The sequence below is a fragment of the Candidatus Zixiibacteriota bacterium genome (assembly GCA_040752815.1).
Classification (GTDB): Bacteria; Zixibacteria; MSB-5A5; order GN15; family FEB-12; genus JAGGTI01.
Genome location: JBFMGC010000014.1, coordinates 22,245 through 63,450 on the forward strand (window position 1 = coordinate 22,245; position 41,206 = coordinate 63,450).

The 41,206-nt window shown below is 58.1% G+C and carries 38 protein-coding genes and 1 pseudogene; 30 read left to right on the forward strand and 9 right to left on the reverse strand.

Annotation, left to right across the window (positions count from 1 at the left end):
- Together AB1772_05480 and AB1772_05485 are read left to right on the forward strand one after the other, a co-directional pair.
- Positions 1-795: DNRLRE domain-containing protein (locus tag AB1772_05480; protein MEW5795793.1), on the forward strand; the 795-nt coding region annotated here is incomplete at its 5' end.
- 11 nt (positions 796-806) lie between these two features.
- Positions 807-2,285, forward strand: a complete 1,479-nt coding sequence (locus AB1772_05485; GenBank protein ID MEW5795794.1) for a carboxypeptidase-like regulatory domain-containing protein — start codon at positions 807-809, stop codon at positions 2,283-2,285.
- A gap of 174 nt (positions 2,286-2,459) precedes the next feature.
- On the opposite strand, the gene AB1772_05490 is transcribed toward AB1772_05485, so the two are convergent.
- A complete protein-coding gene (locus AB1772_05490; GenBank protein MEW5795795.1) occupies positions 2,460-4,613 on the reverse strand; it encodes a dockerin type I domain-containing protein in 2,154 nt (717 codons plus the stop codon).
- Positions 4,614-4,913: 300 nt separating this feature from the next.
- Here AB1772_05490 and AB1772_05495 point away from each other — a divergent pair, with 300 nt between their 5' ends.
- Positions 4,914-6,431: an HD domain-containing phosphohydrolase gene (locus AB1772_05495; GenBank protein MEW5795796.1), complete on the forward strand. Its 1,518-nt coding sequence runs from the start codon at positions 4,914-4,916 to the stop codon at positions 6,429-6,431.
- Here the strand turns inward: AB1772_05495 and AB1772_05500 are convergent.
- From AB1772_05500 to AB1772_05510, 3 genes are all read right to left on the reverse strand, one after another.
- On the reverse strand, positions 6,409-7,506 hold the full coding sequence (locus tag AB1772_05500; protein ID MEW5795797.1) for a site-2 protease family protein: 1,098 nt from the start codon (positions 7,504-7,506) through the stop codon (positions 6,409-6,411). The genes AB1772_05495 and AB1772_05500 overlap by 23 nt on opposite strands.
- Positions 7,507-7,686: 180 nt before the next feature.
- A complete protein-coding gene (locus AB1772_05505; protein MEW5795798.1) occupies positions 7,687-8,340 on the reverse strand; it encodes a hypothetical protein in 654 nt (217 codons plus the stop codon).
- A 209-nt stretch (positions 8,341-8,549) separates the two neighbouring features.
- Positions 8,550-9,575, reverse strand: coding sequence for a protein DA1 (locus tag AB1772_05510; GenBank protein ID MEW5795799.1), 1,026 nt, complete (start codon positions 9,573-9,575; stop codon positions 8,550-8,552).
- A 119-nt stretch (positions 9,576-9,694) separates the two neighbouring features.
- Here AB1772_05510 and AB1772_05515 point away from each other — a divergent pair, with 119 nt between their 5' ends.
- The 5 genes from AB1772_05515 to AB1772_05535 all read left to right on the forward strand — a co-directional run bounded on the left by AB1772_05515 (position 9,695) and on the right by AB1772_05535 (position 13,561).
- Positions 9,695-10,240 carry a hypothetical protein gene (locus tag AB1772_05515; GenBank protein MEW5795800.1) on the forward strand — a complete coding sequence of 182 codons (546 nt, stop codon included), beginning with the start codon at positions 9,695-9,697 and terminating at the stop codon, positions 10,238-10,240.
- 46 nt (positions 10,241-10,286) lie between these two features.
- The gene (locus AB1772_05520) at positions 10,287-10,652 is read left to right on the forward strand and encodes a septum formation initiator family protein (GenBank protein ID MEW5795801.1); all 366 of its coding nucleotides are present in this window, start codon (positions 10,287-10,289) and stop codon (positions 10,650-10,652) included.
- A gap of 5 nt (positions 10,653-10,657) precedes the next feature.
- Complete coding sequence (gene recO / locus AB1772_05525) at positions 10,658-11,449, forward strand: DNA repair protein RecO (GenBank protein MEW5795802.1); 792 nt, start codon at positions 10,658-10,660, stop codon at positions 11,447-11,449.
- Between the two features lie 15 nt (positions 11,450-11,464).
- A complete protein-coding gene (locus tag AB1772_05530) occupies positions 11,465-12,802 on the forward strand; it encodes a glycine--tRNA ligase (GenBank protein MEW5795803.1) in 1,338 nt (445 codons plus the stop codon).
- Between the two features lie 201 nt (positions 12,803-13,003).
- Complete coding sequence (locus AB1772_05535; protein ID MEW5795804.1) at positions 13,004-13,561, forward strand: isoprenylcysteine carboxylmethyltransferase family protein; 558 nt, start codon at positions 13,004-13,006, stop codon at positions 13,559-13,561.
- A gap of 258 nt (positions 13,562-13,819) precedes the next feature.
- Here AB1772_05535 and AB1772_05540 read toward each other — a convergent pair whose 3' ends face one another.
- Both AB1772_05540 and selD read right to left on the reverse strand, forming a co-directional pair.
- Entirely contained in the window at positions 13,820-14,077 is a 258-nt protein-coding gene (locus tag AB1772_05540; GenBank protein MEW5795805.1) for a hypothetical protein, read from the reverse strand.
- Between the two features lie 290 nt (positions 14,078-14,367).
- Positions 14,368-15,354, reverse strand: a pseudogene (gene selD / locus AB1772_05545) (selenide, water dikinase SelD).
- 484 nt (positions 15,355-15,838) lie between these two features.
- On the opposite strand from selD, the gene AB1772_05550 reads away from it, so the two are divergent.
- From AB1772_05550 to AB1772_05560, 3 genes are all read left to right on the forward strand, one after another.
- The gene (locus AB1772_05550; GenBank protein MEW5795806.1) at positions 15,839-16,426 is read left to right on the forward strand and encodes a sigma-70 family RNA polymerase sigma factor; all 588 of its coding nucleotides are present in this window, start codon (positions 15,839-15,841) and stop codon (positions 16,424-16,426) included.
- On the forward strand, positions 16,423-17,244 hold the full coding sequence (locus AB1772_05555) for a zf-HC2 domain-containing protein (GenBank protein ID MEW5795807.1): 822 nt from the start codon (positions 16,423-16,425) through the stop codon (positions 17,242-17,244). The genes AB1772_05550 and AB1772_05555 overlap by 4 nt, the downstream gene beginning before the upstream one ends.
- 158 nt (positions 17,245-17,402) lie before the next feature.
- The gene (locus AB1772_05560; protein MEW5795808.1) at positions 17,403-18,437 is read left to right on the forward strand and encodes a tetratricopeptide repeat protein; all 1,035 of its coding nucleotides are present in this window, start codon (positions 17,403-17,405) and stop codon (positions 18,435-18,437) included.
- A 484-nt stretch (positions 18,438-18,921) separates the two neighbouring features.
- Here AB1772_05560 and AB1772_05565 read toward each other — a convergent pair whose 3' ends face one another.
- Positions 18,922-20,307: an MFS transporter gene (locus tag AB1772_05565; protein MEW5795809.1), complete on the reverse strand. Its 1,386-nt coding sequence runs from the start codon at positions 20,305-20,307 to the stop codon at positions 18,922-18,924.
- Positions 20,308-20,658: 351 nt separating this feature from the next.
- On the opposite strand from AB1772_05565, the gene AB1772_05570 reads away from it, so the two are divergent.
- The 9 genes from AB1772_05570 to rho all read left to right on the forward strand — a co-directional run bounded on the left by AB1772_05570 (position 20,659) and on the right by rho (position 29,652).
- Complete coding sequence (locus AB1772_05570; GenBank protein MEW5795810.1) at positions 20,659-23,553, forward strand: S8 family serine peptidase; 2,895 nt, start codon at positions 20,659-20,661, stop codon at positions 23,551-23,553.
- Between the two features lie 172 nt (positions 23,554-23,725).
- A complete protein-coding gene (gene panC / locus AB1772_05575; protein ID MEW5795811.1) occupies positions 23,726-24,586 on the forward strand; it encodes a pantoate--beta-alanine ligase in 861 nt (286 codons plus the stop codon).
- A gap of 276 nt (positions 24,587-24,862) precedes the next feature.
- On the forward strand, positions 24,863-25,342 hold the full coding sequence (locus tag AB1772_05580) for an NUDIX domain-containing protein (GenBank protein ID MEW5795812.1): 480 nt from the start codon (positions 24,863-24,865) through the stop codon (positions 25,340-25,342).
- A 221-nt stretch (positions 25,343-25,563) separates the two neighbouring features.
- The gene (panD, locus tag AB1772_05585; protein ID MEW5795813.1) at positions 25,564-25,917 is read left to right on the forward strand and encodes an aspartate 1-decarboxylase; all 354 of its coding nucleotides are present in this window, start codon (positions 25,564-25,566) and stop codon (positions 25,915-25,917) included.
- A gap of 47 nt (positions 25,918-25,964) precedes the next feature.
- A complete protein-coding gene (locus tag AB1772_05590; protein ID MEW5795814.1) occupies positions 25,965-26,705 on the forward strand; it encodes an NTP transferase domain-containing protein in 741 nt (246 codons plus the stop codon).
- A gap of 205 nt (positions 26,706-26,910) precedes the next feature.
- Positions 26,911-27,396, forward strand: a complete 486-nt coding sequence (locus AB1772_05595) for a hypothetical protein (GenBank protein ID MEW5795815.1) — start codon at positions 26,911-26,913, stop codon at positions 27,394-27,396.
- Between the two features lie 60 nt (positions 27,397-27,456).
- Complete coding sequence (locus tag AB1772_05600; protein ID MEW5795816.1) at positions 27,457-27,975, forward strand: hypothetical protein; 519 nt, start codon at positions 27,457-27,459, stop codon at positions 27,973-27,975.
- Positions 27,976-27,996: 21 nt separating this feature from the next.
- A complete protein-coding gene (gene rsfS / locus AB1772_05605; protein MEW5795817.1) occupies positions 27,997-28,353 on the forward strand; it encodes a ribosome silencing factor in 357 nt (118 codons plus the stop codon).
- Between the two features lie 48 nt (positions 28,354-28,401).
- The gene (gene rho, locus AB1772_05610; protein ID MEW5795818.1) at positions 28,402-29,652 is read left to right on the forward strand and encodes a transcription termination factor Rho; all 1,251 of its coding nucleotides are present in this window, start codon (positions 28,402-28,404) and stop codon (positions 29,650-29,652) included.
- Positions 29,653-30,045: 393 nt separating this feature from the next.
- Here rho and AB1772_05615 read toward each other — a convergent pair whose 3' ends face one another.
- On the reverse strand, positions 30,046-30,405 hold the full coding sequence (locus AB1772_05615) for a VOC family protein (GenBank protein ID MEW5795819.1): 360 nt from the start codon (positions 30,403-30,405) through the stop codon (positions 30,046-30,048).
- 520 nt (positions 30,406-30,925) lie between these two features.
- Here AB1772_05615 and AB1772_05620 point away from each other — a divergent pair.
- Genes AB1772_05620 through AB1772_05665 form a run of 10 tightly spaced genes read left to right on the forward strand, consistent with a single transcriptional unit; the run spans position 30,926 to position 41,063 of the window.
- Positions 30,926-31,603: an ATP-binding cassette domain-containing protein gene (locus tag AB1772_05620; GenBank protein ID MEW5795820.1), complete on the forward strand. Its 678-nt coding sequence runs from the start codon at positions 30,926-30,928 to the stop codon at positions 31,601-31,603.
- Entirely contained in the window at positions 31,600-32,460 is an 861-nt protein-coding gene (locus tag AB1772_05625) for a permease-like cell division protein FtsX (protein ID MEW5795821.1), read from the forward strand. Before AB1772_05620 ends, AB1772_05625 begins: the two co-directional genes overlap by 4 nt.
- Position 32,461: 1 nt before the next feature.
- On the forward strand, positions 32,462-33,628 hold the full coding sequence (locus AB1772_05630; protein MEW5795822.1) for a peptidoglycan DD-metalloendopeptidase family protein: 1,167 nt from the start codon (positions 32,462-32,464) through the stop codon (positions 33,626-33,628).
- A complete protein-coding gene (locus AB1772_05635; GenBank protein ID MEW5795823.1) occupies positions 33,615-34,850 on the forward strand; it encodes a hypothetical protein in 1,236 nt (411 codons plus the stop codon). Before AB1772_05630 ends, AB1772_05635 begins: the two co-directional genes overlap by 14 nt.
- Before the next feature lies 1 nt (position 34,851).
- Positions 34,852-35,760: a regulatory iron-sulfur-containing complex subunit RicT gene (ricT, locus tag AB1772_05640; protein MEW5795824.1), complete on the forward strand. Its 909-nt coding sequence runs from the start codon at positions 34,852-34,854 to the stop codon at positions 35,758-35,760.
- A gap of 23 nt (positions 35,761-35,783) precedes the next feature.
- On the forward strand, positions 35,784-37,703 hold the full coding sequence (gene metG / locus AB1772_05645; GenBank protein ID MEW5795825.1) for a methionine--tRNA ligase: 1,920 nt from the start codon (positions 35,784-35,786) through the stop codon (positions 37,701-37,703).
- Positions 37,703-38,479: a TatD family hydrolase gene (locus AB1772_05650; protein MEW5795826.1), complete on the forward strand. Its 777-nt coding sequence runs from the start codon at positions 37,703-37,705 to the stop codon at positions 38,477-38,479. Before metG ends, AB1772_05650 begins: the two co-directional genes overlap by 1 nt.
- Positions 38,480-38,481: 2 nt before the next feature.
- Positions 38,482-39,282, forward strand: coding sequence for a 16S rRNA (adenine(1518)-N(6)/adenine(1519)-N(6))-dimethyltransferase RsmA (gene rsmA / locus AB1772_05655; protein MEW5795827.1), 801 nt, complete (start codon positions 38,482-38,484; stop codon positions 39,280-39,282).
- 51 nt (positions 39,283-39,333) lie between these two features.
- The gene (locus AB1772_05660) at positions 39,334-40,065 is read left to right on the forward strand and encodes a pyridoxine 5'-phosphate synthase (protein MEW5795828.1); all 732 of its coding nucleotides are present in this window, start codon (positions 39,334-39,336) and stop codon (positions 40,063-40,065) included.
- Between the two features lie 5 nt (positions 40,066-40,070).
- On the forward strand, positions 40,071-41,063 hold the full coding sequence (locus AB1772_05665) for an RluA family pseudouridine synthase (GenBank protein ID MEW5795829.1): 993 nt from the start codon (positions 40,071-40,073) through the stop codon (positions 41,061-41,063).
- Between the two features lie 17 nt (positions 41,064-41,080).
- Here AB1772_05665 and AB1772_05670 read toward each other — a convergent pair.
- Positions 41,081-41,206: IS110 family transposase (locus AB1772_05670; protein ID MEW5795830.1), on the reverse strand; the 126-nt coding region annotated here is incomplete at its 5' end.

Sequence of the window (41,206 nt, forward strand, 5' to 3'; positions counted from 1 at the left end):
CGGCAACACAAAGAACCGCAGGGCGAAGTCATGAGGGGGCGTTATTACAGTTCTGCTGTCGGTACCATGATCTGTTGGGTCATGCTTGTTGCCGCGGGGTCGGTGCTCGGCGACAGCCTTGTCGTGCAGGGGCAGAACGCCGCCGGAATCTACGACACCAAGATTTACATGAACTACAATGATATCAACTTCGGCGGCTCGCAGACGCTGACGATTCTCAACTCGACCAACCTGCATAGGCGAGTGTTGTTCAAGTTCACGAATATCGATACGGTCGGGGCGGCCAAGATTATCGACTCTGTGGCGATTGACCTATACTGTACTTCACAGGCGGGCGCTACAGTGGGCATGTTCGAGCTTTGGAAGGACTGGTACGAGGGGTCCGGCGATAACGCGGTCGAGGCCGGCGCGGTCGATGACAACCACTGGTATCATCCCGATTCAGCCTGGACCAGGGAAGCGGCCGACTCGGCCAATGACAGCGGCGCTCAGAATCGGGGCAACGGCACCGGCGTGGATCGCAAAGCTACCGCCATGGCCAGTGTCACAGTCTCGGCAGCGTCAACCTGGTACCGGTTTCGGGTCAGCCCAGTCCTGGCCCAGGATTGGTACAGCGGGGCCAAGCAGCCGTACGGCGTGATCTTCATGGAGACCGGCAACAACGGTACCACCGTGTTTGCCTCGTCGGAATACGCCACCGCGACAAACCGCCCCAAAGTGACCATTTACTATCATGCGGCGTCTGCGCAGACCGTGGCGCGTCGGCGGGCCGCGTTGCTCCACACCAGTTCCTGAGGTATGAAATCATGAAAAGACTTTGCGTTGTGCTTGGTTTTGTCGCTGCAGCGAGCGCTGCCGCCGGCGTCGATCTTGGCGTGGTGTCCGCAGCGGACTACATCCGTTTCGAGATCCACGCCCTGGACACGGCCGGAATTCCCACGCCGCCCGATTCGGGCCATATTCTGGTCTGGTTCGAGGGCGAAACCACAACGGATGCGGCATCATATACCAATCGCTGGGCGGCCGCCGGAGCGGGGAGCGTCTTTGTCGATAGCGCGCAGTATGCCGGGCATACGTACTACTACTTTGTCGATCAGGTGGGTGACATCGATAACGACGAGGGCCAGGGACTATACTCGGGCGTGGTTATGCTCTACACCGACGGCGGCCTGCCTACCCCTAACCGGTTTACCTTCACACTCGCGGGGGACGAGCTATCGGACTATTGGGCGGAGTTGAAACGGGTTGGGGATTCGATCAACACTCATGACGACTGGGTCGGGCGCCAGGCGGAGATCGCCAACATTAACGGCTGGAACCCATCGAGTGATTCCACTCATGTCAATGGTCTGAATGCTGCACGCCTGACCCGGCTCGACAACCTCGACGAACCAATCTCCGGATTGGACGATAACCCGTGGGACAACACCGTACGACAGTTGACAGCTTTGGATGAAGATGTCACCGTGATCGATCTGAACGGAACTATAGTGGTGCCTGCCGATACCAACCAGTCCGGTGACCGGCTGGCGGTGATGCCGGAACATTGGACCGCAGCGGACTCAACCGCGCATCAGGGGGCGGCGTCGGGTCTGGATTCAGCCGATGTGGCTCGCGCGGTATGGAATGCACCGGCGGCGAATCATACGAGCTCGGGCACCTATGGCGCCTATCTGGATACGGCCGTTTCCGTGTTCATAATCGGTTCCGGCGCTTATTCAATATCGGTGATTGCATACGATTCCGCAAATGACCTTACGGTAGCCGGAGTGCGCCTGGCGGTGCGGAATCTGGAACAGAGCAGTTTGCTTGCCGCGGGGGCGACCAACTCATCGGGGAGGGCGGGGTTCAATCTCGATGCAGGCAGCTATCTCATCACCGCCACAGCACCGGGTTATATGTTCGAAGCTTATGACACGATTTCTGTGACAGGAGGGCAGACCGATACTGTGAGGGGAGTTCGTTTCGATCCCGGTGCGCCATCGGCGCCTGATCTCTGCAGGGTGTACGGATATCTCTTATCGACCGAGGGTCAGGCGGAGTCGGGAGTTGCGGTGACCGCCTGGCTACCGAGTGGCGTGACCACTCTGAGCGGTATAATCATCTCACCGTCGTCGGTGGCCACTGCAACAGACAACTACGGTTACTTCTATCTTGACCTGGTGCCATCGCAACTGATGACCGGCGGGCCGCTCTATGAGATCACAATCAGCCGCGCCGACGGTGCGATATTGCGCAAGAGAGTTTCCGTGCCCGATCAGGAGACGTGGCAGTTGGCGTGGTGATCGAACATTGTAGCTCGGGTTCCGCGCAACATCTAATTGAGCGCGAAACCCGACATTTGGTTGTCCAAAGGAGTGACACTCATCCCACCCGCAAGCGGGTGGGCCACCGAGCCAGTCCCACGCGTGCAGAAGGGCCGTCCGCGGAACGGCCCTTTGCGCAGGCTTAGAATCGAATCATCGGCAGGGCGGGCTGGCCTGCCCGTACAGATAGTTCATGTAGTAAATAACGTCCGCAATGTTCACGATGTTGTCGCAATTGCAGTCGGCACGGGCAGCGCCGCCGCTGGGCGAACTGCCGTTGCGCGTGATGAAGTCAATCAGCAGGAGCAGGTCAGACACGGTGGCGCTGCGGTCACCGTTATAGTCCCCGGCTACGTAGACCGCCGCGCAGTTGTGCTCGTACAGCAGGGCAAACGGCCCCAGGTTGTTATCTGAATCATGGCCGATTCCCCGCAGATAGTGGTAGGTGAGGTCAGTTATGCCCTGACTCGGCCAATTTACCGACCAGCCGTCCTGTCCGTTGAAGTCGACTCCGACCATGGTGCGGGTCACGCTCCAGGCCGAGGCCAAAATAGAAACCATGATGTCGACGCGGTGCCAGCTCCCCTGGATGTTCAGTTCGCTGTAGCCGTATCGATCCCGCCACAAACAGCTCTGCACAGTTCCCGAAATGGGGTTGGCCACGCTCACGAAATAGGTGGAGTCAGGCCGCAAAAAGCCAACGAAACCGTCAACCGTAACCCACAGCCCGGGGTTGTTGCCCAGCCCGAGCAATACTACCCGCTCCTCGTCCTCGACCCAGATGCGAAGGTCGGCATAACTCGGATCACGCTTGTAGTCAAATCTGAATCCGCCGCCTCTGCCGGCAGCATAACTGGTCAGACCGGCCGGCACCGCCTCGTCGTATGTGCCCAGGAACTGGCGGGTGCGGAACTCCGCGGCGATAGCCTCGGCCACCTGCTGCTGGGTCATCGGATTCCCACCCTGGCGAACGAGCGCCGGATGCCCCCGACTGTTCCACACAAAAGCCGCGACCGTCGCCGCCACCGGAGCCGAATAGAAATCACCGAACTCGCCGTTGGAGGCGTGATTTCCGTCGGTGAGAATGCCGTTAACATCGCCGACAGTTGCCTGGTTCATTGCCGTAACATTGAGAGTGTATACGTTGGCAGCCTGCCGTCGTTGGACTTCGACAAAAGTCATGTTCTCATCGCTGATGCTCATATTGATGTTGAGCGGCGTGCACATCGGGTATCCCGGGGTCGGGGCAACGATCGTTGCGGTCGGCGGGGTCGGCTCGAGGTAGACTGTGATTGTAGTCGATGTTGATGCACCCGCCGTATCAACAATCGTCACTCGGAGACTGTAGCTGCCTTCCGGCAGCGACGAAAAATCCCACGGCACACTGAAGCCGTTGCCGCTGACGGCTGGATTGACGCCGTCACGGAGCGGCGAGACCCCGTCGAAATCCCGCCCGATTTCTACAAACGGGCCGCCGTTGGAATACTCAAACATCACGTATTCCACCTGGCCGGTTTGGGCGCGATCCCAGGCCCAAAGCTCCTTGCTGCCGTAGAGAACGGCGCCATTAATAGGAGACACGATTTCCAGAACCGGCGAAACCCCGGAACCGCCTCCAGGAATACCGGCAACCTCCATTGCGAGGCGACCCGGGAAGGCCCAGGCGCCGCCCCAGTTGGCGCTGTCGCAGAGATCAACAAATCCGATAGTGTCGTCCCAGATATTGTAAGTGGCGCACAAGGCGGGGACACTGTCGGTCAGCACTGACGGATTGACGGACGCGGCAAAGGTGTTGCCAATGTAGAACCCCGCGAAGAAGGGGCCGTTGACGACCAGGGGCGTGTCCAGCGGAACCCAGATATTATAGAAGCCTGCCGAGGGAACCTCCGTGTCCCAGGTTGTTGACACAGCCAGCAGGATACCGGGAACCGGGCAGCCGGGGAACGTGGTTGAATCTACCGCCTCGACATCGACTCCAATGGTGAGCGGAGTCGGCGCATCGAACATCATCGGCATGTTGATCGCTGTTATGGTAAACGGGTACGGACCCTCGCACTGGTGGGCCGGATTCATGAGTGATTTGTACAGTTCCTGTCCGGTAACCCAACCGTTGATCCGCCACATGAGTACCTGATTATCGGAGACGAAACAGGTATCGGCGGCGGCCAGCGACGGCGCCAGGAAGATATCGCTCTTCGGCACGTCGGAGATCCGTTCCACGCGAACGGCCTGTTTGTTCGCAGCAAGGCCGGCTGATCCCATTGCCAGAGTCACCAGCCAGGCAAGCGCGGCTGTCCTAAAAGACATGAAGTGTCTCCTTGGTAGTTAAGATGTTCTTCTCCTGTTATTTATCGAGCTTTTGGGGCATTTCCTTGAACCGCGCCAAAAGCCGCGCGAAAACGGCTTCCATGCTGTTATCCGGCTGTTCAGAGCCTTACCAATGGAATACGTGCTTCGATCGGAAACGGTCGTTTAACTGTAAGTCTGGTTTGCCTCCAATAGTTCACCGCAGGCCGAGCGCAATTATCAGACAAACCGCCCGCCGGGCGTGGGCAGAATTTCAAGGAGGTCGATAACGGGAGAAGCCCGAATTCAGAAAGGACACCCATGGCTCGGGATCGCAGAAGTCGAATACTTGTCGTCGATGATGAAGAGTACATCTGCAAGCTCATTGTCGAGTCCTTAGGCCCGGCTAATTACGATATTGTTACGTTTCACGAGGCCGCCAGGGCAATTGAACATCTGGCGGCTAACCCGGTCGACCTGGTGCTGACCGACTTAATGATGGGTCGAAGCTCCGGGATAAAGGTGCTCGAAGCGGCGCTGGAAAACCATCCCGACGCCATCGTCGTCCTCATGACCGCCCACCCGACAGTGGAAACGGCTATCGCAGTGCTCAAGCGCGGTGCCCACGATTTCCTAGTCAAGCCATTCAAGCTGGAAATGCTCAATCAGGTTGTCGAGCGCGGCCTGGCACATCAGAAGATATTCCGCGACAACCTGTCACTCAAGGGTCAAGTTGAGTTCCTGCGCGTAGCGAACGCCTTTTTCGGCTCCGGAATGGAGTTCGGCCAGTATCTTGAACTGCTCCTGAAGTCCTGCAACACCGAACTCTCGGCCGCGGCGTCGGCAATTCTGGAAATCGACCCCCGTTCCAGGGAAATCGTGCGCCGAGTCGCGGCGGCCGGTGATCCCGGCGACGAGCCTGCGGTCCTCGACACGCGACTGCTCGACCAGTTCAGCGGCAGCCGCAACGCCAATCCGGTAGTGAGCTCAGAACCGGTGATGGTCGAGAATAACTGCCGCTATCGAATCCTGATCAGCCAGCCGATCATGGTGCGCCGGACACTGCACGGGGTAATCAATGCGCTCATCCTCTCGCGGCAGGAAAGCGTGCCGTCGGGACGGCTCGACGCTCTTGCGCTTCTGGCCTCATCGGCGGCTTCGGCCATTGCCAACCAGAAGCTCTACGAAGATCTGCAGCAGTCGTATTTTCAGGCGATTCGGGCGTTGACCAACGCCATCGAAGCGCGAGACCATTGCACGGCGGGTCACACCGACCGGGTCACCCGCCTGGCCGAACAGGTGGCGCTCCGGCTGGGCTGGACGGAGAAACAGCTTCACAATCTGCGGATCGGCTGCACGCTGCACGACATCGGCAAGATCGGGGTGCCCGACGCCATCCTGAACAAGACCGGCATTCTTACCGATGCCGAGCGCAAACGCATGATGAAACACCCCGAAGTTGGACTTAAGATCATCCGCGGGATTGAGCTGTTCCGGCCTTCGATACCGTATATCATTGCCCACCACGAACGGTACGACGGCCATGGATACCCGCGCGGTCTCCAAGGGGGGGAGATTCCGATCGAGGGGCGTCTGCTGTCTGTGGTGGACACATTCGACGCGGTCATGTCTGACCGGCCATATCGGGTAGGGGCGTCACTGCGCAAGGCCGTGGGAGAGCTGACCCGGCACGCCGGAACACAGTTTGACCCGGACCTGGTGAGAGTTTTCCTCGACGTGCTTCGGTCCGGTTCCGTTGATCTGAAGGAAATGTACGGCCGAAAAGAAGACCTCAGTTGCCTCGAGACGATCGGTGCTACCGAAAAGGCACGGGCGTAAACGACAGCAGCAGAATCACCAGCGATACCAGCCCGGTCACCATCGCGGCCAGTGACACCGGGCGGCGATCATCCAATGTCGGTGGATGACCCACACCGAAAGCGAAACCGATCGCCGCAAATACCCACCAGGTCGCCGACTGAAAACCCAGCGCCACAAGAATTCCCAGCGCAATCCAACCGAACAGCACCTGCCTTCGCCCCGCGAGACCGTAGATGACATGGCCACCGTCGAACTGGCCGATTGGCAGCATGTTCATTGCGGTGATCAGCAGGCCGACCCAGCCGGCGAATGCTGCCTCGGAGAACAGATAGAGCGATCCTGGCGGCGACGGGCCGATCAAAACCGGCACCAGGGTCTTTACGAGAATGGATTCCCCGTCGAGAGAAAAGGCCAGCCCCGCGTACGGCAGCATGTCGCTCGGTGTAACGACCGAATGACTCAGCCCATATACCAGCCAGCCGAGCGCCACGATCCAGCCGGCTATCGGTCCGGCCGCGCCGACTTCGATTAAATCGCGCCGACTCCAAAAGGGCGACTTGGACCTGATAACCGCGCCGAAGGTCCCGATAAAATTGGGTGCGGGAATGAAGTACGGCCACGACGTGACAATTCCGCGTCGGCGGCTGGCCAGGAAATGGCCCATCTCATGAACGAAGAGGATCGATATCAGAGCGGCGGTGAACTCGAGGCCGCGCCCCGCCGCCAGATCGTCAAGCGTGGCCGCAACGGCCAGGCGCAGGGTGGGGGCGTTCAGGTTAACCCAAAAAACCGGGATGAAATAGACCGAGAGCAGGGTCACTACGAACAACACGATGTTTAGTGTCGGTACGCGCAGCTTGCGCTCGGGATTAACCGATAGCAGCAACGAGTCTTCGTGGGTGCTGAGGGTGTAGCGATACCCGGCCGAAGTAAGCCGATCCTTCAGCAATGGGATAGCCTTATTAGGATCGAACCGGTGGCTAAGGCTCAGGACGATTTGGTTGCCGTGCAGGTAGTGGGCATCCACCTGGAACAGGTCGGCCACCAGAGTGGTCAGCTCGTCGGCTCTCTTCTCGAGCGTGGTGCTGTCCATGCTGCATTATACGCCGGAACTGATCAAGGAACAAAGGGAGAGATTGGCGGGCGGTTAGAAACAGGCAAAGGGGTCATTAGCAATCGTCGGGCCGCGGCTCTACAGGTTGGAGCTTTAGGACGACGAAACGCCGTCTATTCATAAGTGGCTCCACCTGGTTGATCCACCCACTGCAGCTCGCTAAGTGCCACCTGAAATGGTCATGAAGGTCATATCGTGCAAAGCGATTGCAAGCCCGACGACTATGCCCACTGGTATGCCGATCAGCAGAAATGTCCGAGTGTAACTGAACCGTTTTTCTTTGGTCCAGCTCGCAGTGATATCAGAGGTCGGGATAACTATGCTGCGGCCGTCAGCGGAAAGCCCTGTCACACTTTGGCCACCTTCTGTGAATCGGCCACTGCGCTTCACAAACTCGATTCGCTGACCGGCAGGCTCCACCGTGTCCGTGTAGACCACCCCCGACTCGCCGTTTTTCCGGGTGAAGGCTTGTGGGCTGATCTCAGTGATCGTTTCACCCGGAGGATAACTCTGGTAAATCATAGCCGATTTGACCTCGCGCAAATTCAGTTGAACTGGATGGCCGTTCGTAGCCCGACCGACAAACGTGCCGCTCTGGGCCTCGAATCGTCCCCCGCTACTGTCCAATTGGAGCCAACTACGATCGGTCTTCTGAAGTGAGGCAATCTGAAGGTGCAAATCGACATGGCTGATTGCCACCGAATCTTGGGGCAGCCGAGCCTCCTCTGTTCGGATGGTCGCGGTATAGGAGCAGCCTATGATAGAGTTGACCAGGGCAACTACCAGAGTCCATATCAGAGCGTTCCTAAGCATGGTCTTTTACTCCTTGTTTGATCTTTTCGCTGCAACTGGGTAATCAAAGAGCGTGCCATGGTCGGCGGCTGGCATTTTGCTCTGGGAACTCGTTGCCTGACAACAAACCAACTGCGGGTTGGGGAGAGTATGTCACACAGTCAGACCGGCTACCTGTTATCCCGGTGGCTATAGAGTGACCATGGAGAATGAAAACGGGTGTTGGGCAACTAATACCCGATCGGAAACCGCGGGTCGAAACGAAGGTGATCCAGCCAGTACTCCACCCCCCGGTTCTCTATCAGGTGCTTCACCCGACGGTACCCGTCTCCGTAGACCGGGTCGTGTTCCTCTTCCATTTGGCGCATGACATACCCGGCCATGTCGTCGTTGAGCCGGTCGAGAACGAGCGACGAGGCGTAATTGCAGCTGCCTTCGACAAACGTATCGTCGTGCTCCTCGGGCGCATTCACGAACAACCAGGCGTGCATCAGCTCGTGGGCGGCGGTGGAGATGAAATGCATGCGCGGGAGACCGGTGAGGATATAGACCGTCAACTCGCGGTCCTCAAAAAAGCCCCAGAAGTTGCTCTTGTCCTGCCGGGTCAGTCCAAGTTGATGGGTGACGGGGCGCCCGAGCAGCTTTGCAAACTGCGCTCGCGTGACCAGTTTGAATTCAACCTCGTCCATGTCGACGACGATTCCGTGCTCGGCCAGGAGTTTGCCGATTCGATCCAGTTCGTGTCGGCCTTCGTCTTCGTCCGTCACCGCGCTTTTCTCGCAGCGGGAACAGATATACTGCGCCGGTCCGAACGGGTGGCCGCCGCCGGCCAGGGGATCGGACAGGAAACGGCCGCAAAAGGTGCAGCCGTGCTCTTCTTCTTCGTGGTATTTGTGGTACCGGTTGCCCCAGTGATCGATCAGGTACTGGCCTTCGATGATCTCGCCGCAGCGGTTGCACCTGATAGCCACGTTCCGGTCAAAGCACTCCGGGTGGTAGTTACGGCCCTCGTACACGACCCAGTTTTCGCCGACCGGACTGCCACAATAGGCGCACTGCGGCAGGACATGGTCGTAATAGCACTCGCGGTGGTAGACCCGGTTTTCGAATGTAATGTACTGGCAGCCGAGGGCCTCCCCGCAGTAGAAGCAGATCATTTCGGAAGCAAACGGCGCTGGAAGGAGAGTGCCCAGGCATACGCAGAGCCAGACAGTGGCCCGCGCAAAGCCCAGTGATTTGACGTGATTTCCTGTCATAAACAGACCCATCTAAGGTGATTATCGGCCGCCGGACGCCGATTTCCGACTTCCAAAAAACGTCGTCTAAGAACGGTGATTCCCCCTGCCGATAAGCTGATAGAAGGCAAGGGAGTATCATGTTCGGGAAGTTCCACCCATGGTGTTTGATGCTGCTGCTCCTGGCGGCAGCCTGCTCTCAAGAAGCTCCCAGGGACCCGTCGCGGGAGTCGGCGCGAGAGCCGCTGGTCGATACCCTTGTGGCCATCTTTCAGGAACTAAAGCAGGCGGCTGTCTCCGACCGCCCGGAAAGGCTTGTTTCTTATCTCGACAGCTCCGAGGCCAGGCGGCTCACCTACGCCTGCCGACAGTACGGTTTTTCGGCGTTAGGGCAGTACCTGCGCTCGCTTTTTGCCGGCTGGCCGGATGTCGACACGCTGCTGGTCGAAGACTTGATCGTCAAACCTCCCTACGCCCGTGTAACCCTGGCCGGGCCAGGAACCCAATTCGGATACCGCGAGGAGCGCGTCCGGTATACGTTTCTTCTGTTTCGACGTGAGAGGGCCGACTGGCGGCTGGCGGGGGTATCGTCGCTGGAAAAGGGGCGGTACGATCCGTACGGCACCAGACTTAGCTATCTCGAAACGGAACTTCCTCCCAAACTTCGGTTCCCCCGCTTGTTTTAGCACGTTTTTGTTGCTTGACCGAACCACTCGCCTGTTAGTTCGCGCCATGCCCCGCAAAGCTCGCCAGAAGAAGCCCTCACTGCTGGCCCCAGCCGGAAGCCTGCTCAAGCGACTTTCCAACGCCGACAGCCGTTTCAGGCGACGGGTACTTCAGATCGGCCTCTGGGCGATGGCAGCGCTGTTTGCCTACGGCCTTTTCATCGGCACCTACAGCGTCCCCCGGATCATTCGGCTAAACATCAAGAAGCAGGCGCTTCTGGAAACCAACCGTCATCTTGCTGCGGACCTGGTCGATGCCGTCCGAGTGAGTGATATGCTCACGCATGACTCCACCTATATCGAACAGGTGGCACGCACCCGCTACTACATGGTTCGCCCCAACGAAATCATCTACCGCTTCCGCTCGCGGTAACCGTCATGGCGCTGGAAAAATCGGACGCGGTTGTCCTGAAAGTCTACAATTGGTCGGAATCGTCGCGCACGGCAGTGTTCTTCACCGAACGCTTCGGCAAACTGCCGCTTGTAGACAAAGGGGGGCGCTCCGTCAAGTCGAAACGGGGGCGGCTCATGCCGTTCGCGCATCTCGAGGTGACCTTCTACAAGTCCGAAAAGCAGACCAGCGCCTACCTCCGCGACTGTGACATCATTCGCGAATTCTCGGTCGAGAAGGTCGGCTCGCTCGGTCGACTGGCCTACGGTTCCGCCGCATCGGAACTGCTCCTGCTTCTGTTGCCGGAAGGCGAGGCCCAACCGGCGCTGTTTGGTTATTTCCTGCGCTATCTTGGCAAGGTGTCTGAGATCGAAAAGCAGTTTCTGCCGGCGACCTTTATCAGCTTCTTCCTGCGGACGATGTCACAACTGGGATATCATCCGTCGCTGGCCTATTGTGTCGGCTGCAGCAAAGAGCTGGAGCGTATCGAGGTTGTCCGCGACAAGCTGATGTTCTCGCCGGAGCGCGGCGGGCTGGTTTGCTCGTCTTGCCAAAAGCCGGGCGAGTATTATATTGGCCTCTCGGTCCAGCAGGCCCGGTTGCTTTCGGTGCTGCAGAGGGCATCGCTGGACGAGGCGGCCACCGTGCCGCTCGGGTTCCAGGAGGCCACGATCCTTGTGGACACCCTGACTAAGTTCGTGAAGCACCAATCGGGGCTGGTCTCGGATATCAAGTCGCTGGAGTTTCTTGATAAGCTGAAGAGCAGTCAACTGAGTTAAAGAATAGAGCTGCGTATGGGCGCTGAGAAAACCAACGACTTGATGGACAAAATCGTCTCACTGTGCAAACGGCGCGGATTCATCTTCCCGTCGTCCGAGATTTACGGCGGCCTCAGCTCCTGCTGGGACTACGGCCCGCTGGGCGCGGAACTCAAGCGCAACCTGAAAACCTACTGGTGGGAGGCGATGACCGCGCGCCGCGACGATGTCGAGGGGCTCGACGCCGCAATCCTGATGCACCCGCAAGTGTGGCATACTTCGGGTCACGTGGCCGAGTTTAACGATCCGATGGTCGACTGCAAGGTATGCAAGGCGCGTTTCCGCGCCGACAAGCTGGCCGAAGCGCGCTGCCCGATGAAGCCGTCGAAATCACCCCTCGAATGCGGCGGAGAACTGACCGAGGTTCGCAAGTTCAATCTGATGTTCAAAACGCATATCGGACCGATGGAAGACTCGGCCTCGGAGATATACCTTCGCCCGGAGACGGCGCAGGGGATTTACGTCAATTTCCTCAACGTTAAGAATTCGTCACGCCAGAAGATTCCGTTCGGGATTGCGCAGATCGGCAAAGCGTTTCGCAATGAAATCACGCCCGGCAACTTCACCTTCCGCACCCGCGAGTTCGAACAGATGGAGATGCAGTATTTCATTCATCCCAGCGAGGACGAGAAGTGGATGGGATACTGGCGCGAACAACGCTGGCAGTGGTACCAGGGGCTGGGGATCAACATGAACAAGCTGCGCTGGCGAGAACATGCCCACGACGAACTCGCCCACTACGCCAAGGCGGCGTGGGATGTCGAGTATGAGTATCCTTTCGGCTGGCAGGAACTTGAAGGCGTGCATAATCGCACAGATTTCGATCTCCGAAGACATATGGAGGAGTCTGGCAGGGACTTGCGCTACCAGGATGAACGCTTCGCGGAAAAATTCATCCCGTATATCATTGAGACGTCGGCTGGGTGTGATCGCACGCTGCTGACGATTCTGGTCGATGCGTACGATGAAGCCGAGGTTAAAGGCGAGAAGCGGGTGTTCCTCCGCCTGTCACCGAGAGTTGCGCCGATCAAAGTGGCGGTGTTCCCTTTAGTAAAGAAAGAAGGGATGCCGGAGTACGCCGAGAAAGTGTATCACGAACTCAAGAAGCGCTTCAAGGTGTTCTATGATGAATCGGGCGCCGTGGGGCGCCGCTACGCTCGGATGGACGAAGCCGGCACGCCGTACTGTGTGACGGTCGACGGCCAGACGCTGGAAGACGACACCATGACGGTGCGCGAGCGCGACAGCATGGAACAAACGCGCATGAAGACCGCCGAGGTGATGGCGTTCCTGGAGGAGAAGATAAGCGGGTAGTAGGGCAGGTCCGCTTCGCCTGCTCGCCGTGGCGAGAACCTGCTGATGGTCTCGCGAAGACGATGGCGGGATCGAAGCGGTCCCGCCCTACGATCTCAAAGTGGCCATCGTATGATCGGCAGGCATCCGCGCCTGCCGTCATGACGAACGGCAGCGACAAGGTGTTGGGATGGCAAGCATCCCGAGCTACCAGCAGCACTTATGCTCTCACAACCTAAAACTGTTATCTTCATCCTTATCTCAGCCGTGATTATCTGGCTGACGCGGCGGACACTTAGTGATATCCGATCCCACGGCTTCTACCGCTTCTTTGCTTGGGAGGCGATTTTAGCGCAGATCATACGCAATGTCGAGCACTGGTTTCACGAACCGTTTAGCGTACATCAGATGGTCTCGTGGACGCTATTGGTCTTATGCTCTTACCTGGTCATTCATGGCACGCTGGCTCTTCGTCGAATGGGAAAGCCGAGTCGCGAGCGGCAGGACCCATTACTGTTTCCAATCGAGAAGACGACGCAGTTAGTAACGACAAGCATCTACCGATACATCCGCCACCCAATCTATAGTTCGTTGATATGCCTCACCTGGGGACTCTACTTCAAAAGCCCGGATTTGATTGACGCCCTGCTGGCAGTTGCGGCTACTTGTATTCTTTTTGCTACTGCCAAAGTCGAAGTGGCAGAGAATGTTCGGTACTTCGGTGATACCTACCGCGAATACATGAGCCGAACGCGGATGTTCATTCCATACCTGTTTTGAGGGGTGAGACCGCCCTCCGCCAATACCGGATTCGCCCTTATGTCAATCCCCAGTGCGATTATTTGTCATTCTCCGGTTCAACCGGGGAATCCATGTCCACTCGCCTTTGGTGCTCACCTCGGTAACACACGCGCAATGGTCAAAGAAGTAGACGGATAGTTATCGGGTGGGTCGCCCGACCACACACCGTAAGCGCAGCTAGCCTGCGGGTCGGGCAGACCGGGAGGTTTGCCGCGCACAATCGTCGGGTCGATCTTCTCACAGCGACCAGACATGCCGTTCGAGGGCATCGGCAATGTCTTTGATTGACGGGTACATCGACGGACTCTCCTCACGCGGCGCACGTCGCTGATCCTTCAGCGCGTGGCCGTCGATTATGAGAGTCGGCGATGAGACATCGCTCTCGCGTTCGAACACCCGGGCCAGTACCCCCCGCTTCTTAAGAAACTCGTGCACAAAATCCCTGGCTCTGGTCTGCCGCGGATCCTTTTGCGAATATACCAGGCCAATATCCATCTCAGCCTCCCTGTATGCGAAATCAACTACGTTCTCTTCCTCAGGTCAACTACAACCTGTGCGTTATACAACCAAAGTTTCCCGCGCGATTGTTCCTACGTCACACAGTTCATAATACGGGAGAGTTGCGGTGGTGATTACTTCGCGCGCGACCCGCGTAACCGGGTGCATCATCTTTCCCCGGCTTTCGTTCAGGCATGATGTCTGTCACATCGGCAGGGACAAGCTCTGCCGATCGGAATCATGATTCTGAATAATGCGGAGAACCGAATGCAGAATTGACGATTGTGTTAGTCGGAATTTACTACCGTAATGACATGAGTATCGCGCGCAATCACTTCGCCGATCACATCGCTATGCAGTCCGGCTTGCCCGAGCTCGCGTGCAAATTCGTCGGCACGGTCGGCGCCAATCGCCATCAGCAGGCCGCCGGAGGTCTGTGGATCGTACAGGACCTCTTCAAGAGACGTCCGTACGGTCGGAGCGATAGCCACGCGGTCCTGAAGCCAGGAACGGTTATCGCTTGCTCCGCCCGGATTGACACCCTCGGTTCCCAGCCGCTCCGCCTCCGTCAGGATAGGGATCGCATCTGCAAAGAACCGCAGGCTCACGCCTGAGGCCTCCGCCATTTCCATGCCGTGGCCGAGAAGACCGAAGCCGGTTATATCCGTGGCGGCGTGCGCGTCATACTTGAGCATCAACTCTGCGGCGGTACGGTTAAGCGAAGCCATCTGCTTGATTACCAACTGGGTAAGAGCAACAGACACTACGCCGCGCTTGATGCCGGTGGTGATAATACCGGTCCCGAGCGCCTTAGTGAGGAACAGCTTATCGCCGACTTCGGCGCCGGCGTTGGTGACAATTCGACCCGGTTCAACTATGCCGGTCACCGCCAGGCCGAACTTTAACTCCTTGTCCTTAATCGAGTGCCCGCCGACCACAACCGCGCCGGCCTCAAGGACCTTGTCGTTTCCACCGCGCAAGATATCACTTAGTATGCTGGGGGACAGAGTGCCCAGTGGAAATCCAACGATGTTCAGCACGGTGAGCGGTCGCCCGCCCATGGCATATACGTCCGAGAGCGCGTTGGCGGCAGCGATCTGGCCGAAGAAGTACGGATCGTCGACAATCGGCGGAAAAAAATCGACCGTCTGGACCAGAGCTGTCCGCTCGTCGAGGCGAAACACCCCGGCGTCGTCAGCCTTATTGAACCCGACCAGAAGGTCAGGGTGCGCCGACTGCGGCAGGTCTTTGAGCACGTCGGCCAGGAACCCCGGCCCGAGTTTGGACGCTCAACCGGCGCAGGAGACTTCGGCGGTCAATTTAATCGTGGTTTCTCTACGTTTGTCTTCCACGGGGGTAAGGGTAGCACAATACTTAAGGCAATGCAAGATGCAGGCTGCTTGTGTCAAGATTCTTACCGGTCACCCGTGTCCGGTATAGACCGTACCTTCTTGTCATCGGTTGACTTGAATCAAAGCGGAACCTGTTGCGTACAATGTTATGGTTGATATAAAAGATGGTAATAAAGGTCCGCTTGGGCGATTAAATTATCTTGTTTCCTGATCGCCTGATACGTATCTTGACTTGCGAGACAGGCCCCGGCCGCCATCCCTGCGATTCTTGCCCAAGACGTTGGCAGGTATGACATTGTCAGGGCAGCACGCAGCTAATTGATCCGGGAACTTCATCCATGAGCAATCTGTTTAGACAGAAGAGCCGCGAAGGCGGCGAACTTTTGGGCATGTTGGGGTGAAAAGTATGCCCGAGAGTTCGGTAAGACAGGTTGACAAGCGGAAGCAATTCGAGGCCGAAGCCCTGCCTCACATGGATGCGCTCTACCGCACGGCACTGAGGATGACTAAGAATCAGTCCGACGCGGAGGACCTTGTCCAGGAGACGATGGTCAAAGCCTACCGCTTCTGGGACAAGTTCGAACCGGGTTCGAACTGCCGGGCCTGGCTGTTCAAGATCATGACCAACATATTCATCAACGAATATCGGTCAAAATCGCGAACGCCGGTTTCGGTCAACATGGACGACATCGACGACAACTTTCTTTACGGACAGTTGGCGACGGTGAAGCCGGAAAAGAACCCGGAAGAGCAGTTATTTGCAAAGATTTTTGACGATGACGTCAAGAAAGCGATCGAGGAGTTGCCCGATGATTTTAGGCTGGTAGTGGTGCTGTCGTTTCTTGAGGATTTCTCCTATCAGGAGATCGCCGACATAGTCGAGCTGCAATTGGGAACGGTCAAATCGCGACTGCACCGCGGCCGCAAGCTCCTGCAGAAGAAGCTTTATGACTACGCAGTCAAGAATGGTTACATCAAGGACCTCACTACATGAATTGCCAGGAAGCACTGAGCCTGCTCTATGACATAATTGATAAAGAAGCTTCCGACATCGACACCAAGCAGGTTGAAGCGCACCTTCGCAATTGCAGGGATTGTTCCGGGGTCTATCGGCTGGAGCGCTCGGTCAACGAGTTGATCCAGGAGAAGCTGGCACACCAGCGGGTTACGCCGCGGCTCGACTCGCTCAAGGCTAAAGTCCTGTCAGAGCTCGATCAGATGGACTGCGCCAATCGGCCGCAGGCCACTCTCGAAAAGAAACAGGTAGAGCCGCTTCCCCGACCGGCGCTCCGCCTCGGCTGGGGGCTGGCGTTAGGCGCCGCCGCGGTAGTTCTGGTCGGCGTCATTCTCATCGCTAAAGACGTTTTCATCGATCACCGCGCTTATCTTCCGCTCGAACAGGCGCACTGGGCCGCCGCGGAGCAAATGGACCGGTATCGTGATCAGGCGGTCACCAGTGAGGCGCTGGCCGGCACAAGTGTATCCCTCGCTTATGATTTGTCGTCGCATGTGAACAGCTTCACAATGGTCGGTGGCCAGATGGAGACCGTTGACAACATTCCCATGGCGCACTTCGTTTACCACAACCAGGATCGCATCGTATCGGTATTCGTGGTCGATGTCAAGCGGATGTCAGTGCCAGAGGACCTTCGGGAGACCCTGGTGCATAGGAACGGGATCGAGTTCTATGATCATAACTGTCGTGGCTGCCGGCTGGTCTATCACCGCGTGGGCGACGCCTGGATCATCACCGCGACCACCCAGCGCGATGTTGAGCTTTTGGATTTCGTGCCGGGCCACGGGCCGGTGTAAGCACTCTTTACATTCCTGCAGGACGCACGGTTGATTCACAAAATCCGGCGCAACGGACGCGCCGGTTTTTTTTGTGGCTGCTTGTCTGAGAGTTCGGCAGTTGATTCACGCCTCCGCTTTTTGTTGAGTCGGGCCCGGGCGGCTCTAAATTGCCCGCGATGTCGGAGCGATGCTGTCACTCACTCATTGGCGGGTTTGTCGTCTTGTTTCTGGCGGCGCCTGCCGCGCTTCAATCGGGCGAATATCCGGATGAATCAGTAAGAGAAGCGTTGCTGTGTTCCCAGACGCTTTTGTTCAATGACCATTTCGCTCAGGCGGATTCCGTCCTCAGTGACCAGATAACAGTCAATCCACATGATCCCTCTGCCTATCTCTTCCGCGCCGGGGCGCTTTTCGCCGAGATGACCGACCGCGAGGAGAATCTGCACGAACCCCTGTTTAAGCAGTTGCTGAATACAGTTGATACACTGACTCTAAGTGTGCTCGACACCTGCGATAGCAGCACCGCCGCCTGGATGTATCTCTTCCGCGGCCATGCCCGGGCGTACCGGGCGCTGTGGGAATCGAAGTTCGGCTCCTCCGTTAGGGCCATGAAACTGGGTCTTTCCACAATTGATGAGTACCAGGCCGGGCTGCGCAGAGACAGCACGGTGCTCGACGTGTATGCCGGGATCGGCTCTTATCATTACTGGAAGTCGGCGCGGGCCGGGCTGCTACGCTGGCTGTTCATCTTCAAGAATGAAAAAGCCAAAGGGATCGCCGAGCTGCGCCTGGCCGCTGATTCATCACTGCTGCATCGCGATATCGCCCGCAGCGCTCTGATCTGGGTGTACCTCGATCACAAAGATTACGGTTCGGCTGTCGCGCTGGCCGAGGACTTCGTGCGAAAGTATCCCGAAGGGAAAACCTTCCATTGGCCGATGGCGCAGGCACGGTTCAAACAGGGACAGTATGCGGAGGCTGCCGTAGTATTCGAGAGACTTCGGAGCTTTTTCGACACCGCCCCCGGCAATTACTTCAACCTGGTCGAGTGTGATTATCATCTCGCTCGCTGCTATAGCTGGATGGAGGATCATGACCGGCTCCGCGAAACGCTCACGCGATTCAAGACGTACTCTGATCTGGTACCGCGCTCCACACAGCAGCGTCAGAGCGCCAGGTTGAATTACTTGCGAAAGATGGTGGCGCGGTAGACGCGTTGACGAGTCGGGCTCGGAGCCCGGTGCCACACCCTTTGGGTGGGAAGGCTATACGGTACGAACCCACGACATAGGTTACAGGTTATCCGGTAGCCTACAGCTTGCTGTGGGTTGGAATTGGTCGCGAAGAGAGCGATGTCGGGTTTCTCGCTCAAATGGTCAATGCTCGGAACCCGACCTACGTGACTGTGCCTGTGCGCCGCAGGCGCGCGGTGCGGTTTCAACATCGGGAAACTATCGGTACCCCACCCAACGGGTGGGTTCTTCATTCCCTGCAATCAAACCACAAAACTTCGTGCTGTCGGGCGACCCTGCCCGGCAGACGTTCGTGCGTCCGGTGGCCTACGGCTTGCTGTGGGTTGGAATTGGTCGCGAAGAGAGCGATGTCGGGTTTCTCGCACGAATGGTCAATGCTCGGAACACGACCTACGTGCCTGCTTCATAACGTCCGCCGCTCACGATATTGATTCTTGTGGCGCTAGTCCCCGCGAAGCTTGCCGCGCGCCAGCGACGCGAATATGCCTCCCAGGCAGAGCACTGCAAACACGGCGAAAGTCACTCTCGCGGAGGTGACGAACAACTCCTTGTTGGCCGGCTCAATTGCAGCCTTGCCGAGAAAGAGGGCCATGAGCATCATGAGGATTCCCATAGAGAACATCATCCCCAACTGGCGCACCATGGCGACCATTGCCCCTACCACGCCGAGGTAGCGCCGCTCGACTGAGCTCATGATGGCATTGGTGTTAGGGGAGGTAAACAAGGCGAAGCCGAATCCGAGAATGACCAGGCAAGTAACAACGTAGGTGATCGACGAGGCCGACGTGAGAAACACAAGGCAAACCAGCCCAAGCAGGCAGACCGCCATGCCGGTCGACGCTACCGTGCGGGGCTCAGTCTTGTCAGACAGGCGACCCGCCAGTGGCGAAAAGATCGTCTGGACAATCGGCTGGGCCATGAGCACAATCCCGGCCTCCTTCGGCGTGAGTCCTTTCAGGTTTTGCAGGTACAGACTCATCAGAAATCCGACTGCGAAAGTTGCAGAGTAGTTTATGAGTGCGGCCAGGCTCGAGAAGGCAAAAACCGTGTTGTGGCGAAACAGGCCGATATCAATAAGCGGATGGTCGATCTGCTGCTCGTAAATTACAAAGGCGATCACGCCGATCAGCCCGGTTGAACCGATCACTGCGGGCAGGGTGTCCGGCAGCTTGGAGAAGCCGTACATGGCCAGTAGGAGCGACAGGGCCAAAACGAGCGATCCGGCCAGATCGAATTTCGAGCCTTTGGCCTCCGCCCAGTCGCCCTTCAGCATGTACAGAATCACAGTGGCCAGAAAAACACCGATCGGGAGATTCATCCAGAAGATAAACCGCCAGCCCAGGTGCTGGGTAATCACACCGCCCATGAACGGCCCGACCGAAAGACCAAGATATACCGCCGAAACGGCAATCCCCAGCGCCTTCCCGCGTTCGCCCACGGGGAAGACCGAGATCAGAATGGGCATTCCGGTGGCAAAGATCATCGAGGAGCCAATCCCCTGCATCACGCGCGAGAATATCAGCCAGCCCGCCGACTGGGAGATCGCCACCAGTCCGGACGACAGCGTAAAAAGGGTTACTCCGTAGACATAAATGCGTTTACGGCCGTAGATATCGCCCAGGCGCCCGAAAGGAATCACAAAGGCGGCAGCAGAGAGTAGGAAGGCGGTGTTGACCCAGCCGAGCGTGACCGCTCCCATGGCCAGGTTCTGGCCGATAGTGGGGAGGGCTACATTGACCGACGAACCCATGAACGGGCCAAGAAAGGAACTCAGGGTGGCGACAATCAGCGCCGCCCGCTTGGAGGATCGGATCTCATCGGGTTGCATGGGTCAATTAGCGGGAATGATAGCACCGGGCGGTTCCCCGCACCATACAAATGTGACATTAGTCCCGGTTACGCAGCCGCCGGGCCCGCACGGGCGCTTTTTGACGGGCCAAAAAAAGTTGTTGCCTCGATTTGACCAAGTGGGGTATTTTTTAACCTGAAGACGAAATCCAATAAGCCAAGTAGATTTGACACCCCTCCGGATTATGCTTCTCTGGCGATAGAGAACATTCAGGTGCGACAGCTCGGTCGTTCCCAAGGAGGTGGTGCGTTAATTTAATACGACTGATCATGAGAGTTTTTAGCGTTCCATACGAGTAACTAACCTCTTTCTACGGTCAAAGGAGAATCTATGAAGCACTTCGCCCTTTTGGCGGCATGCGGCCTGCTGCTTGTGGCCGGTTCGGTTTTCGCGCAGGATGTGGCGAAGGTGAATCGCCCCGCGAATGTACCTTCGTTTGTCGGCTATGTCCCGGATGAGTTCATAGTCGTGCTTCGGTCGGACATAGGCAAGCTCAATACCCGGCCGGCAGCCAACGGTGTGATCGAAACCGGCATGTCCGATCTCGACGCACTGTCACACCGCTTTGCCGTTTCCAATTTCACCAAGCAGTTCCCCGGCAGCAACGAGGCACTGGTCTCGCTGACGCGCAATCTCGCCCGGTACTACAAGGTCAAATTCGAGTCGGGGACTCTCGATGACGCTATGGCGGCGTACCGCCAACACCCGCTGATCGACCATGTCGAGCCGATCGGCATTCACACCGTGTACGCCACGCCTAACGACGGATTCTACGGCGATCAATGGCACCTGACACAGGCTAACGATCACGATGTCGATGCCCCGGAGGCGTGGGATCTGGAGACCGGCGACCCCGCGATCATTGTCGCCATTTTAGACACGGGCGTGCGGTACTATCATAAAGACCTGGGTGGGTCGAATGCCTCGTCGACCAATCCGACCGCCGCCGACGGAAACATGTGGATCAACTGGACCGAGAAGAACGGTGCGGCCGGTGTCGACGATGACGGCAACGGGTACGTTGATGACTGGGTCGGCTACGACTGGGTAGACGGCGCCACGCCGTGCTGGTCGGGCGAGGACTGCAACACCGCTGACAACGACCCGCGCGATTTCAACGGCCACGGCACGCACTGTGCGGGCAATGTGTCCGCGATTACGAACAATGGATACGCCACGGCGGCCGTCAGCGGAGGCTGGGGCAACGGCACGCTCCAACCGACCGGAAACGGGGTCAAGACCATGGCTTGCCGTATCGGCTGGTCGGGTACTTACATTATCTGGGAAGTCGGGTATGTCCGGATGGATTTTGCCGCCTCGGCATTCTATTACGCCGCCAACAACGGTGCCCGGATTGCCTCCTGTAGTTGGGGTTCATCGAACTCCGGCGGTATCGACGCCGCGGTAACCTACTTCATCAACAGCGGTGGTCTGGTTTTCCATGCGGCGGGGAACGACGGCTCGCAGACGGCCGACTATCTGGGCGGCCGCACCGATGTCATCAATGTCGCCGCCACCGACAGCCTGGACTGCAAGGCGGACTTCTCGACCTACGGTACGTGGGTGGATATTTCCGCTCCCGGTACCGGTATTATGAGCCTGTATCACGATCATTCCGACCCGGCGAGCGATTATGTAGCGATGATGGACGGTACCTCGATGGCCACGCCGATTTCGGCGAGTGTGGCCGGGCTGATATGGTCGCGGCACCCCGATTGGACAGCCGCGCAGGTGCGCGATCGCCTGTATGCCACCGCTGACAACATCTACGGCCTGGGGTGCAACAGCAGCTATGCCGGAAAGCTTGGTGCGGGGCGTGTCAACGCGTTTAACGCCGTGAATGACGGTCCAGTGTGTGACGTGATCGCCAATTTCTCGGCAACCCCGACCAGCGGCTGCGCGCCGCTGGTAGTCAACTTTACTGATCTGTCCACTGGAACCGGGATCGATTCCTGGGCCTGGACATTCGGTGACGGGGGCACATCCACAGCACAGAATCCGAGCTACACCTATACCACAGCCGGGACCTATACGGTCACGCTGACTGCCACGAGCAGCAGCCAGGGATGCTCTGACGGCGAGACCAAGACCGCATACATAACGGTATCGACGACGCCGGTGGCCAATTTCTCGGGATCACCGACGAGCGGGTATGCGCCGCTGACCGTCAACTTCACCGATCTGTCGACCGGCGGCGCAACATCATGGAGCTGGGATTTCGGCGATTTGGGAACGTCGACCGCACAGAACCCTTCTCATGTCTATGCCTCAGCGGGGACGTACACCGTAACGCTGACGGCGAGCAATGCGTGCGGATCGGACGGCGAAACCAAAGTCGGCTATATCACCGTGTCCACACCACCCGCGCAGCAGTGTGACGATTTCAACGACGGCAACCTCACCGGCTGGGTCAATGCTCTCGGGACGTGGACCGCGACGGGTGGATACATGCGCGGCAATTCGAACACCACGAATGCGCGGATCACGTCGCCCTTCGGCTCGTTTACCACGGCGACTATTGACTGCGACGTGCGCATGAACTCGGGCCGCTCCCAGAGGAATGCGCGGATCATCTTCGCTTACCGGGACGCCAGCAATTACCGGTTCGTACAGGGTGATGATGTCGGCAACACCTGGAAGATTTACAATCGTGCCGGCGGTTCCAACACGCAGGTGGCCTCCTGGGCGCGCACGATCACTACTGGTGTATGGTATCATGTGCAGGTGATTGAGGCCGCCGACGGCACGACCACTCTGAAAGTCGACGGGGTCACTGTAGGCACCTACAAATTCGCCTCGGCGCTCGCCGGAGCGGTGGGCTGCGGGTTTACCAAGTCGGTATCTGATTTCGATAACTTCTGTGTGGGCGCGTCGGCCGGAGCTGCTGCCTTTACTGACGAAATCGCCGCCGAAACAGTGGCTCGGAGTCAAGACGGTATGATGCCGGCCGACTTCACGCTGGATCAGAATTATCCTAACCCGTTTAACCCGGCCACGACTATCGGCTATTCGCTGTCGGTCCCTGTGCATGTGACACTGGAAGTTTATAATGTCATCGGGCAGCGTGTGCGTACGCTTGTGGACCAGGCGCAGAGCCCCGGGCATTACGAAGTGGAGTGGAATTCGACCGATGAGGCCGGCAAACCGGTGGCCTCGGGAGTGTACTTCTATCGTCTGACGACTGACACACAGACGATGGCGAAGAAGATGCTTCTGCTCAAGTAACCGCGAAAGCGGTATCGCCCTCCTTTCTTTGCAAGAAGGGGCGGGTCGGAAACGGCCCGCCCCTTTGGCGTGGTGAAGCGGGCGCTCGTCGGCGGACTGGCGGCGGACAGGATCTCCCGCAACGGATTACATTTGAGTCCCGTTTCACTGATCCACCAATTATATTTCCGCTATGCAAGTCATCCGCTCAGTCAGGAAGATGCAAACGGTCTCGCGGCAACTCGCGGCGCGGGGAAAGAAAATTGCCGTTGTCCCGACCATGGGGGCGCTGCACGAGGGCCATCTGGCGCTGGTGCGCCGCGCGATGAAAGAAGCCGATGTCGTGATCACGACTATCTTCGTCAACCCCGCCCAGTTTGCCCCGCACGAAGATCTCGCCAAGTACCCGCGCGATGAGAAGTCCGATGTTCAGAAAATCAAAGCCACCCTGGGGAAGAGCGGGCGTTCGGGTATAGTGTTCGTGCCGAAGGCAGGGGAGATCTACCCGGACGGCTTTCAAACATGGCTGAATGTCGACAAGCTCTCCCAGGCGCTCGAAGGCAAGCGGCGTCCAGGGCACTTTCGCGGTGTGGCTACGGTGGTCGCCAAGCTATTCAACATCTGCCGTCCCGATGTCGCCGTATTTGGCATGAAGGACTACCAACAGGCGGTAGTGCTTCGCCAGATGACCCGCGATTTGGGCTACCCGGTCAAGTATATCATTGCACCGACCGTGCGCGAACCCGACGGCCTGGCGATGTCATCGCGAAATCGTTATTTCAATGAGCGCCAGCGCTGGGAGGCGGTCTGTTTGTATTATGCGCTGATGTCGGCGAGATCGATGGTCAGGTCGGGCATCGTCGACGTCAAGAAGATCACGAAAGAGATGCGCGCTGTCATTCGCGCCACCTGTCCCAGCGCGGAGATACATTATATTGCGTTTACGGACTTTGATACGCTGAAGGCTGTGGACACGGTCATGCGCAACACGGTTTGCTCATTATCGGTCAAAGTGCACGGGGTGAGTTTGATTGATAATATGAGGGTGGGGTAGGATTGGGATGCCGATAAATTCGTAGGGCAGAATCCCCCGCGGCTTCTGCGGGGTGATTCTGCCATCTGGCTGCGAGGCAATAGAGCGCGGTGGACGAGGATGTCCTTTACGCTCGAATGGCGTGAGTGATATCGCAGAATCACTCCGGCCGAAGCGGCCGGAGGATTCTGCGCTACGAATTCTCATTCGTGTTCCCCGCCCGCATCCCATCTTTCCCCTTGACCCTCCCTCCAAAACCACTACCTTCCCGCCACGCGAAAGGAGACATCTTTCACCATGCCTAAGCCGCGTCGAGATATCGGAATCGTGCCCAAAGGGTTCAACGCCGCGATCGTCAAACAGGATGCCGACGGTTGGAAATACCTGGTCTTTCAACGGGCCGAGTCGGAAACCTACGCCGGCTACTGGGGTTTTCTCACCGGTGAAAAACGCACCGACGAGTCAGTCGCCCAGGCAGTGGCGCGCGAGATTAAACACGGCCTCGGCCTGACCAATATCCGCATATTCGCCACCGAGTATCTGGTGCAGTTTTTCGAGCCGGAAAACGACAAAGTCTGGATTCTGCCGCTAATTGTCGTGGTCGTGCCGCCCGATGCGCAGGTGACTTTGTCCGACGAACATCAGCAGGCCCAGTGGCTCACCTCACGGTCGGCCAAGCACCGGGTGAGCTGGAAGAACCTCGTTAAGGCGGTTGACGATATCGCCGACGAGCTCGAAATCTTTCCGGCCAAAAACTGGGTCGAAATCCACCCGTAAGGAACCGGCCGGAACGACGGAACCAATTGGTTTACAGCCTGTTAGAAGCATGCTGAAGACTCAGGTTGCATAAGTGCGCCATTTAGATATATATTCGGGCCGCTTAGTCTGCTCAGACCGGCCAAAGATGACTGTACCGGCGATGCTGTGCCCGGCAGATGCCCACATCTGCCGAGAGGCGAGGCCCGCCGCCTGAGCTGCAACCGAGCAGGCAGATACAAATGCTGATCACCGTCTGCAAATCCAAAATCCACCGCGCCACGATCACCGAGGCCAATCTCAACTATGTCGGGTCGTTGACTATCGACGAGAACCTGATGAAGCTGGCCGATCTGGTTGAGTTCGAACGGATTTCGATTGTCAACGTGAACAACGGCGAGCGGTTCGACACCTATGTCATCCGCGGTGAGCCGGGGAGCGGCACGATTACGCTCAATGGGGCCGCCGCGCGCAAGGGGCAGCCGGGGGACCTGATCATCATTATCGCCTGGGCCTTGATCGACAAGAAAGAGGCGGCCACATTCAAGCCGGCCGTGGTCCATGTCGATCAGAATAACAGGCCGACCAGGAAGTAAACGTCGGCGCCCGGCGCCGAACTTCAGCTTACATCGGGTAGGAAAGTTTGACACGCAAGAAATCTGCAATTGTCCTCGCGGCAGGCAAGGGAAAGCGGATGAAATCCGACCTGCCCAAAGTGCTGCACGAGATCAACGGTCAGCCGATGATTCGGCTGCTGTTGGACACGCTCATCCCTGTCGGCTTTGATCACCTGGTTTTGGTTATCGGGCATAAGGCGGACTTGGTGCGCGAGGCCTTGGCGGATTATCCGGTGACGTTTGTTCTTCAGGAGCGCCAGCTTGGCACGGCCCACGCCGTCAGCATGGCAAAGGACAAGCTGGCCAGATTCGACGGTACCACTCTGGTGGCGGCCGGCGATGTGCCGTTTCTGTCGCGATCCTCAATCGACCGGCTTTTCGGGATCCATGAGAAATCGGGGGCGGCGGCGACCTGTTTATCGGCTGTCTTTGACGATCCGACCGGGTACGGTCGTATCGTGCGCAAACACGGTACCGATCTGATCGAGGAAATAATCGAGCACAAGGACGCCACTCCTGATGTCCTGAAAATCAGAGAGATAAACACCGGCACATTCTGTTTTGACAACCGGCTGCTGTTTGAGGCGATCGAGCAGATCGACTGCGCGAACGTCCAGCAGGAGTACTATCTGACTGACGCTGTGCGGATACTCAATCAAAAGGGTTATCCGGTCGCGGTCGTGCAGGCGCCCGACCCGGATGAAGTCCGCGGGGTGAACTCGGTCGAGCAGTTGCGCGAGTTAGCAGAAAAATTCGCCGGTGACTGAAAGAAACAGACGTTTTTTGCCAACCGGCCGACCGGTGGAGCGTTATAACTAGCGTAGGGCAGGTCCCCGTGGACCTGTCGATAGCGGCAGGAAGCCCGTCACTGGCGGGCACCTGCCCTACGCCAACCGGAAAACGGTTCCACTTTTTTTGATTGACGTATGCGTCGGGCCGCGCTAATATAATGCTGGGATTGGAGATAACGCCATGAAACGGATAGTCGCCACAGCCCTCTTGACACTCGCTCTAACCGGCGCGCCGGCTGCGCAGCAGGCCGATGTTGCGTCGCTCAAGGACTCCCAGGCCAACGCCGCAACCGGATTCGGTCTGAATCCGGCCGGCACGCCGTTTTCTCTGATCGACCTCTCGCGCATCAAGTGGTCAAACAGCTACTCTGTAGCGTTTTTCAGCGGCGGTGGTTCATCGGGATCGGTGGGCCTGTGGAGCACCACAATGGATTATGTAATCTCTTCTAAATTGCACTTGGCAATAAACTTAGGTGTTCTGCATAACCCCGGCTCCCTGTGGGGTCGGGCCGAATCTGAGGCCAGCTTCCTGCCCGGCTTCCGGCTCGATTATCGTCCGTCGGATAAGGTGCTGATGTCTCTTAGCGTACAGCGCGGAATCGGCTACTATGATCCCTACTACGGGCGGCCATACGGCGGCCGGTGGAGTCCCTTTCTAATTGAGTGAAAAACCTGATGGCCCGTTCTCTTCGAGTTTTCTCAGACCCAAGCTTCCCCCGACAACCCAATGTTTAACCGCAAGCGCTCGCATCCGGCGGCGCCATCGCCGGACAGCATTCCGCAGGCAACTCCTCGGTACCGCCGACTGTCTCGGATTCTGGACGTAGCGTTATTGCTGGGATGCGTTGCGGTAGTAGTGTACCTCGGCGTGAGAGCCTATCCGGTTGCCGGCGGCTACTCGCTGGAAAAACCGACCCCGCACCATCAGGTGCGTCTGCAAATCGTCGATGCATCCGGAAAGCTGGGAGGAATTAAGCAATTGGCGGAACAAATTGAGGCTGTTTCCGATTTAGAAATCGAAGTCTCCATTGTAGAAACGAAGCGGTTCGATACCCGTCAGATTTCGAAGTCGTTCCTGCTTTCGCGCGTTGACGACTTGGCGGCCTGTCGCATCTTAGCCGAGCGGCTCGGAATGGAGCCCGGTGAGGTCGAGTATAAACCCCTGGAGAACAATCGTGAGGTAATCACCGCCACGCTGGTAGTCGGCGCCGACGGCATCCGCCCTGCCGTGGTGGCGTCGAAATAAACAGGAGATTCAGATCGCAATTTGAGAAAACTTTCCCCGCTTGCTCTCGCCCGTGCGGCCGGTCGGCTCGCTCTCGAAAAAAAAGGTTTCGATGTCAGAATACTCAAGCTCAAGGACTTGTCATCCGTCTGTGACTACTTTGTTATCGCTTCGGGCGAGGCCGATATCCATGTACGGGCGATCGCGGAAGAGATTTACGACGGCCTGGCTGACCTGGGCCAAAAGCCAACTTACCGCGAGGGTCAGCGCGAGGGCAATTGGGTATTGCTTGACTATATCGATGTAGTTGTGCATGTTTTCTATGAACCAACCCGGCGCTTCTATGCTCTGGAGAGACTGTGGGGCGATGCCCCGGTCGAAGAACTCTCGGACGACTGAGGAAAGGTAACCTGTTTGGAAACAAAAACTGATAACAAAAACTCCGCAATGGAACTGGCCGAGCTGAAGAAGAAGACGATCGCCGAGCTTCTCGCGGCGGCCGAGGCGCTGGATATCCCCGGGGTGTCCGGCTTGCGCAAGTCCGAGCTGATCTACAAGATCATGGAGGCTCAGTCCACCGGCAGCGAGGGCATGATTTTCGCCGAGGGTGTTCTGGAGACCATGGAGGAGGGGTACGGTTTCCTCCGCTCGCCGGACTACTGCTACCTGCCCGGCCCGGATGATATCTACGTGTCACCGTCGCAGATCAAGCGCTTCGACCTCCGCACCGGCGATACCATCTCCGGCCAGGTGCGTCCGCCCAAGGATAACGAGCGGTATTTCGCGCTGCTCAAGATCGAGGCGGTCAACTACGACGATCCGGATGTTGCCAAGCACAAGACGCTGTTCGATAACCTGACCCCGCTCTATCCGGACAAGGCGTTCAAGCTCGAGGTGGGCCAGCAGGAAGTCACCACTCGCATCATCGATCTTATGTGCCCGATCGGCCGGGGCCAGCGTGCGCTGATTACGTCGCCGCCTAAAGCCGGCAAGACGATCATCCTGCAGAAGATCGCGCAGGCGATCACTGCCAATCATACCGAAGTCAAGTTGATCGTGCTTCTTATCGACGAGCGCCCCGAAGAGGTCACCGACATGCGCCGCTCGGTCAAGGGCGAGGTGATATCCTCTACTTTCGACGAACCCGCCGAGCGCCACGTGCAGGTTGCCAAGATGGTTTTGGAGAAAGCCAAGCGCCTGGTCGAGCACAAGCAGCACGTGGTTATCCTGCTCGATTCCATTACCCGCCTGGCCCGCGCCCATAACGCGGTGGTGCCGCACTCAGGCAAGATTCTTTCCGGCGGTGTCGATTCCAACGCCCTGCACATGCCGAAACGGTTTTTTGGCGCGGCGCGCAATATCGAAGAAGGCGGCTCGCTCACGATTATCGGCACGGCGCTGATCGAGACCGGCTCGCGCATGGACGAGGTCATTTTCGAGGAGTTCAAGGGCACCGGCAACATGGAGATGGTGCTGGACCGTCGCCTGGCGGAACGGCGCATTTACCCGGCGATGGACATCAACCGGTCCGAGACTCGCAAGGAGAATCTGCTGCTGGAAGAGGATGTGCTGTCCAAGCTGTATATCCTGCGGCGGTTCCTGGCGGAGATGAATCCGATCGAGTCGATGGAGTTCCTCCTGGGCCGCATCCAAAAAACCGAGAGCAACCGCAAATTCCTGGCCTCGATGAAGGATTAGTCGGGCGGGTTGGCTTCATACCCGCTATGGGACGATTTCGGGACTAACAGGACGTTGTGGACGAGCACCTCGGATCGAGAGCAGATGTCGGGTTTCTCGCTCAAGTGGTCAATGCTCGGAACCCGACCTACAACGCTATCCTCATACAACAGGTAGCCCACAGCTTGCTGCGGGTACGTTTTTCTTTTAGAGGATTGTCGGGCGGGTTTGCTTCATGCCCGCTATGAGATGATCTCGGGGCTAACAGGACGTTGTGGACGAGCAGCTCGGATCAAGAAAAGATGTCGGGTTTGCCGCTCCATTGGATAATGCGGCGAACCCGACCTACAGTCTGAGAGCGCCAAGTTCGTAGTGGCAGAACTACCTCGGCCGAAGCGGCCGAGGGGTTCTGTCCTACCGCTTCTTCGTGTACTTCGGTTGGTATAGCTCCACTTTGATGTCGCCGGGCATCATGAGGTGGGTGACGAAACCGTAACCGTGATCTTCAATGTCGTCCACGAACTGCACGCCGCGAGATTTCAGCTCCGCAACTGTTGCGTTGATGTCGTCACAGTAGAACGAGATATACGGTTGTCCCGACGGCTGCCCGTTGGCCGGGTCGTCCGGGTGGCAACCCATGTCGGCCTCGGGCAAGTTGAATGTCAGCCAGCCGTCGCCGACATCGGTGTAAGAGAACCGGAGTTTGTCACGAATGAACGCCCGCAGCTCCTCCGGCTGCGACGTAAAGAACATCGTATGTACGCCTTTGATCATCGGGTCTCCTTCAGGTTGTGTCAGCCCAAGCCAAAGATGCGGTGTTTGGATCGAGGAGGGCAACGATTTTGGTCTCGTGGTCTTGTAAGGATGCTGAATCCAATTCCAGCGCAAGCGCTGGGGCACCAGACCGGAACCTCCCGCACACGATGAGGTGTCGGGTTTCTCGCTCAAATGGTCCATGCTCGGAACCCGACCTACAGCACTGACCGATATACAGGAGCGCAACCAGAGAGGGGCAGACCAGGAGGCCAGCCGCCCACGCTCCAGCCGAGTCTCGTAAGGCTGGTTTGCTTCATACCCGCCATGAGATGAACGTTGCACTTAATGTATCGTTGTGCACGGAGCACTAAAGACCCACCCGCAAGCGGGTGAGCCACCAAGCGGGAGCTCTGCCGCCCACGGTTACGCTGGGGCACCAGCACCAGCTGCGCATCGGAGCTTTTATCTTGTTGCTCATCCAATCCCGCAGCATCATAATCAGTTACGGATGACATGAACTCGGTCTGCATATCAGCCGATGGGTACAATTATCATGAAAGAGCCGGTCGTTGAGCTTACAAATATCCACCAGCGCGTTGAACGCGGCGGCTTTCTCTTTCGCGGCTTGAATCTCAAGCTCGAATCCGGCTGCTCCGCGGTGATCGCCGGCGCGTCGGGCTCCGGTAAAACCACACTGGTCGAGATGATGCTCGGCCTTCGCACACCGGAGCAGGGGCAGGTGCTCATGTTCGGCCAGTCACTGTTTCCGCTGCGACGCCGGATTGTCCGCCAGGTCCGCCGACAGATCGGCGGGGTGGGCGGGCCGTTCGGCCTTGTGCCGACATTGACGGTAGCGGAGAATATCACCCTGCCGCTGGTTCTCAACGGCGAGCACAAGCGCGCCCAGCAGGAGCGGCTGTTTCGTATGCTCTCCGAGTTCTCCCTGCTGAAACTGGCCGCCAAGTACCCGCGGCATTTGACACGCGTGGAGACCATGCTGGTCCAGTTCGCCCGCGCCGCGATTGCCGATCAGCCGCTCATACTGGTCGATGAACCGTCGGCCGGTCTCGATTCGACCAGTTACCAGCGGGTGATCGAATCGCTCGTGAAAGTGGCGCTGTCGGGCAGCTCGATGCTCATACTCGCGTCGCAGCCCCCGCCGGGAGAGATTCCACACAGCCGGACTTACTTTCTTCGCAACGGGGTCCTGGAATGAGCCGGGCGGCGCACACGGCCATGCGCGTGGGCCGCAACCTGCGTCACAATGCCGGGACTGCGGCGGCCTCGCTGTTATCACTTACCCTGCTGTTTCTTCTTTTTGATTTCTTCTGGATCGCCGCCGGAACTGCCGATCGCTTCTATCGTGATCTTCTCTCCGAACTTCGCGTGGAGGTGTTCGTTGACGAGGCGGTGTCGGATTCGACCCTTACCGGCATAGCCGATTGGGTGATGCAGATCGACGGTGTAATCAATTGCGAACTCATCTCCCGCGACCTGGCCCGGCAGCGCCTGGCCGACATGGTGGGCACCGATCTTCTCGTGGGATACGAACAAACCAACCCGCTGCCGCGCTCGTATATGTTGACCGTACAGGATGATTTCCGCAACGGCGCCGCCATGGCGAAGTTGGAACAAGGTTTGAGAACGATTGCCGGGCTGAGCGAAATACACTACAGCCGCGAATGGCTGGACAAGGCCGAGCGGGCCAAGGAGGTCATATTCCAAATCGGCCTGGTGCTCGGAGTGCTGATATTCGCAGGAGCGCTTGTCAGCTCGGCCAACAACATTCGTCTGATGACCCGTGCCCAGGCGGTCGGGTTCCGCCAGATGCTGCTCTTGGGAGCCGGGCGCGTCTTTCTTTCTCTGCCATTTCTGATTGAAAGCTTCCTGATAAGTGGTGTCGCCGCGCTCCTGGGCTGGGCGCTGATCTTTTATGGCCGCACGCGGATCGGTCTGGCCCAAATCGATATCGTCTTTCCGTCGACAAATGAGATAGCATTGTTCTGTGCAGGCGCGGCTCTGCTTGGCGCTGTAAGCGGGCTGCTCGGACTGCGCAAGATGCTGAGAGATTAGTATGACGGTGCGAATGTGCGGTGCAATCGCGACGGTTGTCTTCGTTCTGTCGGGAGTCGTCCGAGCTGATGACGAATCCGCCGACATCCTCCGGCAGAAAGTAGAACTGGAAAAAATCCAGAAGGATGTCGACGCCGGACAGCGTCGCCTTGACTCGCTTGAAGCCGAGCAAGGCAAGGTGCTGAAGGCGATCGGCAAGTACGATGAGCGCATCGCGTCGGACCGCCAGGTCCTTCGTCGCCTGAACAAACAGCTAAGCCAGTTGCAGGCCGATATCAAGCGGGGCGATTCCCTCCTGAACGCCTACCGTGAGCAGTATGATCGCCGTCAGCGGCGGTATCTCGGCAACATTCGCCAATTCTACGCCCTGGCGAGGAAGCCGATGAAAGCGTTCACTGCTGATCCCAACGAAGAACTGGAGTACAACCGCAAGATCGTCTATCTGACGGCGCTGGCGGATTTCGAATCCGGTACGGTCAGAGATGCGTCTGCGATGGTGGACCAGTCGGCGGTTCAGCTTGGTGATATGAGCGATCGCCAAAAACAGATCTCGACTCTGAAAAAAGAGCGCGAGACCAGCCGCGCCCTGGGCGAGTCCCAGAAGCAGCGCCAGGAGAAGAGTCTCGACCAATTGCGCCGCAAGAGCATGGCCGAGGCCGACCGGGTGATCAGCCTTCGCCAGGCGGCCGAGGAGATGCAGAATATTCTGGAGCGACTCGAAAAAGCCCGCCTGAGCCGACCGACCCCACAGGCCGATAAGGGACCGTCGGCGTTCGCCGCCCTGCAGGGGAAGCTGCTCGCGCCGTGCCGAGGGAAGATCGTGGTCAATTTCGGCGAACAGGTCGATCCGGTTACTCGCCTGCGATCGTTCTCACCCGGGGTTTCCATACGGGCGAGACCCGGGGCCGATATTGATTGTGTGGCGTCGGGCACGGTGGCGTATTCGGGTAATTTGCGCGGTTACGGGAATTTTGTTATCATCAATCATGATCACCAGTTCTACAGCACCTATGCCGGTCTCGGCGAGATATTGGTGTCCGAGGGCCAGTTTGTGGCGTCGCGGACGAGACTCGGCCGCGCCGCCAAGGATGGTGTAGTCAGGTTTGAACTGCGTAACGGACGTGAACCGCTCGACCCGGTGAAGTGGATTCAGATTGAGTCGCTTTGATATTGTTCAGGGGCAGTCGAAGGCATGGACAATACTCGCCCGCGCCCATGCGGCCGGGAAGGTGGCGTCGACCTATCTGTTCCACGGCCCCGAAGGTGTGGGCGCCTGGAGCCTGGCGATCGAGTTCGCCGCGCTTCTGAACTGCGAGTCGCCCCTTGGTACGCCGGACCGACCCGATACGCGCCGACCCTGCGGCGAATGCCGTAACTGCCGTCTCGTACACGATCTCAATTTCGAGGGACTACATCTGATCGTCCCGCTTCCGCCGCACAAGGAGCAGGCTGACTCGGGGACCGTGGTCGACGAGGCCGGGCGGGTCGCACGCGGGAAAGCGAGGGCTGATGATGATGACGAAGTCCCTGAAGACACTATTGGCCTGACCAACCTGGTGCTGAAATCGAAGCGGGAAGAACCGTTCGCGCTGTTGGATCGCGCGCGCTCCATCAGCATACCGATTGAACTGGCCCGCAAGGTGAAGCGGCAACTTTCGGTGCGCGGCCCGGCCGGGATTGTGCGCGTGGTCGTCTTTTACCAGATGGATACGATGAGGCCGGTCTCCGCTGATGCGCTGCTCAAGCTGATCGAGGAACCGCCGACGGATACCGTGATCATCCTGACGGCCCTGAATCCCGACAAGATTCTGCCCACCATTCTTTCTCGCGCCCAGAAGATAAGGCTGGATCGGCTGCCGGAGCCGATGATCGTGCGCTATCTTGTGGAAAAGTACAAGGTATCGGAGACCGAGGCTCGCCGGGCTGCCAGAGTGACCGAGCGCTCGCTGGGCCGGGCGATCAGTATCCTGCCGGTCGAGGGCGAAGAGCGTAGCGACACCCGTGAGATCGCATGGATACTTTTCCGGGCACTCGTACACGGCTCGGCATCGGAGCTGGTGGGCAGGATGAGCGAAAGCCTGAATTTCCGAGATCGCGGGCAGGCGCAGGAACTGGTTCTGGCGTGGCAATCCCTGCTGCGCGATTGCGCCTGGATGGCGCATACGGGCGACGACGCGGAACTCGTCAATGTTGATCATACGCATGAGATCAGCGAAATGGCGGTACGCTTTGGCGATGCCTCTGCGGTGCAGCGGATGATCGTCACGACCAAGAATACGCTTGCCGACTTGCAGCTCAATGTGCATATTCAGCCTGCGTTACTTGCTATGGCCCTTAAACTTAAGGTCGACCTGCAGCCGGACGGCAAGGCCGCGGCCCGACGGATATAGTATGGCAGAACTGTTTCAGGTAGAATTCAAAGGCTCCCGGAGGGAGTACTTCTATAATAGTTATCACCACAGTCTGAAAATCAACGACTACGTGATCGTACAGGCGGAACAGGGCGAAGATATGGGCCGCCTATCCAAACGCATAACTGTCGAGATGCAATTCGATGCCAAGTCGATTCCGCGATCAATCCTCCGCAAAGCGGGCGAGGAGGACCTCAGCCACTATCGCCGCCTCAAGGCCGACGAGGAGCGCTTCCAAAAAGAGGTCGTGGGCATTATCAAAAAACACGGTCTCGCCATGAAAGTGGTCGATGTCGAGTGCCTGTTCGATGGGGGTAAGATCACGTTCTACTTCACGGCCGATCACCGCGTGGATTTCCGCGCGCTGGTGCGTGACCTGGCCTCGCGCTATCGCACGCGAATCGAACTCAGACAGATCGGTGTGCGCGACGAAGCCCGTCGGCTCGACGGGATGGGCATCTGCGGCCGCCGCCAGTGCTGCAACTGCCACATTAAGGAGTTTGCGCCGGTGTCTACGTCTCATGCGCGCGACCAGGATCTCTCGCTCAATCCGGCCAAGATCTCCGGCAACTGCGGCCGCCTGCTGTGCTGCCTGCGCTACGAGGCTGAGTTTTATTCGTCGGTCAAGAAGAAGTTTCCGCCAGTGGGCGCGGTCGTGCTGACCGACAAGGGTTCGGGCCGCATCAATAGAATCGACGTATTCCGCCAGGAGGCAGTATTCCTAAACGACGAGGACGTTCCGTGCCGCGCCTGCCCGCGCGAGATCAAGAACATTCTCGACACCCGCGGCCGGTGGGAACCGTCGATGCGGCCCGGTGAAATCCCCCTGGATGAGGAAGAGCGTCGCCGCCTGGAGCTGCTCGACGACGAGTCGTCCAATCATCAGTAGCATTCCTGAAACGAGGTCATCCCGTGGCAAAACCGTTCTACGTTACCACTCCCATATACTATGTGAACGACATTCCCCATATCGGACACGCTTACACGACTATCGCCGCCGACATGCTGGCCCGGTTTCACCGGCTGGCCGGACGCGAGGCTTTCTTTCTGACCGGCACCGATGAACACGGCAGCAAGGTCGCCGATGCCGCTCGCGCCGCCGGGAAGTCGCCGCAGGAATTGTGCGACACGATTGTCACCAAGTTCATTGATACCTGGAAAGCGCTCGATATCGAGAACGACTATTTCATCCGCACCACCTCCGAACGCCACGCCCAGGGCGTGCGGAAGATTCTCGATGTCATGTTGAACGCCCGCACCGATGACGGCCGTGAGGTGGTTTACTCCGATTATTACGAGGGTTTGTACTGCACCGGCTGCGAGAAGTTTATCACGGAAAAAGACCTTGTCAACGGGCTATGTCCCGATCACAAAAGGCCGCCGGAAAAGATCAGGGAGAAGAACTACTTTTTCCGCCTGACCGCCTATATCGATAAAGTAAAGGAACTGATCGAATCGGGAAAGATGCTCGTGTTGCCTGAGGAGCGCCGTCGCGAGGTGCTCGGCCTGATCGGGCAGGAGCTGCCCGATTTTTCTCTTTCCCGCGAGCGTGTGGAGTGGGGGATTTCGCTGCCGTTTGATTCGACGCAGGTGGCGTATGTGTGGATCGACGCCCTCTCCAATTATATCACGGCTATCGGCTACGGGGACGACCCGAAGGCTTTCGCGAAGTGGTGGACCAACAGTGAGGTGGTCCATCTGATGGCCAAGGACATCCTCAAATTCCATTGCCTCTACTGGCCCGCCATGCTCATGGCGGCCGGGCTCAAGCCGCCGGATATACTCTTTTTGCATGGGTTCTTCACGGTCGACGGTGACAAGATGTCCAAGTCGCTCGGCAACCAGATCGATCCGAATGACATGGTCAGGCAGTTCGGCCCCGACGGCACGCGGTACCTGCTCCTGACACAGTATCCGTTCGGTGTCGACGGCGACATTCAGGCCAAACGATTCGGAGTGCAGTATAATTCCGATCTGGCCAACGATCTCGGTAATCTTGTGTCGCGGGTGCTGAAGATGGTCGCGGTCAATTTCGATGGCCGTGTTCCCAAGCCGGCGCGCGGGCTTGACGGTCTCGACGATCTCGTTGCTGTGGCCGAGGCGCTGCCGGGAATCACCTATGAGCATATCAAGCAGTACCAGTTGACCCATGCCATCGGCGAATCGATCAAGCTGGTCCGCCAGGCCAACAAGTTCTTCAACGATACCACCCCATGGATTCTCGCCCGGAACGGTCAAACCGAAAAGCTGGGCGGCATCCTGTATGCCTGCCTTGAAGTCATGCGGATTGTCTCGATCACGCTCTATCCGATTATGCCCCGCAAGATGCGAGAGTTGCGCAAGGTCCTCGGACTCGATGATTCTACTTTGACTCTTTACAACGCCCAGAAGTTTTTCGAGCTGCAGCCGGGCTCACCGGTCAGTATCGAACAGGCGATCTTCCCGCGCGTAGAAGTCGCAGACCAATCCGCCGAGCCGGCCAGAACAGAAGTGGCAGCATCATCGGACGGCCTAGTGGACATCTCTGTGTTTGGACGATTGGAGCTCCGTGTTGCGGAGATAATCCAGGCCGAACGGGTGGCGGGAGCCGATCGCCTGCTGAAGCTCCAGATAAGCCTCGGGTCCGAGAAACGGCAAATAGTGGCCGGGATAGCCGAATTCTATTCGCCCGATCAGGTGGTAGGCCGGAAGATTGTTGTGGTTGCCAATCTCAAGCCGACTACTATCCGCGGGATCGAATCGCGCGGTATGCTGCTCGCCGCCAAGAAGGGGAGCCAGTTGTCGCTCGTGTCGCTCGATCGAGATCTTCCTCCCGGCGCCAAAGTCAGTTGATGATCGACTCGCATTGTCACATCGATTTTCGCGATTTCGACGGGATTCGCGACGAAGTTGTCAGCGAGGCCCGCGAGGCCGGTGTGCATACCATTATTAATGTGGGCGCAGATTTGGAATCATCCCGGCGCGCGGTCGAGCTGACCGGACGCTACGAGATGATTCGTGCAACAGTGGGCATACACCCCCATGATGCCAAGACTCTCACGCCCGAAGCACTCGCGGAAGTCAGGAGCCTGGCCGGTAGACCGAAAGTGGTGGCGATAGGAGAAATAGGGCTGGATTTCTACCGCGATCTCTCTCCGCGGCCGGTTCAGAAAACGGCGTTCCATCAGCAGATGCAATTGGCGGTCGAGTTGAAGCTACCGGTTGTCATTCACACGCGCGAGGCATTTGATCAAACCTGTTTGATCGTTGGCGAGTACGCTGAACTGCTGCCAGGCGGGGTGTTCCATTGTTTTCCGGGCGACGTCGACGAGGCATATCGCGTGATCGAAATGGGGTTTGTGATTGGAGTCGGCGGCGTGGTGACCTACGACCAATCGCGCCTGTCACGTGTGGCGGCGGAAATCCCGCTCGATAAGATGATTATCGAAACCGATGCTCCCTATCTCGCACCGATACCTTTTCGCGGCAAGATCAATCGCCCCGCATACGTGCGGTATGTGCGCGACAAGATCGCGCAGCTTCGAGGCATGCCTCCGGCGGAAGTAGAGAAGCAAACCGACCGCGCCTGTCGCAAGCTGTTTCGTCTCGCGGAGACCTTCGGGGGTTAGCGGTGCCCGCGTACCACGCCAAGAAACGGCTGGGGCAGAACTTTCTTAAGAGCGAGGAGGTTATCGGCCGCGTAATCGAGCTTCTTGCACCGGCACCGAATGACATTATTGTAGAAATCGGCCCCGGCCGTGGTGCGCTGGCCCTGCCGCTGGCCAGGGCGGGCGCCACCCTGTGGGCGGTAGAATTTGATCGTGACCTGATCGGGTATCTCTCTTCACTGTTGTCTGATTACGCCAACGTTCAATTACTAAACGACGACTTCCTAAAATTCAATCCGACAGCCCGTGAGCTGGGGCGATTCAAACTGGTCGGCAATCTCCCGTACAATATCACCTCGCCGGTGCTCGACTGGTGTTTGCGTTATCGTGAATATCTGGTGACAGTCGTGTTAATGGTGCAGCGGGAACTGGGAGCGCGAATTGCAGCGTCGCCGGGAAGCAAAGACTGGTCACCGCTCGGCATACTGACACAATCAGCCTTTTCGGTCGAACGGGCATTCGATGTCTCCGCCGAGCATTTTGAGCCGAGGCCCGATGTGATGTCGACCGTAGTCAGGCTGACTCCGTTGCCGGAGCCGGCCGCCCCGGTCACCGGCTTGTTCGAGCGCGTAGTGCGGGCGTCGTTTCAACATCGCCGGAAGACCCTTCTGAACAACCTGGTACCCACATTCTCACTGGACACCAAAGTGGCCGGCGGATTGCTCACCGAGCTTGGCTTGTCGCCCATGACTCGCGCTGAAGAGCTGTCTATCGCTCAGTTTTTGACATTGACGGCTGCGCTGGAACGCCATAAGCTTCTGTGACGGCAGGCTGAGTTGCCGCAGAAAACGTGGTTAATATAGGGGACTAAGTCCATGGCTCTTTTGAGCGTGAATCTCGATCAAGTTGCGGCGCTCCGTGAGGTGCGCAAGCGGCGCGAACCGGACCCGGCCCAGGCCGCGGTGATGGCCGAGTTGGCCGGCGCCGACGGTATCGCTATCGCGCTTCGCCGCGACCGGAAATATATCCGCGATCGCGACCTGTATATCCTGCGCGAAGTGGTCAAGACGCGCCTGATTATCGAAGTGCCTCCCACTGAGGAGATTATCGCGCGCGTGCTCGAAGTCAAGCCGGCCATGGTGACTCTGGTCGCCGACCACGCCGATCCTGATCTGCAGGTTTCCGGGATCGATTTTCATTCCGCGCCTGTGGATTTCTCCGATGTGGCCGGCCGCTTCAAGGGCGCCGGGATAGGCGTCTGTTTCTTTGTCGAGCCTGAGCCCGATACTGTCAAGGGGGCCGCCAAAGCGGGGGCCGATGCCGTGCTTATCAACTGCGGCAGTTTCACCCTGGCGCTGACGCTCGAGGAAGCCCAGCGCGAACTGGACCGGATCGATAACGCCGCCCAGGCCGCGTCGAAAGCCGGCCTGTCGGTTTATGCCGGGCGCGGTATCAACAGCAAGAACGTGATGGCCCTGCACGAACTGGGCCTGTTTGACGAGTTTTTCGTGGGCCACTCGATTATCTCGCAGGCGTTGCTGGCGGGGATGACAGCGGCGGTGGCGGAGATGCTCGCCGCCATACGCACTGATGTGCGTGAGGGATAATCGCGGTGTCGGACCACGAGGACGAATTACCCGGCGAAACGATCACCCACCAGGTGCCGCCCGATATCGGCGCTGCTCGTCTGGACAAGTACCTTGGGGATCATCCGGAGATCGGGCTGACCCGCTCACGCGCTCAAAAGCTGATTTTCCAGGGGTTGATATTAGTCGATGGCCGCAAGGTGGTTGCCAAGCATTCTCTGAGCGGTGGGGAACTGATCGAAATGACCATCCCGCCCCTGCCGGTGGAGGGTATCAAAGGCGAGAATTCTCCTCTAAACATTGTATTTGAGGATGATTGGTTAATTGTGGTCAACAAGCCGGCCGGCATGGTGACGCATCCGGGTGTTGGCAACCGGAGCGGCACGCTGGCTAACGCGCTGGTCTATCATTTCGAAAAGCTCTCACATGAGTCCGGGAAACACCGGCCGGGAATCGTGCATCGGCTTGATCGCGACACTTCCGGCCTGCTCGTGGTCGCCAAGGACGATGATACTCATCTTGCCTTGCAGCAGGCGATCAAGGCACGTGAGCTCAAGCGCACCTACATGGCGCTAATCTGCGGCCACATGAAGGGAGACACCGGGGAGATTGACCTGCCGGTCGGGCGTGACCCGAAAAACCGCACGCTTATGGCGGTCGAGGGTGACGATCCGCGCGAGGCGACCACGCGGTGGCGGCTGATCGAACGGTACCGCTCCTACGATCTGCTGGAAGTTTCGCTCGATACCGGGCGGACTCACCAGATTCGCGTGCATTTTTCGCATCTGGGGCACCCGGTGTTCGGTGATCCTGATTACGGCGGCCGTGAGCAATGGGTGAACGCGATGTTCGGCCCTGAGCGCCCGCTGGCGCGTCGCCTTCTGGAGGCTCTGCCGCGCCAGGCGCTCCACGCTGCTAAGATCGAATTCCCACACCCGAAGACAGGGGAAAGGATGATGTTTGAGGCGAAGCTGCCGGGGGATCTGACGAGCGTGATTGATGTTCTGCGCGCAGAATAGTAGCGACTGTGTTGAGATCAAGTCAATTTTGGTTCCCAGTATTGGTTTTTGGCGAGCATGGCGTTGAGGATGGTGATGAGCTTGCGCATGCAGGCCACGTTAGCGGTCATCTTTGATTTGCCGGACGCCAGAAGGCGCTGGTA

What these genes read in the sequence shown, in the direction of transcription:
- AB1772_05485 (MEW5795794.1), top strand. Translation starts at nt 807, where the DNA reads ATGAAAAGACTTTGCGTTGTGCTTGGTTTTGTCGCTGCAGCGAGCGCT.
- AB1772_05490 (MEW5795795.1), bottom strand. Translation starts at nt 4,613, where the DNA reads ATGTCTTTTAGGACAGCCGCGCTTGCCTGGCTGGTGACTCTGGCAATG.
- AB1772_05495 (MEW5795796.1), top strand. Translation starts at nt 4,914, where the DNA reads ATGGCTCGGGATCGCAGAAGTCGAATACTTGTCGTCGATGATGAAGAG.
- AB1772_05500 (MEW5795797.1), bottom strand. Translation starts at nt 7,506, where the DNA reads ATGGACAGCACCACGCTCGAGAAGAGAGCCGACGAGCTGACCACTCTG.
- AB1772_05505 (MEW5795798.1), bottom strand. Translation starts at nt 8,340, where the DNA reads ATGCTTAGGAACGCTCTGATATGGACTCTGGTAGTTGCCCTGGTCAAC.
- AB1772_05510 (MEW5795799.1), bottom strand. Translation starts at nt 9,575, where the DNA reads ATGACAGGAAATCACGTCAAATCACTGGGCTTTGCGCGGGCCACTGTC.
- AB1772_05515 (MEW5795800.1), top strand. Translation starts at nt 9,695, where the DNA reads ATGTTCGGGAAGTTCCACCCATGGTGTTTGATGCTGCTGCTCCTGGCG.
- AB1772_05520 (MEW5795801.1), top strand. Translation starts at nt 10,287, where the DNA reads ATGCCCCGCAAAGCTCGCCAGAAGAAGCCCTCACTGCTGGCCCCAGCC.
- recO (MEW5795802.1), top strand. Translation starts at nt 10,658, where the DNA reads ATGGCGCTGGAAAAATCGGACGCGGTTGTCCTGAAAGTCTACAATTGG.
- AB1772_05530 (MEW5795803.1), top strand. Translation starts at nt 11,465, where the DNA reads ATGGGCGCTGAGAAAACCAACGACTTGATGGACAAAATCGTCTCACTG.
- AB1772_05535 (MEW5795804.1), top strand. Translation starts at nt 13,004, where the DNA reads ATGCTCTCACAACCTAAAACTGTTATCTTCATCCTTATCTCAGCCGTG.
- AB1772_05540 (MEW5795805.1), bottom strand. Translation starts at nt 14,077, where the DNA reads ATGGATATTGGCCTGGTATATTCGCAAAAGGATCCGCGGCAGACCAGA.
- AB1772_05550 (MEW5795806.1), top strand. Translation starts at nt 15,839, where the DNA reads ATGCCCGAGAGTTCGGTAAGACAGGTTGACAAGCGGAAGCAATTCGAG.
- AB1772_05555 (MEW5795807.1), top strand. Translation starts at nt 16,423, where the DNA reads ATGAATTGCCAGGAAGCACTGAGCCTGCTCTATGACATAATTGATAAA.
- AB1772_05560 (MEW5795808.1), top strand. Translation starts at nt 17,403, where the DNA reads ATGTCGGAGCGATGCTGTCACTCACTCATTGGCGGGTTTGTCGTCTTG.
- AB1772_05565 (MEW5795809.1), bottom strand. Translation starts at nt 20,307, where the DNA reads ATGCAACCCGATGAGATCCGATCCTCCAAGCGGGCGGCGCTGATTGTC.
- AB1772_05570 (MEW5795810.1), top strand. Translation starts at nt 20,659, where the DNA reads ATGAAGCACTTCGCCCTTTTGGCGGCATGCGGCCTGCTGCTTGTGGCC.
- panC (MEW5795811.1), top strand. Translation starts at nt 23,726, where the DNA reads ATGCAAGTCATCCGCTCAGTCAGGAAGATGCAAACGGTCTCGCGGCAA.
- AB1772_05580 (MEW5795812.1), top strand. Translation starts at nt 24,863, where the DNA reads ATGCCTAAGCCGCGTCGAGATATCGGAATCGTGCCCAAAGGGTTCAAC.
- panD (MEW5795813.1), top strand. Translation starts at nt 25,564, where the DNA reads ATGCTGATCACCGTCTGCAAATCCAAAATCCACCGCGCCACGATCACC.
- AB1772_05595 (MEW5795815.1), top strand. Translation starts at nt 26,911, where the DNA reads ATGAAACGGATAGTCGCCACAGCCCTCTTGACACTCGCTCTAACCGGC.
- AB1772_05600 (MEW5795816.1), top strand. Translation starts at nt 27,457, where the DNA reads ATGTTTAACCGCAAGCGCTCGCATCCGGCGGCGCCATCGCCGGACAGC.
- rho (MEW5795818.1), top strand. Translation starts at nt 28,402, where the DNA reads ATGGAACTGGCCGAGCTGAAGAAGAAGACGATCGCCGAGCTTCTCGCG.
- AB1772_05615 (MEW5795819.1), bottom strand. Translation starts at nt 30,405, where the DNA reads ATGATCAAAGGCGTACATACGATGTTCTTTACGTCGCAGCCGGAGGAG.
- AB1772_05620 (MEW5795820.1), top strand. Translation starts at nt 30,926, where the DNA reads ATGGGTACAATTATCATGAAAGAGCCGGTCGTTGAGCTTACAAATATC.
- AB1772_05625 (MEW5795821.1), top strand. Translation starts at nt 31,600, where the DNA reads ATGAGCCGGGCGGCGCACACGGCCATGCGCGTGGGCCGCAACCTGCGT.
- AB1772_05630 (MEW5795822.1), top strand. Translation starts at nt 32,462, where the DNA reads ATGACGGTGCGAATGTGCGGTGCAATCGCGACGGTTGTCTTCGTTCTG.
- ricT (MEW5795824.1), top strand. Translation starts at nt 34,852, where the DNA reads ATGGCAGAACTGTTTCAGGTAGAATTCAAAGGCTCCCGGAGGGAGTAC.
- AB1772_05650 (MEW5795826.1), top strand. Translation starts at nt 37,703, where the DNA reads ATGATCGACTCGCATTGTCACATCGATTTTCGCGATTTCGACGGGATT.
- AB1772_05660 (MEW5795828.1), top strand. Translation starts at nt 39,334, where the DNA reads ATGGCTCTTTTGAGCGTGAATCTCGATCAAGTTGCGGCGCTCCGTGAG.